49 protein-coding genes (2 of these 49 only partly in view) are annotated in these 57,452 nt (G+C 72.0%); 28 read left to right on the top strand and 21 right to left on the bottom strand.

Annotation, left to right across the window (positions count from 1 at the left end; translation table 11 throughout):
- On the top strand, window positions 1-189 hold the 3' end of the coding sequence (locus L3078_RS20290; protein ID WP_239755333.1) for an NCS2 family permease. It extends 1,227 nt beyond the left edge of the window; 189 of the gene's 1,416 nt are visible here — the last part of the coding sequence; its start codon lies off the left edge, out of view; its stop codon occupies window positions 187-189.
- On the opposite strand, the gene L3078_RS20285 is transcribed toward L3078_RS20290, so the two are convergent.
- Window positions 182-364, bottom strand: a complete 183-nt coding sequence (locus tag L3078_RS20285) for a hypothetical protein (RefSeq protein WP_045556385.1) — start codon at window positions 362-364, stop codon at window positions 182-184. The genes L3078_RS20290 and L3078_RS20285 overlap by 8 nt on opposite strands.
- Window positions 365-529: 165 nt before the next feature.
- Here L3078_RS20285 and L3078_RS20280 point away from each other — a divergent pair, with 165 nt between their 5' ends.
- The 3 genes from L3078_RS20280 to thpR all read left to right on the top strand — a co-directional run bounded on the left by L3078_RS20280 (window position 530) and on the right by thpR (window position 3,422).
- A complete protein-coding gene (locus L3078_RS20280; protein WP_239755331.1) occupies window positions 530-967 on the top strand; it encodes a MarR family winged helix-turn-helix transcriptional regulator in 438 nt (145 codons plus the stop codon).
- Between the two features lie 435 nt (window positions 968-1,402).
- Window positions 1,403-2,683, top strand: coding sequence for an MFS transporter (locus L3078_RS20275; RefSeq protein WP_420864176.1), 1,281 nt, complete (start codon window positions 1,403-1,405; stop codon window positions 2,681-2,683).
- A gap of 166 nt (window positions 2,684-2,849) precedes the next feature.
- Entirely contained in the window at window positions 2,850-3,422 is a 573-nt protein-coding gene (thpR, locus tag L3078_RS20270) for an RNA 2',3'-cyclic phosphodiesterase (RefSeq protein WP_239755329.1), read from the top strand.
- A gap of 227 nt (window positions 3,423-3,649) precedes the next feature.
- On the opposite strand, the gene L3078_RS20265 is transcribed toward thpR, so the two are convergent.
- Window positions 3,650-4,642, bottom strand: a complete 993-nt coding sequence (locus L3078_RS20265; protein ID WP_239755328.1) for an aldo/keto reductase — start codon at window positions 4,640-4,642, stop codon at window positions 3,650-3,652.
- 154 nt (window positions 4,643-4,796) lie between these two features.
- On the opposite strand from L3078_RS20265, the gene L3078_RS20260 reads away from it, so the two are divergent.
- Both L3078_RS20260 and L3078_RS20255 read left to right on the top strand, forming a co-directional pair.
- A complete protein-coding gene (locus L3078_RS20260; protein WP_239755327.1) occupies window positions 4,797-5,729 on the top strand; it encodes a nuclear transport factor 2 family protein in 933 nt (310 codons plus the stop codon).
- Between the two features lie 211 nt (window positions 5,730-5,940).
- Window positions 5,941-7,287, top strand: a complete 1,347-nt coding sequence (locus L3078_RS20255; RefSeq protein WP_239755326.1) for a VCBS repeat-containing protein — start codon at window positions 5,941-5,943, stop codon at window positions 7,285-7,287.
- 48 nt (window positions 7,288-7,335) lie between these two features.
- Here the strand turns inward: L3078_RS20255 and L3078_RS20250 are convergent, their stop codons facing one another.
- From L3078_RS20250 to L3078_RS20240, 3 genes are all read right to left on the bottom strand, one after another.
- Window positions 7,336-8,664, bottom strand: coding sequence for an MFS transporter (locus tag L3078_RS20250; RefSeq protein WP_239755325.1), 1,329 nt, complete (start codon window positions 8,662-8,664; stop codon window positions 7,336-7,338).
- 104 nt (window positions 8,665-8,768) lie between these two features.
- Window positions 8,769-9,359 (bottom strand): Uma2 family endonuclease, encoded by a 591-nt coding sequence (locus tag L3078_RS20245; RefSeq protein WP_239755324.1) that lies wholly within the window; start codon window positions 9,357-9,359, stop codon window positions 8,769-8,771.
- 117 nt (window positions 9,360-9,476) lie between these two features.
- Window positions 9,477-10,166, bottom strand: a complete 690-nt coding sequence (locus tag L3078_RS20240; RefSeq protein ID WP_239755323.1) for a GDSL-type esterase/lipase family protein — start codon at window positions 10,164-10,166, stop codon at window positions 9,477-9,479.
- Window positions 10,167-10,411: 245 nt separating this feature from the next.
- On the opposite strand from L3078_RS20240, the gene L3078_RS20235 reads away from it, so the two are divergent.
- Window positions 10,412-11,467 (top strand): WD40 repeat domain-containing protein, encoded by a 1,056-nt coding sequence (locus tag L3078_RS20235; protein WP_239755321.1) that lies wholly within the window; start codon window positions 10,412-10,414, stop codon window positions 11,465-11,467.
- A gap of 196 nt (window positions 11,468-11,663) precedes the next feature.
- Here the strand turns inward: L3078_RS20235 and L3078_RS20230 are convergent, their stop codons facing one another.
- Window positions 11,664-12,494, bottom strand: coding sequence for a TetR/AcrR family transcriptional regulator (locus tag L3078_RS20230; protein ID WP_239755320.1), 831 nt, complete (start codon window positions 12,492-12,494; stop codon window positions 11,664-11,666).
- 100 nt (window positions 12,495-12,594) lie between these two features.
- Here L3078_RS20230 and L3078_RS20225 point away from each other — a divergent pair, with 100 nt between their 5' ends.
- The 4 genes from L3078_RS20225 to L3078_RS20210 all read left to right on the top strand — a co-directional run bounded on the left by L3078_RS20225 (window position 12,595) and on the right by L3078_RS20210 (window position 17,976).
- On the top strand, window positions 12,595-13,575 hold the full coding sequence (locus L3078_RS20225) for an ATP-binding cassette domain-containing protein (protein WP_239755319.1): 981 nt from the start codon (window positions 12,595-12,597) through the stop codon (window positions 13,573-13,575).
- Entirely contained in the window at window positions 13,572-14,453 is an 882-nt protein-coding gene (locus tag L3078_RS20220; RefSeq protein WP_239755318.1) for an ABC transporter permease, read from the top strand. Before L3078_RS20225 ends, L3078_RS20220 begins: the two co-directional genes overlap by 4 nt.
- Before the next feature lie 142 nt (window positions 14,454-14,595).
- Complete coding sequence (locus L3078_RS20215; protein ID WP_239755317.1) at window positions 14,596-16,176, top strand: cellulase family glycosylhydrolase; 1,581 nt, start codon at window positions 14,596-14,598, stop codon at window positions 16,174-16,176.
- A 180-nt stretch (window positions 16,177-16,356) separates the two neighbouring features.
- Window positions 16,357-17,976: an alpha/beta hydrolase gene (locus tag L3078_RS20210; protein WP_239755316.1), complete on the top strand. Its 1,620-nt coding sequence runs from the start codon at window positions 16,357-16,359 to the stop codon at window positions 17,974-17,976.
- An 88-nt stretch (window positions 17,977-18,064) separates the two neighbouring features.
- Here the strand turns inward: L3078_RS20210 and serC are convergent, their stop codons facing one another.
- The 5 genes from serC to L3078_RS20185 form a co-directional block, all read right to left on the bottom strand.
- Window positions 18,065-19,183 carry a phosphoserine transaminase gene (gene serC, locus L3078_RS20205; RefSeq protein WP_239755315.1) on the bottom strand — a complete coding sequence of 373 codons (1,119 nt, stop codon included), beginning with the start codon at window positions 19,181-19,183 and terminating at the stop codon, window positions 18,065-18,067.
- A 314-nt stretch (window positions 19,184-19,497) separates the two neighbouring features.
- Window positions 19,498-20,760: a cytochrome P450 gene (locus L3078_RS20200; protein WP_239755314.1), complete on the bottom strand. Its 1,263-nt coding sequence runs from the start codon at window positions 20,758-20,760 to the stop codon at window positions 19,498-19,500.
- On the bottom strand, window positions 20,741-21,088 hold the full coding sequence (locus L3078_RS20195) for a DUF742 domain-containing protein (RefSeq protein ID WP_239755313.1): 348 nt from the start codon (window positions 21,086-21,088) through the stop codon (window positions 20,741-20,743). The genes L3078_RS20200 and L3078_RS20195 overlap by 20 nt, the downstream gene beginning before the upstream one ends.
- Window positions 21,085-21,573, bottom strand: a complete 489-nt coding sequence (locus L3078_RS20190) for a roadblock/LC7 domain-containing protein (RefSeq protein WP_239755310.1) — start codon at window positions 21,571-21,573, stop codon at window positions 21,085-21,087. The genes L3078_RS20195 and L3078_RS20190 overlap by 4 nt, the downstream gene beginning before the upstream one ends.
- A complete protein-coding gene (locus L3078_RS20185) occupies window positions 21,570-24,251 on the bottom strand; it encodes a sensor histidine kinase (protein WP_239755308.1) in 2,682 nt (893 codons plus the stop codon). Before L3078_RS20185 ends, L3078_RS20190 begins: the two co-directional genes overlap by 4 nt.
- Before the next feature lie 270 nt (window positions 24,252-24,521).
- Here L3078_RS20185 and L3078_RS20180 point away from each other — a divergent pair, with 270 nt between their 5' ends.
- Together L3078_RS20180 and L3078_RS20175 are read left to right on the top strand one after the other, a co-directional pair.
- Window positions 24,522-27,959, top strand: coding sequence for an FAD-binding and (Fe-S)-binding domain-containing protein (locus L3078_RS20180; RefSeq protein WP_239755307.1), 3,438 nt, complete (start codon window positions 24,522-24,524; stop codon window positions 27,957-27,959).
- A 128-nt stretch (window positions 27,960-28,087) separates the two neighbouring features.
- Window positions 28,088-28,453, top strand: a complete 366-nt coding sequence (locus L3078_RS20175) for a hypothetical protein (protein ID WP_239755306.1) — start codon at window positions 28,088-28,090, stop codon at window positions 28,451-28,453.
- Window positions 28,454-28,474: 21 nt separating this feature from the next.
- Here L3078_RS20175 and L3078_RS20170 read toward each other — a convergent pair whose 3' ends face one another.
- Entirely contained in the window at window positions 28,475-28,843 is a 369-nt protein-coding gene (locus L3078_RS20170) for a DUF952 domain-containing protein (RefSeq protein WP_239755305.1), read from the bottom strand.
- An 87-nt stretch (window positions 28,844-28,930) separates the two neighbouring features.
- Between L3078_RS20170 and L3078_RS20165 the strand changes: the two genes are divergently transcribed.
- On the top strand, window positions 28,931-30,124 hold the full coding sequence (locus L3078_RS20165) for a pentapeptide repeat-containing protein (protein WP_239755304.1): 1,194 nt from the start codon (window positions 28,931-28,933) through the stop codon (window positions 30,122-30,124).
- A 69-nt stretch (window positions 30,125-30,193) separates the two neighbouring features.
- A complete protein-coding gene (locus L3078_RS20160) occupies window positions 30,194-30,754 on the top strand; it encodes a GntR family transcriptional regulator (protein ID WP_239755303.1) in 561 nt (186 codons plus the stop codon).
- A 34-nt stretch (window positions 30,755-30,788) separates the two neighbouring features.
- Here the strand turns inward: L3078_RS20160 and L3078_RS20155 are convergent, their stop codons facing one another.
- Window positions 30,789-31,646 (bottom strand): alpha/beta fold hydrolase, encoded by an 858-nt coding sequence (locus L3078_RS20155; protein WP_239755302.1) that lies wholly within the window; start codon window positions 31,644-31,646, stop codon window positions 30,789-30,791.
- A gap of 108 nt (window positions 31,647-31,754) precedes the next feature.
- Window positions 31,755-32,708 carry an EamA family transporter gene (locus L3078_RS20150; protein WP_239755301.1) on the bottom strand — a complete coding sequence of 318 codons (954 nt, stop codon included), beginning with the start codon at window positions 32,706-32,708 and terminating at the stop codon, window positions 31,755-31,757.
- A gap of 209 nt (window positions 32,709-32,917) precedes the next feature.
- Here L3078_RS20150 and L3078_RS20145 point away from each other — a divergent pair, with 209 nt between their 5' ends.
- From L3078_RS20145 to L3078_RS20110, 8 genes are all read left to right on the top strand, one after another.
- Window positions 32,918-33,715 (top strand): TIGR03084 family metal-binding protein, encoded by a 798-nt coding sequence (locus L3078_RS20145; RefSeq protein ID WP_239755299.1) that lies wholly within the window; start codon window positions 32,918-32,920, stop codon window positions 33,713-33,715.
- The gene (locus L3078_RS20140) at window positions 33,712-35,412 is read left to right on the top strand and encodes an acyclic terpene utilization AtuA family protein (protein WP_275593156.1); all 1,701 of its coding nucleotides are present in this window, start codon (window positions 33,712-33,714) and stop codon (window positions 35,410-35,412) included. Before L3078_RS20145 ends, L3078_RS20140 begins: the two co-directional genes overlap by 4 nt.
- 223 nt (window positions 35,413-35,635) lie before the next feature.
- Window positions 35,636-37,240 carry an acyl-CoA carboxylase subunit beta gene (locus L3078_RS20135; protein ID WP_239760392.1) on the top strand — a complete coding sequence of 535 codons (1,605 nt, stop codon included), beginning with the start codon at window positions 35,636-35,638 and terminating at the stop codon, window positions 37,238-37,240.
- A gap of 11 nt (window positions 37,241-37,251) precedes the next feature.
- Complete coding sequence (locus L3078_RS20130; RefSeq protein ID WP_239755298.1) at window positions 37,252-39,108, top strand: acetyl/propionyl/methylcrotonyl-CoA carboxylase subunit alpha; 1,857 nt, start codon at window positions 37,252-37,254, stop codon at window positions 39,106-39,108.
- Between the two features lie 84 nt (window positions 39,109-39,192).
- A complete protein-coding gene (locus L3078_RS20125) occupies window positions 39,193-40,353 on the top strand; it encodes an acyl-CoA dehydrogenase family protein (RefSeq protein WP_239755297.1) in 1,161 nt (386 codons plus the stop codon).
- Between the two features lie 36 nt (window positions 40,354-40,389).
- A complete protein-coding gene (locus L3078_RS20120; RefSeq protein ID WP_239755296.1) occupies window positions 40,390-41,958 on the top strand; it encodes a 4-coumarate--CoA ligase family protein in 1,569 nt (522 codons plus the stop codon).
- Window positions 41,955-42,719, top strand: a complete 765-nt coding sequence (locus L3078_RS20115) for an enoyl-CoA hydratase family protein (RefSeq protein WP_239755295.1) — start codon at window positions 41,955-41,957, stop codon at window positions 42,717-42,719. The genes L3078_RS20120 and L3078_RS20115 overlap by 4 nt, the downstream gene beginning before the upstream one ends.
- Window positions 42,707-43,324: a TetR/AcrR family transcriptional regulator gene (locus L3078_RS20110; protein WP_239755294.1), complete on the top strand. Its 618-nt coding sequence runs from the start codon at window positions 42,707-42,709 to the stop codon at window positions 43,322-43,324. Before L3078_RS20115 ends, L3078_RS20110 begins: the two co-directional genes overlap by 13 nt.
- A 40-nt stretch (window positions 43,325-43,364) precedes the next feature.
- Here L3078_RS20110 and pdxH read toward each other — a convergent pair whose 3' ends face one another.
- Window positions 43,365-43,994, bottom strand: a complete 630-nt coding sequence (gene pdxH / locus L3078_RS20105; protein ID WP_239760391.1) for a pyridoxamine 5'-phosphate oxidase — start codon at window positions 43,992-43,994, stop codon at window positions 43,365-43,367.
- 163 nt (window positions 43,995-44,157) lie between these two features.
- Between pdxH and L3078_RS20100 the strand changes: the two genes are divergently transcribed.
- Window positions 44,158-45,261, top strand: coding sequence for a citrate synthase 2 (locus L3078_RS20100; protein ID WP_045556076.1), 1,104 nt, complete (start codon window positions 44,158-44,160; stop codon window positions 45,259-45,261).
- Between the two features lie 15 nt (window positions 45,262-45,276).
- On the opposite strand, the gene L3078_RS20095 is transcribed toward L3078_RS20100, so the two are convergent.
- From L3078_RS20095 to L3078_RS20080, 4 genes are all read right to left on the bottom strand, one after another.
- Window positions 45,277-46,305 carry an isopenicillin N synthase family dioxygenase gene (locus L3078_RS20095; RefSeq protein WP_239755293.1) on the bottom strand — a complete coding sequence of 343 codons (1,029 nt, stop codon included), beginning with the start codon at window positions 46,303-46,305 and terminating at the stop codon, window positions 45,277-45,279.
- 443 nt (window positions 46,306-46,748) lie between these two features.
- Window positions 46,749-47,390 (bottom strand): maltokinase N-terminal cap-like domain-containing protein, encoded by a 642-nt coding sequence (locus tag L3078_RS20090; RefSeq protein WP_239755292.1) that lies wholly within the window; start codon window positions 47,388-47,390, stop codon window positions 46,749-46,751.
- 71 nt (window positions 47,391-47,461) lie between these two features.
- Complete coding sequence (locus L3078_RS20085) at window positions 47,462-48,943, bottom strand: PAS domain-containing protein (RefSeq protein WP_239755291.1); 1,482 nt, start codon at window positions 48,941-48,943, stop codon at window positions 47,462-47,464.
- Between the two features lie 189 nt (window positions 48,944-49,132).
- A complete protein-coding gene (locus tag L3078_RS20080) occupies window positions 49,133-49,894 on the bottom strand; it encodes an SIS domain-containing protein (RefSeq protein ID WP_239755289.1) in 762 nt (253 codons plus the stop codon).
- Between the two features lie 283 nt (window positions 49,895-50,177).
- Between L3078_RS20080 and L3078_RS20075 the strand changes: the two genes are divergently transcribed.
- Window positions 50,178-50,870, top strand: a complete 693-nt coding sequence (locus L3078_RS20075) for an iron-dependent transcriptional repressor DtxR (RefSeq protein ID WP_033525889.1) — start codon at window positions 50,178-50,180, stop codon at window positions 50,868-50,870.
- 1,028 nt (window positions 50,871-51,898) lie between these two features.
- A complete protein-coding gene (locus tag L3078_RS20070; RefSeq protein WP_239755287.1) occupies window positions 51,899-52,771 on the top strand; it encodes an alpha/beta fold hydrolase in 873 nt (290 codons plus the stop codon).
- 239 nt (window positions 52,772-53,010) lie between these two features.
- Here the strand turns inward: L3078_RS20070 and L3078_RS20065 are convergent, their stop codons facing one another.
- On the bottom strand, window positions 53,011-53,670 hold the full coding sequence (locus tag L3078_RS20065) for a bifunctional DNA primase/polymerase (RefSeq protein WP_391807580.1): 660 nt from the start codon (window positions 53,668-53,670) through the stop codon (window positions 53,011-53,013).
- Between the two features lie 328 nt (window positions 53,671-53,998).
- On the opposite strand from L3078_RS20065, the gene L3078_RS20060 reads away from it, so the two are divergent.
- Window positions 53,999-55,381 carry an NsdA family TPR-like regulatory protein gene (locus L3078_RS20060; RefSeq protein ID WP_239755286.1) on the top strand — a complete coding sequence of 461 codons (1,383 nt, stop codon included), beginning with the start codon at window positions 53,999-54,001 and terminating at the stop codon, window positions 55,379-55,381.
- Between the two features lie 185 nt (window positions 55,382-55,566).
- On the top strand, window positions 55,567-57,366 hold the full coding sequence (locus L3078_RS20055; protein ID WP_239755285.1) for a hypothetical protein: 1,800 nt from the start codon (window positions 55,567-55,569) through the stop codon (window positions 57,364-57,366).
- Between the two features lie 49 nt (window positions 57,367-57,415).
- Here L3078_RS20055 and L3078_RS20050 read toward each other — a convergent pair whose 3' ends face one another.
- Window positions 57,416-57,452, bottom strand: partial view of an ABC transporter substrate-binding protein gene (locus L3078_RS20050; protein WP_239755284.1) — the 3' portion only. 1,268 nt of this gene lie beyond the right edge of the window; only the last 37 of its 1,305 coding nucleotides appear in the window; the start codon falls outside the window, past its right edge; the stop codon is at window positions 57,416-57,418.

Here is a 57,452-nt window from a genome sequence, read left to right as displayed (position 1 = left end):
CCGGCCTTCGTGACGATGGTGATGATGCCGTTCACCTACTCGATCACCAACGGCATCGGGATGGGCTTCATCACCTTCGTCGTGCTGCGCCTGGCCGCGGGGCGCGGGCGCGGGGTTCCGGTCGCGATGTACGTGGTCTCGGCGGTCTTCCTCTTCTACTACCTGATGCCGGCGCTGGGGCTCACGTGACCCCGTAGAACTTCTCGGTCTCGTCGACGGCGGTCTGGAACCGCTCGTCGAAGTCGTCCCGGATGAGCGTCCCGATCACGTAGTCCTGGACGCTCATTCCCCTTTTCGCCGCGTGGGTCCGGAGCCGGTCGAGCAGCTCCCCGTCTATCCGCAGGCTGAGCACAGTGGTCCCCATGTGTACGAGGGTCAGGTGTGCTCCGGTCCGTCGTGTCATGTTCTGCGTACTAGTCACTCATATGAGTGATGAGGGGGTGTGGATCGGCATGAGTGGCGGGGCTCACGGGCACGGCTGTGGAGTTTCAGTGGTCTTTAGGCAGAGTAATGAGTTAGGCTAAAGAACATGCCTGACCTGAACCATGGCGACGACGAGGCCGCTGTGAACGCCCTCCGTTCCGCCGTGATGCGCCTGTCCCGTCGACTCAAGCACCAGCGGGTCGACGAGTCGCTGAGCCCGACCGAGATGTCGGTGCTCGGCACGCTCGCCCGCTGCGGCACGGCCACCCCCGGTGAGCTGGCCCGCAAGGAGCATGTGCAGCCGCCGTCGATGACCCGGATCGTCGCCCTGCTGGAGAGCAAGGGCCTGGTGAAGCTGGAGCCGCATCCGGAGGACCGGCGGCAGAAGGTGGTCACCCAGACCGAGCGGGCCGAGGCGATGTTGGAGGAGAGCCGGCGCAAGCGCAACGCGTTCCTCGCGTCGCTGGTCGAGGGCCTCGACGAGGAGGAGTGGGCCGCGCTGCGGGCCGCCGCGCCGGTGCTGGAGAAGCTCGCGCACCTCTGATCCCGGACCCGGCCGCCGGGTGGTGCCGCCGTCGGATGGCACGCCGGGTCGGCCGCCGGTGCGCCCCGGCGTACAGCCTGTGCGCCGTCAGGGGGCGGGCATGGGTCGCCACGAAAACCAGCAGACAGAACAGGAGCGGTGAGGCTCACGCAACCCCACGACGTACACGCGTTTCGCGCAAGGAGGCGAACCCCTTTGAGTACGGGCCCCGGAACACCTTCCGTCCCCGCACCCCCGCCCACCCACGAGCCCCCGACCGTCCCCGCCGCCCGGGAAGCCCCGCCGGATACCACCGGCCGCGCGAACGAGGGGAAGACCGCCCCGCCGGATGCCGCCGGCTGCCTGGACCAGGGCGCGGCCGTGCCGAAGAAGGTCGACACCGACCCCCGGCCCGGTGGTTCCCCGGCGGTCGCGTCCGAGGCCTCGCGGGTCTCGATGTTCCGGTCGTTGCGGGTCCGGAACTACCGGCTGTTCTTCGTCGGGCAGGTCGTGTCGAACATCGGCACATGGATGCAGCGGATCGCCCAGGACTGGCTGGTGCTGAGCCTGACCGGGTCGTCGACGGCCGTCGGTGTGACGATGGCGCTCCAGTTCCTGCCGATGCTGCTGTTCGGCTTGTACGGCGGTGTGCTGGTCGACCGTTTCCCCAAGCGGCGGCTGCTGTTCGTGACGCAGACCTCGATGGCCGTGACGGGGCTGGCCCTCGCCGCGCTCACCCTCTCCGGCCAGGTCCAGGTGTGGCACGTGTACGTGGCCGCCTTCGCCGTGGGGATGGCCACGGTCGTCGACAACCCGGCCCGGCAGTCGTTCGTGTCCGAGATGGTCGGGCCGGACCAGCTGCAGAACGCGGTCAGCCTCAACTCGGCGAACTTCCAGTCGGCCCGTCTCGTCGGCCCCGCCGTCGCCGGTGTGCTGATCACCACCGTCGGCACGGGCTGGGCCTTCCTCTACAACGGCCTCTCCTTCGTCGCCCCCATCACCGGCCTGCTGCTGATGCGGACCCGCGAGCTGCACCCCGTCCGCCGCGCCCCCCGCGCCAAGGGCCAGCTCCGGGAGGGCCTGCGCTACGTGGCCGGGCGCCCCGAGCTGCTGTGGCCCATCGTCCTCGTCGGCTTCATCGGCACCTTCGGCTTCAACTTCCCCGTCTGGCTCTCGGCCTACGCGGACGACGTGTTCCACGCGGACGCCGGCTCGTACAGCCTCTTCAACACCCTCATGGCCGTCGGCTCGGTCGCCGGCGCCCTGCTCGCGGCGCGCCGGGGCACCGCCCGGCTGCACGTCCTGATCGGCGGCGCGCTCGCCTTCGGCCTGCTGGAGATCGTGGCGGCGCTGGCCCCCGCGTACTGGCTCTTCGCCCTGCTGATGGTGCCGATAGGGATGTTCGGCCTGACGGTGAACGTCACCGCCAACACGGCCATCCAGATGAACACCGACCCCGCGATGCGCGGCCGGGTCATGGCCCTCTACATGATGGTCTTCCTGGGCGGTACGCCGCTGGGCGCGCCGATCGCCGGCTGGGTCACCGACGCGTACGGCGCGCGGCTGGGCTTCGTCGCCGGCGGCGTCGTCGCCACGGTCGCCGCAGTCGTCGTGGGCCTGGTCCTCGTCAGGGCCGGCGGGCTCCGCCTGTCGGTGGGGTGGAACCACGGGTACCCACGGGTGCGGGTCCTGTCCCGGGAGCGGGCGGACGAACCGACGTCGGTACCGACGGCCTGAGCGGTTGCGCTCCGCTCGGGGCCGACGTGGCGGACGTGACGCCGACGGGGGTGCCACGCGGTGCCGTCGGGCGGCCGCGGCGGCGTCGTGGCCGGTCGCGCCGCTCCCCGGCCCCTCACGGGGCGCGGTGGTCGCCGGATGATCGTCGGCCTGGGAAGGTGGCGGCATGAGACTGTTCGCCGCCGTGCTTCCGCCAGCTGATGTCGTCGATGAACTCGGCGTGGTGGTCGGGGAGTTGAAGAGGTTGCCCGGTGCGGACCGGTTGCGGTGGACCACTCCGCCCGGCTGGCACTTCACGCTCGCCTTCTACGGAGAGGTCGAGGAGGACGTCGTACCGGAGCTGTCGCGGCGGCTGGAGCGGGCCGCGGGACGCAGCGAACCGTTCCGGCTGGCGGTGCGCGGCGGTGGGCGGTTCGGGCGCGGGCGGGCGTTGTGGGCGGGGGCCGAGGGGGACGTCGTCGCGCTGCGGATGCTGGCCGACCGGGCGGAGGCGGCGGCGCGGAAGGCCGGGGTGCCGATGGGGGAGCACCGCCGCTACACGCCCCATCTGACGGTGGCCCGCAGCCGGGAGGACCTCGACGTACGGCCGCACGTCGCCGTGCTCGACACCTTCGCCGGCCGTCCGTGGACGGTGTCCGACCTGGCACTGGTGCGCAGCCACCTGCCGACGTCCGGCGTGGCGGGCGAGCAGCCTCGGTACGAGGCGGTGGCGCGGTGGGAGCTCGGGGCGGCCCGATGATCGTTCCGGCCGCCGGTTAGGCTCGGGGTGTGGACCCGAAGACCCGTAACCGGATCATGGCCGGTGTGCTCGTGCTGATGTTCGCGGTGGTGGCTGTCGCGGCGGCGCTCGGCAGGTGACCGCCCGGTGAGGCGGGGCCGGGGAACCGCGAGCCGTGGTCGGCCACGGCCGGGTGGTGCTCCTCGCGGGTTCCCCGCCCCCTCACGCACGGCGAGTGGCGCCGCCCACTACCAGGCGAAGGCCTCCGGGGACGGTCCCGGACCCGGGAAGATCTCCTCCAGAGACGTCAGGACCTCCTCGCTCAGCTCCAGTTCCACCGCGCGCAGCGCCGATTCGAGCTGCTCGGCGGTGCGCGGGCCGACGATCGGGCCGGTCACGCCGGGCCGGGTGAGCAGCCAGGCCAGGGCGGCCTCGCCGGGCTCCAGACCGTGCTTCTCGAGCAGGTCCTCGTACGCCTGGATCTTCGCCCGTACGTCGTCGCCGGACATGGCGCCCGCGGCGCGCCCCGCGCTGCGCCGACCGCCCTTGACCTCCTTCTTCAGCACGCCGCCGAGCGCGCCGCCGTGCAGCGGTGACCACGGGATGACGCCGAGGCCGTACTCCTGCGCGGCCGGGATGACCTCCATCTCGGCGCGGCGTTCGTAGAGGTTGTAGAGGCACTGCTCGCTGACCAGGCCGATGGTGCCGCCGCGGCGGGCGGCGATCTCGTTGGCCTGGGCGATCTTGTAGCCGGGGAAGTTGGACGAGCCGGCGTAGAGGATCTTGCCCTGCTGGACGAGTACGTCGACGGCCTGCCAGATCTCCTCGAAGGGGGTGGCCCGGTCGACGTGGTGGAACTGGTAGAGGTCGATGTGGTCGGTTCGCAGCCGCTTGAGGCTGGCGTCCACGGCGCGCCGGATGTTCAGCGCGGAGAGCTTGTCGTGGTTGGGCCAGGCGTTCTCGGAGTCCGCCATGTTCCCGTACACCTTGGTCGCGAGGACGACCTTGTCGCGGCGGTCGCCGCCCTTCGCGAACCAGTTGCCGATGATCTCCTCGGTACGGCCCTTGTTCTCGCCCCAGCCGTACACGTTCGCGGTGTCGAAGAAGTTGATGCCCGCGTCCAGCGCCGCGTCCATGATCGCGTGGCTGTCCGCTTCGTCCGTCTGCGGACCGAAGTTCATCGTGCCGAGGACCAGTCGGCTGACCTTGAGGCCTGTGCGTCCGAGCTGTGTGTACTTCATGACTGCCTAGCCAAATCGGTGGAGTGCGCTCTAGGCAAGCGGGGGCGGATCTTGACGCTAACTGGGGGTTAGTGCTTTCCTTCCGTAAGCATCATCTTGAACTTTCAAGCGCCTCTCCAGTCGCCTTTCGAGTTGGCCCTCCGATGGGAGCATCGTGACCCCCACCACGCCTGCCCGCCGCGCGCTCGTCGCCGTCCTCGCGGCCGCCGCGCTCACCTCCACCGTCGCCGTCGTACCGGCCGTCGCGGCGCCGCCCACCGCCGTCACCGAGCGGGCCCCGCACGGGGACGCCGCGCGGCTCGGCTACCAGAAGGCCGTGACCGTACGGGTGCTGAAGGGAGTGTTCGAGGACGGCGACACAGCGGTCGTGGACCGGTACGTGCGGCCGGACTACATCCAGCACAATCCGCTCGCACCGGACGGGGCGGAGACGCTGAAGGGGCTCGCGACGGCGGTGAGCGGGCAGTTCCCGGACGCCGTGTACGACATCAAGCGGGTCATCTCCCAGGGCGACCTCGTCCTCGTGCACTCCAACGTCGTGCTCACGCCCGGCACCCGGGGCTCCGCCGTCTTCGACATCTTCCGGTTCCAGGGCGGGCGGATCGCGGAGCACTGGGACGTGGGGCAGGAGGTGCCGGAGTCCTCCGCCAACGGCAACGACATGTTCTCCACCGTCAGCAGGCCGCGCACCGAGGTGCCCGGGCCTGCCTGGCTGACCTCGTACAACGAGAAGCTGGTGACCAAGGCGTTCGACCGGCTGCTGGTGCGCAAGGACCTCTCGGCGCTCGACCGGTACTGGGGCCCCGAGTACCACCAGCACAACCCGAACATCCCCGACGGCGTGGCCGGGGCCAGGGCCGGTCTGGGCGGCTACTTCCAGCAGTTCCCCTCCCTCACCGTCACCCGCAAGCGCGTCGTCGCCGAGGGCGACCTCGTCGCCGTCCACAGCCACTACGTCAACGCCCCGGGCGAACGTGGCCAGGCCGTCATCGACCTGTTCCGGGTGCGGAACGGAAAGATCGTCGAACACTGGGACGTACTCCAGAACGTGCCGGAGACGTCGGCGAACGACAACACGATGTTCTGACCGTCGCACCGTACGTCCGTGGTGACGGCGGCGGGGCGGTAGGCCGGTCGCGATCCCTGACCCGCGTAGCTGTCCGCCTGCAACCTTTTCCCCCGTCCGACTGTCTCCTGATCATCAACCGCTCCTGTGCCTGTGGTCCCTGAGATATCTGTGGTCCCTGAGAAATCGATCGGCACAGGAGCGGTCGCACAGAATCATCTGGAGACACTTCATGCGTATTCGCCCCGCAGCCTGCGCGGCACTCCTCGTGGCGTCCCTCGCCCCCGTCGTCACGGCACCCTCCGCCGGCGCGGCGGCGGCCAAGTACGCGGACGACTTCAACGGCGACGGCTACCGCGACTACGCCGGCTACACCTACGAGCAGTACAGCAAGGGCGGAGGCGTCCGGATCACCTTCGGTACCGCCTCCGGACCGGGCACCCAGACCCAGTTGATCACCCAGGACAGCCCCGGTGTCCCCGGCGCCGACGAGACGGAGGACCAGTTCGGCGACGTCAGGGTGCCCGCCGACTTCAACGCCGACGGATACGGGGACCTCGCCGTGTCGGTGTCGCGCGAGGATGTCGACGGACGCAAGGACGAGGGCGGCGTCGTCATCCTGTGGGGAAGCGCGACCGGCCTCTCGGGTGGCACCGCGATCCCCAACGCCGGCGCCAAGGTGTCGAACGCCCGCTTCGGCCGCGACCTCGCCGCCGGGGACTTCAACGGGGACGGCAAGAAGGACCTGGCCGCGATCAGCGGGAGCAAGGTCTACGTCTACCGCGGCATCACGCGCACCGGTGCGGCGGGCTCGGTCACCAGCCACGACAAGACGACGAAATTCGCGCCCACGTCCCTGGTCTCGGGCAGCATGAACGGGGACTCCAAGACCGATCTGGTGATCATCGGAATCACCGACGGGCCCGACGCCTTCGGCACGGACGCGTGGTTCGTCAAGGGCGGCTCCACGCTCAGCGGGGGCAAGACCCTGCGCCTCGTCACGGACTACGGCGACCCCAGCGAGGCGGTGATCGCCGACTTCAACAAGGACGGCTACGGGGACCTCGCGGCGGGCAGCCAGATGTACAACAACTACCAGGGCCGGGTGTCCATCTGGTACGGCTCCTCCACCGGCCCCGCCACCACCGCCCGTATCACGCAGGCCACCACCGGCGTCGCCGGCACCCCGGAGTCCGACGACGCGTTCGGCTCCTCCGTCTCGGCCGCCGACATCGACGGCGACGGCTACAAGGACCTCGCGATCGGCGTCTTCGGAGAGAAGATCAGCCAGGAGACGACCGAGGGCGGCGTCCACGTCCTGCGCGGCAGCGCGAGCGGGATCACCGGCACCAACTCGAAGTGGCTCGCCCGCAACACCGCCGGCGTCCCCGGCGACGTCGCATGGAACGACTGCTTCGGCGACCCGGTCCGCCTCCGCGACACCGACCGCGACGGCAAGGCCGACCTCTACGTCGGCGCCATCGACGGCTCGCTGCGCTTCCCCGGCACGTCGTCCGGCGTCACCACGACCGGTGTGACGGACGCCGACTCCGAACTCATCTGGGGCATGCTCCAGTAGGCCCGGCCTCCCCCCCCCCCGGCTGCTGCTTGCGACGGTGTGTCGGTGTCAGTTCTTCGCGAGTGGCTCCGGGTTCTGGTGGTCGTTCGGGGTGGTGGTCCCGCGCGGTGCGGAGCGGTGGCGCGGGAGGAGCAGGGGGGTCGCCAGGAGGAGGAGGCCCGCCGTGGCGATCGCGGTGCGGGGGGTGGTGACGGCGGCGAGGAGGCCCCAGAGGGCCGTCATGGCGGCGACGGTGAGCTTGCCGGTGACGGACCAGGCGGTGAGCGTGCGGGCGACGCGATCCGCCGGGGTCCGGGTGAGGCGCACGGTGGCCAGCACGGGGTTGAACACGCCGATGCAGGTGATCAGGCCGAACTCGACCACCATGACGAGGACGAGACCGGCCGGGCCCGCGCCGATGAACGCCAGCCCGAGCGGCCAGCACGCCCGCAGGGTTCCGGCGACCCGGAGGACCCTGTCCTGGCCGTGGCGGGCGACCAGACGGCGGGAGAGGCGGGAACCGATCAGGCCGCCGAGGCACGGGACGGCGAAGGCGAGGCCGTACTGCCAGGGCGCGAAGCCGAGTTGACCCACCATGAGGATGACCAGCAGCGGCGCCGGCGCCATGATCAGGGCGTTGACCAGCACGCTGTTGAGGAACAGGGGGCGCAGGGCCGGGTCGCGGAGGATGTACCGCCAGCCGTCGGGGAGGTCGCCGACGCGGAGCCGGGGGGTGCGCGGCGCGGGCGGGTCCTCGGGTGGGGTCGGTTGGGTTGGTTTGGTTAGTTGGGTTGGTACGGCCGGTCGGGTCGGGCGTGGTTCCTTGCCGCCGATCGCCCGGATGCCCGCTGCCGAGAGGAGGTAGCTGCCGGCGTCGATCACTACGGTGACGACCGGGCCGAAGAGGCCCATCGCGGCGCCGCCGAGGGGCGGGCCGAGCATGGTCGTGGTCCAGGTCGTGGCCTCGAAGCGGCCGTTGGCGGTCACCAGGTGCTCCGCCGGGACCAGGGACTTCACAAAGGCACCGCTCGCCGCGGTGAAGGTGATGTCGGCCACGGCGACGACCGTGGAGACCAGGAGCAGTTGCGGGAAGCTGAGCAGGTCCAGGGCGTAGGCCACCGGGACGGTCAGCAGGGCCGCGCAGCGGACCAGGTCCATGGTGATCATCACCGGGCGCTTGCGGCGGAACTCCACCCAGGGGCCGAGCGGTACGGCCACGGCCGCGCCCACCGCCAGGCCGGTCGCCGCCAGCGCGGAGACCTCCGTGGGGCCGACGTGCAGGACCAGCACCGCGATCAGGGGGAGCGCGTCGAACGACAGCCGGGTCCCGAACGCGCTGACCGCGTACGCCGCCCACAACCACCGGAACTCGCGCCCCAGCCCACCGCCCCGCGCCATCCGCCCCGCCCCGTCTTCGCCACCGCCGCGTCCGACCGGGACATCCAAGCGAGCGGGGGGACGCCGGGCAAGTGCGGAGCGCCGGATCCGGACGGGGGGTGTCGTCAGCCTCGGGGGAACTTGGCGGTGGGAAGCACCAGGTCGAGGGGGGTGGTGGTCATGTCCACCTCGGCGCCGTAGGTGATGGACAGGTCACTGAGATAGTCGCCGTCCTTGGGCTGGGTGAACAGCCGGCACTTGCCCACGTAGGGGTCGGCGATCAGGTAGACGGGGACCTCGGCGAGGGCGTACGCGGTCTTCTTGGGGCCGTAGTCGTTCCTGGCGGTGTCCGTGGAGATGACCTCGGCGATGAACTCGACGTCCTCATAGCGCCAGCGGCCGTGGGAGTCCTTCTCGGCGTCGTCGCGGAACTTGGCCACGTCCGGGGCGAGGCCGTTCTGGCGGCCCGGGAAGTCGATGCGGACGTCCGACAACACCGTCGCCTCCCGTCCGAAATGATCCTCCAATGCCCAGATGAGCTTGCGAATCGTCTGCCAGTGGATGTCCCGCTGCGGCGACATGTAGATGGTCCCCCCGACGATCTCTACCTTGTATCCCTCGGGGACGGGCATCTTCTCGAGCCGTTCGAACATGTCGTCCAGCTGGCGCGTGTTGTCGCTGTCGGCCATCGCGATCCTGTCTTCAAGGACGGTCATCGTGGCGCTCCTCCCCGGCCGCCCCTCGACCGAGGACGGCCGCGCAGTACAACGATACGCACGGTGACCAGGGCACGGACGGACGACCAAACTCCCTTGCCGACGGGACGTGTGAGCTCAGGAGTACGGCAGCTCGTACGGTCCCCCCAGGTCCCAGGCCTCGTGCATCGCGTTGGCGAACGTCGCCGCCAGTTTGTGTTCGCCGGAGGCGTTGGGGTGGGTGCCGTCGTAGGTGTCCCAGTTGATGTCGTACGACGGGGGAGGGGAGGCCAGCAGGAGGGGCGAGCGGGGTTCGTCGAGGTCGGCGGCCGTCTTGGCGAGGAGTTCGTTGAAGCGGGCGACCTGGGCGGCGAAGGGGGCGTCGGACACGGCGCGGATGTTCGGGGTGACCGGCAGGAGGACCATGCGGATGTGCGGGTCGGCCTCGCGGGCGGCCTCGACGAAACGGCGGGTGTTCTCGGCGGTCTGCTCGGCGTTGGTGTAGAAGCCCAGGTCGATGAGGCCGAGGGAGACGAGGAGGACGTCGGCCCGGTGGGTGCGGACCGCGTCGGCGATCAGCGGGGCCATGTGCAGCCAGCCCTCGCCCCAGCCCGCGAGGTGGGCGCGGGGGAAACGCGGGTCGGTGTCGGCGTACTCGTACGACGTCGGGGTGTCCGTCGCCTTGTCGTAGAGCGTCTCGCGCGGCCCGACGATCTTGAAGGGGCCGTTGTACGTCGTGCGCAGGTGCTGCCAGAGCCGGTAGCGCCATGTGTGTTCGCCCGCGCTCCCGATCGTCATGGAGTCGCCTACGGGCATGAACCTGAGCATCCGCACATCATGAACGATCGCTACCGACTGGTAGGCGACGGCCGGGACATGGGGAGCTGTGAGTCTGGCCACGTTGCCGGGTGCGGGTGCGTCGGGGCTGGTCGCGCAGTTCCCCGCGCCCCTGCTTTTCAGGGGCGCGGGGAACTGCGCGAGAAGCCCCACCGGGCCGCGCCCGACGACGCACCCCGGACCCCCACGGCGCTCCCCCACCCCACCCAGCGGAGCGAGATGGCAGGCTTGGGCCCATGCGCCGTCGCCCCCTCAACCGCCCTCACCCCCTCCGCCGGTTCCGCGCGGCCCGCCCCGGCTTCGCCGGTCTCGCCGGTCTCGCCGCGCTCCTGTTCGCCGCCCTCCCGGCCGCGCCCGCGGTCGCCGACGACGACGGGTTCACGATGAAGGACTCGCGGATCACCGAGTCGAGCGGTCTCGCCGCGTCGCGCCAGCACCCGGGGGTCTACTGGACCCACAACGACAGCGACGACGGGGCGTACCTCTACGCCGTCGACAGCGAGACGGGCGAGACGGTCGCCACGGTCACCATGACGGGCGTCGGCACCCCGCGTGACGTCGAGGCGATCTCCATGGGCCCGGACAACAAGCTCTACGTCGGCGACATCGGCGACAACCTCGGCGGCACCTGGGCGTACGTGTGGATCTACGAGCTGCCGGAGCCGAAGGAGCTGAAGGACCAGACGCTCAAGGCCACGCAGTACGTCGTGAAGTACGAGGACGGGGCGCGGGACGCGGAGGCGCTGATGGTGCACCCGAAGACCGGGCGGGTCTACATCGCCGACAAGAACGAGGCGGGCGGGTCCCTGTACGAAGGACCGGCCGAGCTGTCTGCCTCCGGCACCAACGTGTTCAGGAAGGTCGCCGCCGTGCCCGATCTGGAGGTCACGGACGGCGCGTTCTCGCCGGACGGCAAGCAGCTCGCCCTGCGCGCGTACTTCGGCGGCATCCTTTACGACTGGAACGGCGGCAAGATCAAGAAGGTCGAGCGGCTGAGCGTGCCCCTGCAGCGGCAGGGGGAGTCGGTGACCTTCCGCACCGACGGCTCGAAGATCATGTACGGCAGTGAGGGGTCCGGCAGCTCGGTCGTCGCGCGGGACGTGCCCGGCGGCGGCTCCGGGAGCGGCGGCTCCGGCTCGTCCTCCTCCGGGTCCGACGGGGACGCTTCGGGTACGGCCCAGGCCGACGGCGAGGGCACCAGCTCGACCGTCAAGGTCGGCGCGCTCGCCGTGGCCGGCGCGGTCGTCGTCGTATGGGGCTTCAGGCGCCTACTACGTCGCCCGTCGTCCTGAGCCCCCGGCTACCCGCAACCGCCCGTCGTCCTGAGCCCCCGGCTCCCTACAGCCCCGGCTCTTCACAGCCCCAGGTCACCCGCAACCGCCTGGCCACCCCCGCAACCGCCCGTCGTCTTGAGCCCTCCGGCTCCGCGCAACGCCCGGCTGCCCAGAGCCCCGGCTCCCCGCAGCCCCAGCCTGCCCGCAGCCCCCACTACCCACCCCCGGCCTCCCCGCCCTCGCGCCGCCGGTTCACGTACACCTCCAGGCCGTCCAGAAGGCGCTGCAACCCGAACTCGAAGTGGTCGAAGTCCGTACCGAACGCGTCCTCGGAGAGGCCGGCGAGGAGGGGGTAGCGGCCGGAGAGCATCAGTTCCTCCAGGATGGGCGCCTGGGCCTGCCAGAACTCCGCGTCGGTGAGGCCGGTGCGGTGTTCCGCCTCCTGCGCGTAGAGCTGGGTGCGGGCCGCGCCGACCACGTAGCCGTCCACCGCGACGACCGCTGAGATCAGTTCGGGGTCGGTCAGCCCCATGGACTTGATGCGGGAGAGCACCTTCTCCATGCCGTCGAGCGCGCTCGGCCCGAGGACCGGGCGGGACTGGTTGACCTGGAGCAGCCAGGGGTGGCGGCGGTAGAGGGCCAGGGTGGCGCGGCCCATCGCCTCCAGGGCCGAGCGCCAGCCGCCGTCGCCGAGGTCGGCCGGGTTCTCGGAGGGCCGCTGGACGCGGTCGAGCATCAGGTCCAGCAGTTCGCCCTTGCCGGGGAGGTAGCGGTACAGGGACATGGTCCCGGTGCCGAGTTCGGTGGCGACCCGGCGCATGGAGAGGGCGTGCAGCCCCTCCGTGTCGGCGACCCGGACCGCCGCCTCCACGATCCGGTCCAGGGTGAGCCCCGGCTTCGGGCCGCGACTGGGGCGTGGGCCGGTGTCCCAGAGCAGTTGCTGTGTGCGGACGATGTCGCCGCTGCCGCTGGTCTCCGTGCCGCCGGCGGTGCTGCCCGCCGCGCCTGCCGCACCGCCCGCCGTAGCGCTCTTGCCCCTTGTCATGAGCCCGAGTTTAGGTGCTCGCGAAAAAACTGGGTACGTCGTACGCGAAATCGGGTACGGTGTACTCAGTTCTTGACGGACGTCTGGTGAGGGGGACTCGATGAGTGACGGATACGCGGTCCGGGCCGAGGGTCTGGAGAAGCGGTACGGGGAGAAACGCGCGCTGGACGGCTTCGACCTCACCGTCCGCGAGGGCACGGTGCACGGCCTCCTCGGTCCGAACGGCGCGGGCAAGACCACCGCCGTGCGCATCCTCTCCACGCTGCTGCGCCTGGACGGCGGCCGGGCGACGGTGGCCGGCCTCGATGTGGCGCGGCACCCGCGCGAGGTGCGGGCCCGCATCGGCCTCACGGGGCAGTACGCCGCCGTGGACGAGGTGCTGACCGGTCGTCAGAACCTGGAGATGTTCGGCCGGCTGTTCCATCTCGGCGGGCAGCGGGCGAAGCTGCGCGCGGTCGAGCTGCTCGACCGGTTCGACCTCACCGACGCCGCCGACAAGGGCGTCGGCAAGTACAGCGGCGGTATGCGGCGTCGGCTCGACCTCGCCGCGTCGATGATCCTCGCCCCGGCCGTCCTCTTCCTCGACGAGCCGACGACCGGCCTCGACCCGCGCAGCCGGGGCGAAGTCTGGGACTCCGTACGGGCGTTGGTGGCGAGCGGGACGACCGTGCTGCTCACCACGCAGTATCTGGAGGAGGCCGACCGGCTCGCCTCGCGCATCACCGTCATCGACCAGGGACGGGCCATCGCGGACGACACCCCGGACGGGCTGAAGAGCACGGTCGGCGGTGACCGGATCGAGGTCGTCGTCGCCGAGCGCGCCGACATCCCGCGCGCGGTGAAGGTCGTCGCCCGCGTCTCGGACGGCGAACCGGAGTCGGACGAGACGGAGTTGCGGGTCCACGCGCCCGTGACCGACCGCGTCTCGGCCCTCACCGAGGTGGCCCGCACCCTCCAGGACGAGGGTGTACGGGTCGAGGACATCGGCCTGCGCAGGCCCAGCCTGGACGACGTGTTCCTGCGCCTGACGGGCCACCGCACGGAGAAGACCGACGAGAACGACAAGGGGGCCGCCGCATGACCGCCGTCGATCCGAACGCCGTCGCCGCCGGAGCCGCCGGCACGAGGACCGTCGCCACGAGCGCCGTCGACCTGAACGTGTCGAGCGCGCACGGCCGTACGTACTGGGTGCTGGCCGACGTCTGGAACATCGTCCGCCGCGGCCTCACCCACTACCGGCGCCAACCGGTCAACATTGCCTGGCAGTTGGGCTTCCCGATCCTCTCCGTCCTCCTCTACGGCTATGTCTTCGGCAGCGCCATGCAGGTGCCCGGCGGCGGGGACTACCGGGACTTCCTGATGCCGGGGATGTTCGTGATGACGATGGCCTTCGGGTTCATCAACACGGCGACCCTCGTGGTCTACGACTCCACCAAGGGTGTCATCGACCGGTTCCGCTCCATGCCGATGGCGCCGTCGGCGGTGGTCGCGGGGCGGGGAGTCACCGATCTCCTCGTCGCCTGCGCCGAGTTGGCCATCATGATGCTGACGGCCCTCGCGATGGGCTGGCGCCCCGACGCCGGCCTCGGCTTCCTGGCCGCGTTCGGGCTGCTGCTCTGGCTGCGCTTCGCGCTGATCTGGATCGGCGTCTGGCTGGGCCTGCTGGTGCCCAACCCGGAGGCGGCGGGCGGTCTCTTCGCGGTCGCCTTCCCGCTGACCATGATCTCCAGCATCTTCGTCGCCCCGCAGCTCATGCCCGACTGGCTGGGCTGGATCGCCGCCTGGAACCCGATCTCCTCCACGGCCGCCGCGACCCGCGACCTGTTCGGCACGCCGGTCGGCGGCGGCGACTCCTGGATCGAGGAGAACGCGCTGCTGATGGCCGGGGTGTGGCCGGTGGTGCTCACGCTGATCTTCCTCCCGCTGGCGGTACGGAGGTTCCAGAAGCTGAGCCGGTGAGCACGGCCAAGGGCGTCCGGTGTACCAGGTGGCGCCGGACGCCTTGACGTGTTCATGCGATCTGTCTTCCATGGGAGGTGCGGGGGGTGGGAGCGCTCCCACCCTGTTCCGGCCCCGCGCCTCCCGAGGAGGAAGCAGCGCTATGTTCCGCAGCTTACGGAGAACTCTGGGCACCCTGTGCGCGGCCGCCGCCGTGCTCGCGCTGCCCCTGACCGGCGGCGCGCAGGCGGCGGTCGGTGCGACCGGTGCGGCCGAGGGGGCCGAGGCGGTCGGTGCGGCCGAGGCCGGAGCCGGTTACTGGCGTACCAGCGGACGGCAGATCCTGGACGCGAACGGTCAGTCCGTCCGGATCGCCGGCATCAACTGGTTCGGCTTCGAGACCGCCAACCACGTCACCCACGGCCTCTGGTCCCGCGACTACAAGAGCATGATCGACCAGATGAAGTCGCTGGGCTACAACACCATCCGCATGCCCTACAGCGACGACATCCTCAAACCCGGCACCATGCCCGACAGCCTCAACCACTCCGACGGCAAGAACGCCGACCTCCAGGGTCTGACGTCCCTCCAGGTGCTGGACAAGATCGTCGCGTACGCCGGTCAGAGCGGTCTGAAGATCATCCTCGACCGGCACCGCCCGGACGCGGCGGGCCAGTCGGCCCTCTGGTACACCTCGGCCGTCCCCGAGACGACCTGGATCACCAACCTCAAGGCGCTGGCCACCCGCTACAAGGGGAATTCGACCGTCGTCGGCATCGACCTGCACAACGAGCCCCACGATCCCGCCTGTTGGGGCTGCGGCGACACGGCGAGGGACTGGCGGCTGGCCGCCCAGCGCGCGGGCAACGCGGTCCTCTCCGTCAACCCGGACCTGCTGATCCTCGTCGAGGGCGTCCAGACGTTCAACGGTGTCTCGGGCTGGTGGGGCGGCAATCTGATGGGCGTGGCCCAGTACCCCGTACAACTCGACGTGCCGAACCGGGTCGTGTACTCGGCCCACGACTACGCCACGAGCGTCGCCCAGCAGAGCTGGTTCGACGACCCGTCCTTCCCGGCCAACATGCCGGGCGTCTGGGACAGGTACTGGGGCTACATCTTCAAGCAGAACATCGCGCCGGTGTGGCTCGGCGAGTTCGGTACGACCCTCCAGTCGACGGTCGACCAGCGCTGGCTGTCGGCCCTGGTGACGTATCTGCGCTCGACCTCCGCCCACGGCAACGACTCCTTCCACTGGACCTTCTGGTCCTGGAACCCCAACTCCGGTGACACCGGCGGCATCCTGAAGGACGACTGGCAGACCGTGGACACGGTCAAGGACGGCTATCTGACGAGCATCAAGGCGCCGGGCTTCCCGCCGGGCGGGGGCACCGGCCCCGGCGATCCGGAGGACCCCGGTGACCCGGGCGACCCGGGCGGCGGGACACCGGCCTGCACCGCCGCGTACACCGTCAGCAGCGACTGGGGCAGCGGCTTCAACGCCGAGGTGAAGGTCACCAACACCGGTACGAAAGCGCTCAGTTCCTGGAAGGTGACCTGGACCTGGCCCGGCTCCCAGCGGGTGACGACCATGTGGAACGCCTCGTACACCCAGAGCGGGGCGACGGTCACCGCGGCCAACGCGGCCCACAACGGGACGGTCCCGGCGGGCGGTTCGGCGAGCTTCGGGTTCGGGGGCGCGCCGGGAGGTGGCGGTGTGCCGAGCGTGAGCTGTGCGGCGACCTGAGGCAGTGTCCCGGATCTGTGCAACTGCCCCCTTCTGTGCTTCGTCTGTGAGTAAGCAATGACTCAATTCGGTCAAGTCTTGGTCGAATGACTGAGTGAGGGGTGCCCTCTTCCGGAACCATGCGGCACGGGCCGCGTACCCGCGGTCCGTGAACCCCCCTCACCGTTGCGAGAGAACTCCATGAGAAGAAGCGCAGCCGTGCTGTGCGGCGCCGGTGTCGTCCTGGCCGGGACGCTCAGCGCCGTTCCCGCCAACGCGAGCGGGTCGTCCGCCGCGAACACCGTCCAGGCCGCCGCCGCGAAGGTCGCCTGGAAGAAGTGCGCCACTGACGACTACCCGACGCTGCAGTGCGCGTCGGTGAAGGTGCCGCTGGACTACGCGAAGCCGAGCGGCAAGAAGATCACGCTGGCCCTGTCCCGCGTGCCGCACACCTCGAAGACGTACCAGGGCCCGCTGCTGGTCAACCCCGGCGGCCCCGGCGGCAGCGGTCTGACGCTGGCCGGATTCGTCGCCTCCTCGCTGCCGAAGAAGGTCGCGGCCCAGTACGACGTCATCGGCTTCGACCCGCGCGGCGTGGGCGCCAGCAAGCCCGCCCTCAACTGCAAGCCGGGGTACTTCGATCCGGTGCGCCCGGACTCCGTGCCCAGCACGGCCGCGATAGAGAAGGCGAACCTCAAGCGGGCCCAGGACTTCGCCAAGGCCTGCGGCACGAAGCACAAGGATGTCCTGCCCTACATCAACACGATCAGCGCCGTGAAGGACCTGGACTCCATCCGCAAGGCCCTCGGCGCCAAGAAGATCAACTACTTCGGTTACTCGTACGGCACCTACCTCGGCGCGGTCTACGCCAAGCTCTACCCCGAGCGCGTACGGCGTCTGGTGCTGGACTCGATCGTCGACCCGACCGGCGTCTGGTACGAGGACAACCTCGACCAGGACTACGCCTTCGACAAGCGCCACAAGGCGTTCATGGCGTGGGTCGCCAAGCACAACGCCACGTACAAGCTGGGCACCGACCCGAAGAAGATCGAGGCGAAGTGGTACGCCATGCGTGCCGCCCTCGCCAAGAAGCCGGTCGGCGGCTCGGTGAAGGTGGGCGCCTCCGAACTGGAGGACACCTTCCTCCCCGGCGGCTACTACAACGGCTACTGGCCCTTCCTCGCCGAGGCGTTCGCCGCCTACGTGGGCGACAAGAACTCCGACCCACTGGTCGAGGCGTACCAGAACTTCGCCGCCGTCGACTCCTCCGGTGACAACGGCTACAGCGTCTACACCTCGGTGCAGTGCCGTGACGCGTCCTGGCCGCGCGACTGGAAGAAGTGGCAGAAGGACAACTGGGCGGTCTACAAGAAGGCGCCCTTCATGACCTGGAACAACGCCTGGTACAACGCGCCGTGCGCGTTCTGGCCGACCAAGTCGCTGAAGCCGGTGAACGTCGCCAACTCCAAGCTGCCTCCGACGCTGCTGTTCCAGGCCACGGACGACGCGGCCACCCCGTACCAGGGCGGTCTCACCGTCCACAAGCTGCTCAAGAACTCCAGCCTGGTCGTCGAGCAGGGCGGCGGCAACCACGGCATCACGCTGAGCGGCAACAGCTGCCTCGACAAGTACCTGGCCACCTACCTCACCAACGGCAAGGTGCCGCACGGCAAGGGCAAGGTCGACGCCACCTGCAAGAAGCTGCCCGACCCGAAGCCGGCGGCCCCGCAGGAGGCTTCCGCCCAGTCGACGCTGAGCACGCAGGGGCCGGCCGCGACCGGCGGTGAGACCCTGCACGGCATCCTCGGCTTCCGCGGCTGAGCATCACCGTCACGGTGAAGAACGCGAAGGGCGCCCGGCAGCACGTGCTGCCGGGCGCCCTTCGATGTCGTACGAAGAGCGATCGAGGTCAGAGCTTCTCGATCACGTAGTCGACGCACCGGGTGAGGGCCTCGACGTCCGCCGGGTCGATCGCCGGGAACATGGCGACACGGAGCTGGTTGCGGCCGAGCTTGCGGTACGGCTCGGTGTCGACGACGCCGTTGGCGCGCAGGACCTTGGCGACGGCGGCGGCGTCGATCTCGTCCGCGAAGTCGATCGTGCCGATGACCTGGGACCGCTTGGCCGGGTCGGCGACGAAGGGGCTCGCGTACTTGCTCTCCTCCGCCCAGGTGTACAGCCGTGTCGAGGAGTCCTTCGTCCGGGCCGTGGACCAGCTCAGACCGCCCTGGCCGTTGATCCACTCCAGCTGCTGGTTGAGCAGGAAGAGGGTCGCGAGGGCCGGGGTGTTGTACGTCTGGTTCTTGCGGGAGTTGTCGATCGCCGTCGGCAGGCTGAAGAACTCCGGGACGTGGCGGCCGGAGGCGTGGATCCGCTCGGCGCGCTCGATGGCGGCCGGGGAGAAGACGCCGATCCAGAGGCCGCCGTCGGAGGCGAAGGACTTCTGCGGGGCGAAGTAGTAGACGTCGGTCTCGGCGATGTCTACGGGCAGGCCGCCGGCGCCGGAGGTCGCGTCGACCAGGACGAGGGCGCCCTCGTCGGCACCGGACACGCGCTTGATCGGGGCGGCGACACCGGTGGAGGTCTCGTTGTGGGTGAAGGCGTAGACGTCGACGCCCGCCTCGGCCTGCGGCTCCGGGTGCGTGCCGGGCTCGGAGGAGACGACCGTCGGCTCGGCGAGCCAGGGGGCGAGCTTCGCGGCCTTGGCGAACTTCGAGCTGAACTCGCCGAAGGTCAGGTGCTGGCTCTTGTTCTCGATCAGACCGTGGGTCGCGACGTCCCAGAACGCGGTGGAGCCGCCGTTGCCGAGGACGACCTCGTAGCCCTCGGGGAGGGAGAACAGCTCGCTGATGCCCGCGCGCACCTGGCCGACCAGGTTCTTCACCGGGGCCTGGCGGTGGGAGGTGCCGAGCAGGGAGGTACCGGTCGCGGCCAGGGCGTCCAGCGCCTCCGTCCGCACCTTGGAGGGGCCCGCGCCGAAACGTCCGTCGGCGGGCTTGATGTCAGCGGGGATCTGGATATCAGCCACGACGCGAGCCTATCGGCTCCCGGAAACCCGGGCGAAACGTCGTCCGTCGGGTGAGACGGGGTCGGGGCGCCTAATAGCTCGGGGGTTCGGGTGCGTCGGCGGCTGCGGGCCCGGTGGGGCTTCTCGCGCAGTTCCCCGCGCCCCTAAAGGCTCCAGGCCTCGCGGGCCTGGAAAAGCTGGGGCGCAGCCCCGCTTTTCCAGGGGCGCGGGGAACTGCGCGACCAGCCCCCACCGGACGGACGTGTGGGGGTCAAAGGGGCGCAGCCCCTTGAGGATGGGACGGGTAGGGGCGGCGGGGGCGAAAAACACCGAGCTCAACCCCCACGCACAGGCCCAGGCGAGAACCGCACCGGCAACCCCACCAACCCCCGCAGCCACGGCGACGGCCGACGCGTCAGGGACGTCACCGGGACCGCGAGGTCCAGATCCGGCAGCCGGTCCAACAGCACCTCGATACCCGTCCGCGCGATGACCTCGGCCGCCTCCTGGGCCGGGAACGGACACCGGTGCTCGCCGTGCCCGAAGGAGAAGTGCGCGTTGTTGCCCCCGGTCAGCGCGGAGCCATGCGTGCGGACCCGCGGGTCCGAGTTCGCCCCTTGAAGACCCAGCAGGACCAGATCCCCCGCACGGAGGACCCGCCCACCGAGCCGCGTGTCCCGCGTCGTCCACCGCCCCGCCGCGTTCTGGATCGGCGCGTCCTCCCACAGCACCTCGTTCATGGCCTCGGCCACACTGCTGCGCCCCCCGAACAGCGACGCCGCGAACCGCTCGTCCGTCAGCATCAGCCGCAGCGAGTTGCCGATCCAGTCCGCCGTCGGCTGGTGCCCCACCGCCAGCATCACCATCACATCGTGCGTGACCTCCTCCACCGTCACCTCGTACGCACGCGCGTTCGCCAACAGCCGCGACACCACGTCTTCCCCGGGCCGCTGCCGACGCTCGGCCACCAGCCGCCCCATCGCCGACCGCAGATACCCCTCGGCCGCCACCGCCCGGCCCTGCCCGTCGAGGATGTCGTTCAGCGCCGCCACCAGCCCCGGCGCGTGCTCCTCCCGGAAACCGAACAGGAACGCCAGCACCCGCGCGGGCAGCGGCGCCGCGAACTGCCCCACCAGGTCGGCCGCGCCCACCCCGCACACCACGTCGATCAACTCGTCGGCGAACCGCTCGACATGACCGCGCAGCTCCAGCGGATCGACCGCCTCCCACGCCTCCTCGATCAGCGCGGCGCGCTGCCGGTGCCGCTCGCCGACCGTGCCGAGGACCGACGGCTGATCCGGGCTGATCACGGGCAGCAGCGGCCAGTCGGCCGGGATGGCCGGCCACTGGTTCCACAGCTCGGAGTTCCGGCTGAACAGTTCCGGATCGCTCGTCACCTGGTGCAACTCGCGGTAGCCGAGCACCAGCCACGCCGGGACGCCCCCGTCCAGCAGCACGGGCACGACCTCCCCGTGCTCCCGCCGCAACTCCCCGTACAGGGCGGCGGGTTCGCCCCGGAAACGCGCGCCGAAGAGCGGAACGGGCGGGGCCCCGGGTACGGAGTGGCCGTCGCCGTTCTCAGAGGTTGCGAAGTCCAACTAACACCTGCTCCAGAATGTCCAGATCGACCAGCGTGGCCTGGTTCGGATGCCGGGCGCTGACCCGGCCCGCCGTGAGGAGGTCGGAGAGCAGCACCTTGGTGATGCTCACCGGAAGCCGCAGTTCGGCGGCGATCTCCACCACCGCCGTCGGCCGTTCCGTCAGCCGCAGGATCGTCACATGTTCCGACTGCATGCCCGGGACCGGCTGACTCTCCGCGACCACCAGGGTCACCAGGTCCAACGGTGCTCCGGGCGCGGACCGGCTGCGGCCCCCGGTGAGCGTGTACAGCCGGTCGGGCAGGTCGTCCCTGCCGGGCCGGCTCATGACGTACGGGGCGCCAGAGCCGTGGCCGCGACCACGGTCGTCGTCGTACCCGTGGCGCCACCGGCGGCCGTGCGCGTCGGGTGGCGCGGCCGCGCGCTCAGGTGCTCGCCCAGCTGTTCGACGAGCTCGCTCATGTTGTGCCCGACGAGCCCGGCGTCCGCCTCCTCGTCCGTGACCACGGCCAGATGCGCGCCCTCGCCCGCCTCCACGATGAACAGGACCCCGCCGTAGAACTCCGCCATCGCCGACCGCACGCCCCCGCTGCCGTCGCCGAACTGGATGGACGCCCCGTGGGACAGCGACTGGATGCCGGCGGCGATCGCGGCCAACTGGTCGGCCTGGTCGACGGAGAGCTCGGGCGTACGGCACAGTTTCAGGCCGTCCCGGGAGAGGACGAGCGCGTGCCGGGCGCCCGGAGTGCGTTCCAGCAATCCCTCCATGAGCCAGGTGAGCCTGTCGTCGGCGGTGGAGCCGGTGCCGGTCATGGGGTGTCGTCGCCTTCCAGGTGGGGGTGCGTGCGGGGGTCCGGGGGCCGGGGCGGCTCTCCGGCCGGACCGGGGGCGGGGTCCGCGTACGGGTCGGGATCCGGGTAGGGGGCGGAGCCTGCGTACGGGGTCGTGTCGGGGGCCGCGTCCGGGGCCGCGTAGGGGGCAGGCGTCGCGTACGGGTCCGGGGCGGGGGCCGGGGCCGTGTGAGGGGCAGGCCTCCCGTACGCGTCCCGGTTCGGGTCCGGGTCCGGGTTCGGGTACGCGGTCGAGTCAGTGTCCAGGCCCGTCGCCCGGGCGGGGTCCGTGGCCGGATCCCCGTAGGGGGAGCGCGGGGCCGGGTCCGGGGTGGGCGCGGTGTCCTCGTGCGGGGCCGAGCGCGTCTCCTGTACGGCTTCCCAGGCCGTCTCCCTCACGGGGTCCAGTTCCCACTTCGCCTCCTGTGCGGGGTCGGGTGCCCATGGCAGCTCCGCGGCGGCCTCCGCCTCCCACGCGGCCTGCTTCGCCGCCTCCGGCTGCCATGCGAGCCCCCGCGCGGGCTCGGGCTCCCATCCGGCCTCCGGCACGGGCCCGGGCGCCCAGGCGGTCTCCTCGACGGGCTCGGGTTCCGGTCCGGATTCCCACGCGGCTCCCCCTACGGCACCCCACTGCGGCTCCCGTACGGGCTCCAACTCGGCCTGCCGTACGGTCTCGGCGGGCGGTGCGGCCTCCCGTACGGGTTCCAGCGCGGCCTCCGGTGCGGTCTCCGGTGCGGCGGGCCCGGCGGGGGCCACGTACCGGTCCACGGCGGCGGCCGGGTTCGGCGGCGTCGGCGCGACCGGTGGCGTCGGCGCGACCGGCGCTCCCGTGGAGCTGTCGTCGCCCGTGGCCGTCCCCTGGACGAACGCCTGGTCCAACCCGCCCGTGCCGCGTACCGCGCGGCGGAAGCTGCTGAAGCGGACCGCGCCGGTGCTGGCCTCCTCGGCGGGCCGGGAGACGCGCTCGGGGCGGGCCTCGGCGCCGGGGGCGTGCGCCCGGGTGCGTGCCTCCGCCTCCGCGAGGGACTGGCCGCGCCGACGCCGGGGGAGGGCGTCGGACGGGGCGGTGGCGGTCGTGTCGTCGGTGGCCTCGCCGGGGGCGGCCGGGGAGTCGAATGCGGAACCTGACGCGGAGCCCCATTCTGCGCCGAACTCAGAGCTGAGCGACGAGGTGAAGGGTGAGGTGTAGGGGGCGCCGTACGCAGGAGAAGCGGAGGGCGATTCGCGCGGCGTGCCCGTCGTCGTGTCCGTCGTCGCGTCCGTCGGCGGAGCCGCCGACGGGCGCCGGAAGCCGGACAGCGAGTCGATCAGGGCGTCGGCCACGGGGTCGGCGACCGGCGCGGCGGGAGCCTCCGGCGGGAACGCGTGCATGGGCGTGGGCTCGGCGTCCAGGTCGTGCGGGGCGCGTACGCCGGCGTACGGCGGTGGCGCGAAGGGCGCGGACGCGCCGGGGGACGTCGACGCGGGAGAGGTGGTCGTGGGGATCGTGCTCGCCAGGACGTCCTGCGGGATGAGCATCAGGACGCCCGTACCGCCGCGCGCGGACGGCCGGAAGGAGATCTTCAGCCCGTGCTTGCGGGCGAGGCGGCCGACGACGGCGAGGCCGAGACGCGTGCCGGACAGACTCGCGAGGTCGGCCGTCTCGCCCGCCACGGCGCGCTCGGCACGACGGAGCTGGATGTCGCTCATGACCAGCCCGGAGTCCTCGACGGAGATGATCGCGCCGGCCGGGACCTCCTCGACGTACACATGGACCTCGGCGGTCGGCGGCGAGAAGTTGGCCGCGTTGTCGAGGAGTTCGGCGAGCGCGTGCATGACGCCCTCGGCGGCGTGACCGGCGACGGCGGCCTCGCTGGAGGAGTGCAGCCGCACCCGGCGGTAGGCGCCGATCCGGCCCATCGCGCCCCGCAGGATCGACTCCATGGGGATCGGCCGTGCCCAGCGGCGGCCCGAGCGGGCGCCCGCGAGGACGGCGACGGAGTCGGCGAGCCGGCCCGCCTGGGCGGTGCGGTGGTCGAGGTGGAGGAGGTCGGCGAGGACGTCCTCGTCGGCGTGACGTTCCTCCATGGCCCGCAGATCGGCGAGCGTGCCGGTCGCGAGCGCCTGCATCCGGCCGGCCACGTTGGCGGTCACGGCGAGCAGGGCGGTGCGGTCGCTCTCGGCCCGCTCGGCGCGTTCGGTGAGCAGGGACCGCTCCTGGGCGGTCTCCTCCGCCGTACGGTCCCGCTCGCCGGTGAGCCGTTCGCGTTCGCGCTCGGCCTCCGTGGTCAGCCGTACCCGTTCCCGTGCGAACTCGGCCGCGATCCGCGCCCGTTCCTGCACGAACTCCTCGGTCAGCCGCCCGCGTTCCTGGGTGTGCTCCTCGGCCGTCCTGGCCCGTTCCTGGAGCAGCAGACCGGTCTCCCGGGAGACCGCGTCCAGCCGCTGCCGCAGCAGCCGCACCGACACGCGCGCGTGCACGGCGACCGCGACGGCCACCGTCAGCAGCAGCGCGGCCGCGCCCGCGCCGGCCGCGAGGGGAATGCGCACGTCCGGCTGAGCCGACGCGACGGCCGCGCCGACGGCGGTCGCGGAGAGCAGGGCGGTCACCAGGGGTAACGGAAGGACTGAGCGCGGGGCGGGGCGTTCGCCCGGGGGGCGTGGGGGGCTGGGCGCGGTCATCGGCGGGTGTCCTCGGTCGGTTCTGAACTCGGTAACGCAGTCGGTTCCTGGAGGCGGTAACTCGGTCGGTCCCTGAACGAGAAGCGACGTCTGGTGCTCAATTGGGCGTCACTATATGGGAGTTCGTGACGGTGGTTGGCCGGTTTCGGGTTAGCTCCGCGGAATCCGGCCAACGTGCCCGGTGAGCGGCGCGCCGCCTGTCCACGGACCGGACGATCACCTCGGGGTCGTGCGTCGTCACTGTCAGTGGTCGGGTGCATCCTGGAACGCATGACGGACTTCGGGGGTGCGACGGGTCGCGGTGCGACGGGCCGTGGTGCGACGGGTCGCGGTGCCGCGCGTGCGCTGGACGCGGCAGGTGGCGTGGATCGGGCAGGTGGCGTGGACGCGGCAGGGGGTGCCGCCCGCGCGGCGGAGCTGCGGGGCGCGCTGTCGGCCGCGCTGCGGGCGGCGGGCGTGCGCGGCGAGACCGCGTTCGACGCGACCGCCCGCGCGCTGACGACGATGGACGCGTCCAACTACCGCCGGGTGCCGCTGGGCGTGGTCGCGCCCCGGGACGCGGACGACGTGGCGGCCGTCCTGTCCGTCTGCCGCGACCACGGCGTCCCGGTCGTCGCGCGCGGCGGCGGCACCTCGATCGCCGGGCAGGCCACGGGCACGGGCATCGTCCTGGACTTCACCCGCCACCTGAACCGGCTGGTCTCCCTCGACCCCGAGGCGCGCACGGCGGTCGTCCAGCCCGGCCTGGTCCTGGACCGCCTCCAGGAGGCCGCCGCCCCGCACGGCCTGCGCTTCGGCCCCGACCCCTCCACCCACAGCCGCTGCACCCTCGGCGGCATGATCGGCAACAACTCCTGCGGCTCGCACTCGGTCGCCTGGGGCACGACGGCGGACAGCGTGCGCGAGCTGTCGGTGATCGCGGGCACCGGCGGCGTACGGCGACTGGCCCAGGGCTGGTCCGGCGCCCCGGACGGCCTGCGCCCGCTGGTGGAGCGGGAGTTGGCCCGCCTGCGCACCGGCTTCCCCGACCTCCCCCGCCGCATCTCCGGGTACGCCCTCGACGCCCTCCTCCCGGAGAACGGCGCGGACGTGGCCCGCTCCTTCTGCGGCTCCGAGGGCACACTCGGCGTGCTCACGGAGGCGGTCGTACGGCTCGTCGAGGCGCCCCGCGCGCGTGCCCTCGCCGTCCTGGCGTACGGGGACGAGAGCGCGGCGGCCGAGGCGGCCCCCGGTCTGCTGCCGCTCGGCCCGCTGACGGTGGAGGGCATGGCGGCGGACCTCGTCCCGCCGGGCGCGAGCGGCCTCCCGGCGGGCGGGGCCTGGCTGTTCGGGGAGGCGGGCGGCGACACCCCCGCCGAGGCGCGGGCCCACGCCGACGCCCTGGTCCGCGCGGCCGACGCCGCCGACGCGCTCGTGGTCACCGACCCCGCCGCGCAGCGCGCGCTCTGGCGCGTCCGCGAGGACGCGAGCGGTACGGCCACGCGGATGCCCGACGGCACCGAGGCCTGGCCCGGCTGGGAGGACTGCGCGGTCCCACCGGCCCGACTCGGCGCGTACCTACGGGACTTCCGGGGCCTGCTGCGCGCCCACGACCTGCGCGGCACGCCCTACGGCCACTTCGGCGACGGCTGCGTCCACGTCCGCGTCGACTTCGACCTGCTGACCCCGACGGGCATCGGCCGCTTCCGCCGCTTCTCCGAGGAACTGGCCGAACTGGTCACCGCGCACGGCGGCTCCCTCTCCGGCGAACACGGCGACGGCCAGGCCCGCGCGGAACTCCTGCCGAAGATGTACGGCGCCGAGATGGTCCGGCTGTTCGAGCAGGTGAAGGGCGTCTGGGACCCCGACGACCGCCTGAACCCCGGCATGCTCGTCCGCCCGGCCCCCCTCGACACCAACCTCCGCTTCGCGGTCCTCCCGCGCACACCGGTGCCGGTGGAGTTCGCCTACCCGGACGACGGTGGTGACTTCTCCGCAGCGGTACGACGTTGTGTGGGCGTCGCGAAGTGCCGTACGACCGAGGTGAGTCCGGCCTCCGGGGCCGTCATGTGCCCCTCCTTCCGTGTCACCGGGGAGGAGGAGCACTCCACGCGGGGCCGGGCCCGCCTCCTGCACGAGATGCTGGCCGGCGAGGTGGTCACCGACGGCTGGCGCTCGACCGAGGTGCGCGACGCCCTCGACCTCTGCCTCTCCTGCAAGGGCTGCCGCTCCGACTGCCCGGTCGGCGTCGACATGGCCACGTACAAGGCGGAGTTCCTCCACCACCACTACGCGGGGCGCCGCCGCCCGGCCGCCCACTACGCGATGGGGTGGCTGCCGCGATGGCTCCGCCTGGTGGCCCGTACGCGCACGGCCGGACTCGTCGGCTTCCTCGCCGGGGTACGCCCTCTCGCCGCGCTCGCGAAGCGGCTGGGCGGGATCGCGGGGGAGCGGGAGCTGCCGCGGCCGGCGAGGGTGCCGTTCACGCGGTGGTACCACCGGATGCTGAAGGAGGAGGCGCGGCGGGAGGAGGCGGCTGCGGCGGAGGCAGGGTTCCCGGAGGTGGGGGAGGAGGCGGCCGTCGAGAGCCCGTTCGGCGGTTCGGGCTTCCGGCAGCGGCGGAAGTGGGGCGTCAGGGGCCGTCCCCCCGGCCCGGCGGAACTGGCCGAGGCGCTCGCCGAGGCCGAGGCTCTCGCCGAGATGGGCGCCGACGTGGACTTCGAGGCGGATGACGAGGCCGACGGCGAGGACGGGGACCGCGAGGACGGGGACCGCGCGTGTGGCGACCACGAGGGCGGGGACCGCGAGGACGGGGACCACGAGTCGCCCACGACCGTGCTGCTGTGGACGGACACCTTCACGGAGTACCTCTCGCCGTCCGTCGGGCAGGCGGCGCTGAAGGTGCTGGAGGCGGCCGGGCTCCATGTGATCGTGCCGCCGACGCTGTGGATGAAGCGGAAGCCGTCCTGGGCGCGGCGGGCGGAGGCGGGCGAGGAGGTCGCCCTCACCCAACTGCGCCTCACCCAGGCCCTGTTCGCGATGCGGACGGGCCGGGTCTGCTGCGGGCTGACGTACATCTCGACAGGCCAGCTCGACCGGGCCCGCGCGGTGCTGCGCCGCACGCTCGACATCCTCGACGTGTTCCTGAGCCCGATCCCGCAACGCTTCCTGGACGAGGACCCCGGTCTCGCCCCGCCTCCCCTCCCCGTCGTCGTCCTCGAACCGAGCTGCGCGGCGACGTTCCGCTCCGACCTGCCCGAACTCCTCCCCGACGACCCCCGGGCCCACAAGCTCGCCGCCTCGGTCATCACCTTCGCGGAGGCGCTCGAACGCCATGCCCCGCACTGGACCCCACCCGCCGTCGACCGCCCGGTCGTCGGCCAGACCCACTGCCACCAGCACGCGGTACTGGGCGACGCCCCCGACCGCCGCCTCCGCGCGGCCGCCGGCCTCACCGGCGCCCTCAGCGGCGGCTGTTGCGGCCTCGCGGGCAACTTCGGCTTCGAGAAGGGCCACTACGACGTCTCCGTGGCCTGCGCCGAGGAGCAACTCCTGCCGGCGGTCCGGAACGCGACCGACGAGACGCTCGTCCTGGCGGACGGCTTCTCCTGCCGGACCCAGCTGGAGCAGCTCGCGGGAAGGCGGGGACGGCACTTGGCGGAGGTGCTGGCGGAGGGCCTGGGGGAGGCACCGGTGGAGCGGGCGGAGGACGGCGGCCGGGACCGCTGAACCGGCGCCTGAACCGGCGCCCGAAGGGCGGGGGCTCCCCGCCCGAGCCCCTGCACGCCACCTTCCTGACTGTTCGTGTTCGCACGGACACGGGGAGCATCGGGGTGGTCGAGATGTACGGGGGGCACATGGACCGCCACGACGGCGAGACGGAGAAGGAGCGGAGCGGGACGGAGGGGAGGCAGGGTGGGACGGAGGCGAAGGGCGGCGACAACCGGGCGGCGGCACCGGGGGAGCCGGCAGCCCCGAAGTACGAGAGGGACCGCATCGCCGAGCATGTGATCGGGCATGTCGTCGGCGGTTCCATCGTCGGCGTGATGGCCTGGTTCTGGACTCAGACCCCGATCGGGTTCGTGATGACCGTGATCTGGGGCTTCGGCGTCTACGGGTGGAACAAGAGCCCTCAGGTGCGGAGTTGGTCCCGGCGGCGACGGATCCGTCTGGGCGTCGCGATCACCACGGTGTACTGGACGTTCGCCTTCCTGGTGATGTGACCGAGGAACGGACCGACGCCTTCACGCGCCCTGCTGCTCCCCCAGCCCCACCGCGCGGCCGTCCTCGTCCCACCGGATCTCCAGGATCCGTACGACGGCGTCACGGTCGAGGGGCCCGAACACGTGGGGGAACAGGGCGTCCTCGCCGACACCCGGCGGCGGAGCGGGAGCGGCGGCCTCGAACTCCACCCGGGCGGTCAGCCGTTCCTCGTCGAGGACGAGGACGTGCAGCGGCTTGGGCGCGTCCCGGTAGAAGGCGTTGACGACGGCCAGCGTCGTCGCCTCGTCCGGCGAGCAGTGCACGAAACCGTCCTCCGGCAGCGACGCGGGGGCGTACGGCTGGTCGGGTCGGGCGTTCCAGGCGGCCAGGGATACGACGTGGTAGATCACAGGCTGGTTATACAGCAGCGTCCGATCCGCCCTCAGCCTTCATCGACCTTGATCAGTTCAGCGGCCCCCGCCTAAGCTCCCGTGCCCATGGAGTTGCGGGGGCACGGTCGGCGATCTTGGCGGGACCGACTGGCCGGGAGAGGACGGACGCCGGTCGTCGTCCTCGCCGGGGTGGTGGGCCTCGTCGCCGTGGGCGCGGTGCTCGTCCTTCTGCCGGGTGCGATCGTCGATCACGATCTCGCGGGCGCGAGCGTGGACGAGCGGGACAGGCTGAAGGCCGTGAGCGACGTCCGTACGACGTTGCTCCAGGCCCTCGGCGGACTGGCCGTCCTCTTCGGCGCGTACGCCACCTGGCGTCAACTCCGGGTCAGCCAGGACGGTCTGCGCGCGACACAGGAGGGTTACGTCACCGACCGGTTCAGCCGGGCCGTCGACCAACTCGGCAGCGACAAGGTGGACGTACGCATCGGCGGGCTGCACGCGCTGTGGCGGATAGCGGAGCACTCGGCGCGGGACCGCGAGGCGATCCTCTCCATCCTGGCGGCCTATCTGCGGACCCATCTGCCGTGGCCGCCGCCCACCGGACCGGAGGACCCGGCGGCTCCACTGGCTCCGGCGGTCCCGTCGGCGGAGACGCCGATCAACGACGTCGTGCCCCTGGAGGTACGGGCGGCCGACGCCCAGGTGGCGCTGACCGGGCTCGGCGTGCTGCTGCTGCACCCCCGGGAGCATTCCTGGCTCAACCTCGGCGTCACCGATCTGCGCCGGGCCGACTGCGACGGGCTGTGGCTGACCGAGGTCAACCTCGACCGGGCCTGCATGGAAGCGGCGGGCCTGTACCACGCCAACCTGACCCAGGCCTCCCTCGTCTCCACCAACCTCCGGCACGCCGACCTCACGACCGCGATCCTGCGCCGGACCCGTCTCGCCCTCGCCGACCTGCGAGGCGCCCGTCTGGTCGCGACGGATCTGCGGGACGCCGACTTCACGGAGGCCGACCTGCGCGAGGCGAACCTCCGTAAGGCCGACGCCTCCGGCGCCGTCCTCCACCGCGCCGACCTCCGCCTGGCCGACCTGCGCGGCAGCGACCTGAGCACCGCCGACCTCACCGGGGCCCGCCTCACCGGCGCCCTCACCAGCGCCCGGACCCGCTGGCCCGCCGACTTCGACCCCACCGCCGCCGGTGTCGTCCTCACCGAAGACCCGGGCCCCGAGCCCCCGCCCCTCCTCCAGCCCCCGGGCATCACGACCGAGCACCCGCCGCTGCGCTCGATGGGGTGACCGAGGAGCCGACGCCGACGCCGACACCCACGTCGACGTACGGTCGGGTCGTGGACCTGGGGAGGCAGAGTGCGCGCCAACGGCTGGGTCAGTACGTCGATGCCGTATCTGACGCCGCGGGAGAAGGGCCAGGGCGACGCCTGGGCCGAGGAGGCCGCGGAGCGGGGGCGCCGGGGCACCCAGCGGATCCTGTACGCCGGTGAGGTGGCCGCGCCCGCCGAGGTGGCGCGGCTGCTGGGGCTGACCGAGGGCGAGCCGGTCGTCGTACGCCGCCGCCTGATCCTTCTCGACGACCAGCCGAACGAGCTGACGGACACGTACTACCCGGTCGGCATCGCCCGTGGCACCGGTCTCGCCGGCACCGCCAAGATCCCCGGTGGAGCGGTGACGTTGCTCGCCCGGCTCGGCCATGTCGGCGCCCGCGTCCGCGAGGACGTGACGGCCGACAACCCGGCCGACGAGGAGCGCGAGACCCTGCGCACCGCCCCCGGTGAACCGGTGCTGCGCCTGACCAGACTCACCCTCGACCACGACGACCGCCCCCTCCAGGTCGACCGCATGGTGATGCCGGCGACACGCCAACGCCTTTGCTACGAGATCGCGATCGCGACCGACGACGGAGCCGGATGACGATCCCCGGGGGACACCCCGCCCCGCCCCGCACTCACTCCCTGTGCCGGAGCGACCCCGCCCCCGTCTCCCCGAGGAACTCCCGCAGGACCTGGGCGAGTCGTTCCGGCTGGTCCTCGGGGACGAGGGTGGAGGAGTCGGCGATCTCGACGAGCCGGCCCTTCGGATACAGCTCTGCCAGCCGGGGGCCGTGTTCGCGCGGCATGAGGCGGTCCTCGGTCGCCCACACGACCAGCACGGGGCGGTCGTAGTCCCGCAGGCGCTCGCTCCATTCCAGCAGGGTCGCCCGGCCGGGAGCCGACGTGGCGAACTTGGCGAAGTCCCGGCGTACGGCCCTGCTCCGGGTCGCCGGGCCGAACCAGTCGGCCATGATCTCGGGCGGGACCCCGCGCAGGCTCATGCCCCCGTACCCGTCGCGGTGGTCGCGGAACGCGGGGACCCGCATCAGCCGCGTGAGCAGCCAGACGCCACCGGGGACCCCGCACACCTTGGCCACCGCCTTGGCCGCTCCCGGCGGGAAGTTGTCGAACGCCTCGCAAGCCACCAGCACCAGTCGCCCGACGCGGTCGCCCCGCTCCTCCGTCACCAGGAACTGGCCGCCACCCCAGTCGTTGAGGACGAGGGTCACGTCCTCAAGGCCGAGCCGTTCGATGAACTCGCCCAGCAGCCGTGCGACACCCCGGTGGGACAGGTCGGCGTCCGGGCGCATCGGCCGTCGGTGGCCGCCGAGCGGCAGGGTGGGCAGGACACAGCGGTACCCGTCCAACAGCGGTACGACCTTGCGCCATTGCGTCTCGTTCATCGGCAGACCGTGGCTGAACACGATCACCGGCCCCTCGCCGCCGGTGTCCTGGTAGTCGATCGTCCCGGCGGACAACTCGATGTGCGGCACGGCACCCCCGTCGGTCAGGCCTCCCCGCCCTCGGACGGGCGGAGGTCGTACTCACGTTAGGGAGATCGGAGTGTCAGGCCAAGGAACCCGTCGGCCAGGGAGGGCGGCTCATCCCGGCAGATCCGGCTTCCCCCGCCCCACCTGCGTCCGTACCGCCCCCATGCTCGCCCCGATGACCAGGGCGATCGCGAGGGCCTCGACGGTGGTGAGGGCCTGGTCGAGGACGAGGAAACCGGCCGTGGCGGCGATCGCGGGCTCAAGGCTCATGAGGATCGCGAAGGTGGAGGCGGGCAGGCGGCGCAGCGCGACGAGTTCGAGGGTGTACGGGAGGACGGAGGACAGCACGGCCACGGCGGCACCCAGGGCGAGCGTCGTCGGCTCGACGAGCCGGCCCCCCGATTCGACGATCCCCAGCGGCAGGAACAGCACCGCCGCGACGGCCATGGCGAGCGCCAGCCCGTCGGCCTGCGGGAACCGCCGCCCCGTACGCGCGCTGAAGACGATGTAGAGGGCCCATGCCAGCCCGGCGGCCAGGGCGAAGGCGATGCCCAGGGGGTCGAGGCCGCCGACTCCGCCGCCCTTCCCGAGCAGGAAGACGCCGCAGAGGGCCAGCCCGGCCCACACCACGTTCAGCGCCCGCCGGGACGCGAGGACGGAGAGCGCCAGCGGGCCGAGCACCTCCAGCGTGACGGCGAGGCCGAGGGGGATACGGGCGACGGCCTGGTAGAAGAGGCCGTTCATCGCGGCCATGGTGACGCCGAAGGCGACCACCGTCCCCCAGTCGGTACGCGAGTGCCCGCGCAGCCGGGGCCGGCAGATCACCAGCATCACCAGCGCGGCGACCGCGAGCCGGAGCGTCACCACCCCGAGCGCCCCGGCGCGCGGCATCAGCGTCACCGCCAGCGCCCCGCCGAACTGCACCGATATCCCACCGGCCAGCACCAGCCCCACGGGCCCGAGGGAACCCAGGCCACGCGCGCGGCGCAAGCCGCCGGGGGCGGGCGCGGCCGGGGTCACGGCCGTCGCGGCAGGCGCAGACTGTTCAGCACGGGGGAGTGTCACGGGGACCGTCCAGAAGAGCGGGGAGAGGGAGGTCGAGGGGGCGACGAAAGGATGTCGTTCAGTATGGAGGACTGGGTAGTGCAAAGCAATGGACTAAGTCAGGCTCGTAGCGTCTTTTGCAGCTTACTTTGCCGACTCGGGGACCCCAACCGCTCCCTAAAAATGCAAGCACGCTTGCTTGTTTCTGGGTCCGCTGCCATGCTCCCCCCATGGCCGACCCAACGCCCGTGATCGACGACCTGCGTGCCGAGAGCGAGGAACTCGACCTGCTCGTGGCCGAGTTGAGCCCGGAGGAGTGGGCGCTCGCGACGCCCGCGCCCGGCTGGACCGTCGCCCACCAGATCGCGCACCTCGCCTGGACGGACCACTCGTCCGTGCTGGCCGTGACCGACCAGGCAGCCTTCGCCCGTGAGGTCGAGAGCGCGCTGACCTCGCCCGGCGACTTCGTGGACGCGGGCGCCGAGGAAGGGGCCGGGAAGCCGCCCGCCGAGCTGCTCGCGGACTGGCGGGCCGGTCGCGACGCCCTGGACGCCGCCCTGCGCGCGGCACCCGAGGGCGCGCGCTTCCCCTGGTACGGCCCGCCCATGTCCACCGCCTCGATGGCGACCGCCCGCCTCATGGAGACCTGGGCCCACGGCCTGGACATCGCCGACGCGCTGGGCGTCCCCCGGATCACCCCCGGCGACCGCCTCCGCCACATCGCCCGACTCGGCATCCGCACCCGCGACTTCGCCTTCGGGGTGCACGGACTGACCCCGCCCTTCGAGGAGTTCCGCGTCGAACTCACCAGCCCCACAGGCGAGTTGTGGACGTACGGCCCCGAGGACGCGACCGACCGCGTCGCCGGCCCCGCCCTCGACCTCTGCCTCCTGGTCACCCAGCGCGCCCACCGCGCCGACCTCGCCCTGCGCGCCGAAGGCGCGGACGCCGACCGCTGGCTGGACATCGCCCAGGCCTTCGCGGGCCCGCCCGGCACCGGGCGCGCGGCCAAGGGCGCCACGCCGTGACGGCGGCCCCCCTCCGCATAGGCAACGCCTCCGGCTTCTACGGCGACCGCTTCGACGCCATGCGCGAGATGCTCACCGGCGGTGAACTCGACGTCCTCACCGGCGACTATCTGGCCGAGCTGACCATGCTCATCCTCGGCCGCGACCGCCTGAAGGACCCGGCCGCCGGGTATGCCCGCACGTTCCTGCGCCAGTTGGAGGAGTGCCTGGGCCTCGCGTACGAACGCGGGGTGCGGATCGTCGCCAACGCGGGTGGTCTCAACCCGTCCGGACTCGCCTCCCGCATACGGGAGTTGGCGGCCCGGCTCGACATCCCCGTCCGCGTCGCGCACGTCGAGGGCGACGACCTCACCGCCGCACACCCCGGCACCCTCGCCGCCCACGCCTACCTCGGCGGCTTCGGCATCGCGGCCTGTCTGCGGGAGGGCGCCGACATCGTGGTCACCGGCCGGGTGACGGACGCGGCCCTGGTGACCGGGCCCGCCGCCGCGCACTTCGGCTGGGGACCGGGGGAGTACGACCGCCTCGCGGGCGCCGTCGTCGCCGGGCACGTCCTGGAGTGCGGGGCGCAGGCCACCGGCGGCAACTACGCCTTCTTCCACGAGGCGACCCCGGCCGCCCTGCGCCACCCCGGCTTCCCCCTCGCCGAACTCCACGCCGACGGCACGGCCGTGATCACCAAGCACCCCGGCACCGGCGGCCTCGTCGACATCGGCACGGTCACCGCGCAGCTCCTCTACGAGACGGGCGGCGCCCGGTACGCGGGCCCCGACGTCACCGCCCGCCTCGACACGATCACACTCACCCAGGACGGCCCCGACCGCGTCCGCGTCCACGGCGTACGCGGCGAGGCCCCGCCCCCGACCCTCAAGGTCGGCCTCAACCGGCTCGGCGGCTTCCGCAACGAGGTCACCTTCGTCCTGACCGGCCTGGAGATCGAACGCAAGGCCGCCCTCGTCCGCGACCAGCTGGAGACCGCGCTCGCCGCCGCCAAGTCCCGTCCCGCGCACGTGGACTGGGAGCTGGCCCGCACCGACCACCCCGACGCCCGCACCGAGGAGACCGCCAGCGCCCTCCTCCGCCTCGTCGTCCGCGACCCGGACCAGGCCACCGTCGGCCGGGCCCTCAGCGGAGCCGCCGTCGAGCTGGCCCTCGCGAGCTACCCCGGCTTCCACGTCCTGGCCCCACCCGGAAAGGGCGCCCCCTACGGGGTGTTCGAGGCGGCCCACGTCGCCCGGGACACCGTGCGGCACGTCGCCGTCCTCCACGACGGCCGCCGGCTGCCCGTCCCGCCGGGCGACGACACCCTCCCCCTGCGACCGGTCGACGAACCGGCCCTCCCGGCACCGCTGCCGCCCGGCCTCCCCACCCGCCGCGCGCCCCTCGGCCTCGTCGCCGGCGCCCGCAGCGGCGACAAGGGCGGCAACGCCAACATCGGCCTCTGGGCCCGTACGGACGACGCGTGGCGCTGGCTGGCCCACACCCTCACCACCGACCGGCTCCGCGCGCTCCTGCCGGAGACGGCCGACCTGCCGGTCACCCGGCACACGCTGCCCAACCTGCGCGCCCTCAACTTCGACGTCGTCGGCATCCTCGGCGAGGGCGTCGCCTCACAAGCCCGCTTCGACCCCCAGGCCAAGGCCCTCGGCGAATGGCTCCGCTCCCGCCCCCTGGACATACCGGAGGCCCTGCTTTGAACCCGCCCCCCACAGAAGTCAGGGGCTTCCTGGCTCAGGAAGCCCCGCAGGTCAGCGACCTGAAGGGTCTTACTCCCTCGACACCAGCCGGGACGGAACCTGCCCGGAACGTACAGCGAAGTCTGGTGACACCCGTGTCGGCTTGGTTCTCGCTCAACACGTCGTACGCGCTTGGTTCTCGCACCGCACGAAGCGTAGATTACCCGATTTGCGGGAGCTGTTGGTGACCGTCCTCGCCTCCGCCCTCGACCCGAACGCCCCCGACCACGCCGCGAACCGCGAGGCCATGCTTGCGCGGCTCGCCGAGCTCGACGCCGAGCACGCCGCCGCCATCGCCGGAGGCGGCGAGAAGTACGTCCAACGGCACCGGAAGCGCGGCAAGCTCCTGGCCCGCGAGCGCATCGAACTGCTCCTGGACCCCGACACGCCCTTCCTCGAACTGTCGCCGCTCGCCGCCTGGGGCAGCGAGTACACGGTCGGCGCCTCGCTCGTCACCGGCATCGGGGTCGTCGAGGGCGTCGAGTGCCTGATCACCGCCAACGACCCGACCGTACGCGGCGGCGCGAGCAACCCCTGGTCCCTGAAGAAGGCCCTCCGCGCCAACGACATCGCCCTCGCCAACCGGCTGCCCTGCATCAGCCTGGTGGAGTCCGGCGGAGCCGATCTCCCCTCCCAGAAGGAGATCTTCATCCCCGGCGGCGCGATCTTCCGCGACCTCACCCGGCTCTCCGCCGCCGGCATCCCCACGATCGCCGTCGTCTTCGGCAACTCCACCGCCGGCGGGGCCTACATCCCCGGCATGTCCGACCACGTGATCATGGTCAAGGAACGCGCGAAGGTGTTCCTCGGCGGCCCGCCCCTCGTCAAGATGGCCACCGGCGAGGAGAGCGACGACGAGTCCCTCGGCGGCGCCGAGATGCACGCGCGCGTGTCGGGCCTCGCCGACCACTTCGCCGTCGACGAGCCGGACGCCCTGCGCCAGGCCCGCCGGGTCGTCGCCCGCCTCAACCACCGCAAGGCGTACGCCGATCCGGACCCGCACCTCGTCCAGCCCCCCAAGTACGACGCCGAGGAACTGCTCGGCATCGTCCCGGACGACCTGAAGGCGCCCTTCGACCCCCGCGAGGTCATCGCCCGGATCGTCGACGCCTCCGACTTCGACGAGTTCAAGCCCCTCTACGGCACCAGCCTCACCACCGGTTGGGCCACCCTCCACGGCTATCCCGTCGGCATCCTCGCCAACGCCCGAGGGGTGCTGTTCAGCGAGGAGTCCCAGAAGGCGGCGCAGTTCATCCAGCTCGCCAACCAGCGCGACATCCCCCTCCTCTTCCTCCACAACACCACCGGCTACATGGTCGGCAAGGAGTACGAGCAGGGCGGCATCATCAAACACGGCGCGATGATGATCAACGCGGTCAGCAACAGCCGGGTCCCGCACCTGTCCGTCCTCCTCGGCGCCTCGTACGGCGCCGGTCACTACGGCATGTGCGGCCGCGCCTACGACCCCCGCTTCCTCTTCGCCTGGCCCAGCGCCAAGTCGGCCGTGATGGGCCCGCAGCAGCTCGCGGGCGTCCTGTCGATCGTGGCCCGCCAGTCGGCGGCGGCGCGCGGACTGCCGTACGACGAAGAGGGCGACGCCGCCCTGCGCGCGATGGTGGAGCAGCAGATCGAGTCCGAGTCGCTCCCGATGTTCCTGTCCGGACGGTTGTACGACGACGGGGTCATCGACCCCCGCGACACCCGCACCGTCCTCGGCCTGTGCCTGTCCGCGATCCACACCGCGCCCTACGAGGGCGCGCGCGGTGGCTTCGGCGTCTTCCGGATGTGAGGGAACCCTTCGTGATCACTTCTGTCCTCGTCGCCAACCGGGGCGAGATCGCCTGCCGGATCTTCCGCACCTGCGCCGAGCTGGGCATCCGCACCGTCGCCGTGCACTCCGACGCCGACGCGGGCGCCCTCCACACGCGCGTCGCCGACACGGCCGTACGGCTGCCGGGCGCGACCCCCGCCGACACCTATCTGCGCGGCGACAGCATCGTGAAGGCGGCCCTCGCCGCAGGCGCCGACGCCGTCCACCCCGGCTACGGCTTCCTCTCCGAGAACCCGGACTTCGCCCGTGCCGTCCAGGACGCGGGCCTCGTCTGGATCGGCCCGCCCCCCGAGGCGATCGAGGCCATGGCGTCGAAGACCCGCGCCAAGGAACTCATGGGCCTCACCCCCCTCGACGAGGCCGAGGTCACCGAGAAGGACCTCCCGGTCCTGGTGAAGGCGGCGGCGGGCGGCGGCGGACGCGGCATGCGCGTCGTAGGCCGCCTCGACGACCTGCCCGCCGCCCTGGAGAGCGCCCGCGCCGAGGCCGCGAGCGCCTTCGGAGACGGCGAGGTCTTCGTCGAGCCGTACATCGAGAACGGCCGCCATGTCGAGGTGCAGATCCTCGCCGACACCCACGGCACCGTCTGGCCGCTCGGCACCCGCGACTGCTCCCTCCAACGCCGCCACCAGAAGGTGATCGAGGAGGCGCCGGCCCCCGCCCTCCCCGAGGAGCTGACGGCGGAACTCCACACCCTGGCCGTACGCGCCGCCCGAGCCGTGGACTACGTCGGCGCGGGCACGGTCGAGTTCCTGGTGTCCGACGGCACGGCCCACTTCCTGGAGATGAACACCCGCCTCCAGGTCGAACACCCGGTCACCGAAGCCGTCTTCGGCCTCGACCTGGTCGCCGAACAGCTCCGCGTCGCCGAGGGCCACGCCCTGCCCACCGCCCCACCGACCGCACACGGCCACGGGATCGAGGCCCGCCTGTACGCCGAGGACCCGGCCCACGCGTGGGCCCCGCAGACAGGCATCCTGCACCGACTGGCCGTCCCCGAGGGGGTCCGCCTGGACACCGGCTACGAGGACGGCGACACGATCGGCGTCCACTACGACCCCCTGCTCGCCAAGGTGATCGCCCACGCTCCCACCCGGGCGGAGGCGATCCGCAGGCTGGCAGGCGCGCTGGACCGGGCGACCCTGCACGGCCCGACCACCAACCGCGCCCTGCTGGTGAACTCCCTGCGCCACGAGGAGTTCACGTCCGCCCGCATGGACACGGCCTTCTACGACCGCCACCTCCCGGCCCTCACCACCCCCGCCCCCGACCCCTACGCCCCGCTGGCCGCCGCCCTGGCCGAGGCCACCGAGGGCGACCCCCGTTTCGGCGGCTTCCGCAACGTGCCCTCCCAGCCCCAGGTCAAGCGGTACGCGACGGCGGGGGAGGAGCACGAGGTCCGCTACCGGCACACCAGGACCGGCCCGGAGGCAGACGGAGTCCGGATCATCCACGCGGACGCGCGTCTCGTCGTCCTCGAAGTGGACGGCGTACAACGGAAGTTCGAGGTCGCCCGCTACGGCGACCGCGTCCACGTCAACACCACCACCCTCACCGCCCTCCCCCGCTTCCCCGACCCCACCACCCAACAGCCCCCGGGCTCCCTCCTGGCCCCCATGCCGGGCACGGTCGTACGCATCGCGGACCACCTGAAGCCGGGCTCACCCGTGGAAGCGGGCCAACCCCTCCTCTGGCTGGAGGCGATGAAGATGGAACACAAGATCACATCCCCGGCGACAGGAACGCTGACGGCCCTACACGCCACACCGGGCCAACAGGTGGAAATGGGCGCCCTCTTGGCCGTGGTCGAGCACCAGCCCACCTAAGGGGCGCGGGGAACTGCGCGACAAGCCCCCACAGACCGGCACCCTCCAAACAACGAACGGACCCACCCCCTTAGGAGCCCTGTCATGCCCCCCGTCCTGGAATCCGAAGAACACAAAGCCCTACGAGCCGCAGTCTCCGCCCTGGGAAAGCGTTACGGCCGTGCATACATAGCCACGGTCAACAAAGAGAACCGCCACCCAGACGAACTCTGGTCCGAGGCGGCAAAACTCGGCTACCTGGGCGTCAACCTCCCCGAGGAGTACGACGGCGGAGGCGGCGGCATCACCGAACTCTCCATCGTCCTGGAGGAACTCGGAGCCGCAGGCTGCCCGTTGCTCATGATGGTCGTGTCACCGGCCATCTGCGGTACGGTCATCGCCCGCTTCGGCACCAAGGCTCAGAAGCAGACTTGGCTGCCCGCCCTGGCGAACGGCACCCGCGTGATGGCCTTCGGCATCACCGAACCCGACGCCGGCTCCAACAGCCACCGCATCACCACCACCGCCCGCCGCGACGGAGTCGACTGGCTGCTCACGGGCCGCAAGGTCTTCATCTCGGGCGTCGACCGGGCGGACGCCGTCCTCATCGTCGGCCGCACCGAGGACGCTCGCACCGGCACCCTCAAGCCCTGCCTCTTCATCGTCCCCACGGACACCCCTGGCTTCGCGTACCGGCAGATCGACATGGAACTCCGCGCCGCCGAGAAGCAGTTCGAGCTGAGCTTCGACGACATCCGGCTCCCCGCCGACGCCCTGGTCGGCGACGATAACGCCGGCCTCCTCCAACTGTTCGCCGGCCTCAACCCCGAGCGGATCATGACGGCCGCCTTCGCCATCGGCATGGCCAGGTACGCCCTCGGCAGAGCCGTCGAGTACGCCCGCGACCGCACGGTCTGGCGGCAGCCCATCGGTGCCCACCAGGCGATCGCCCACCCCCTCGCCCAGTCCCACATCGAACTCGAACTGGCCCGCCTGATGATGCAGAAGGCGGCCCACCTCTACGACGCCGGTGACGACGCTACGGCCGGCGAAGCGGCCAACATGGCCAAGTACGCGGCGGGCGAGGCGTGCGTGCGGGCCGTCGACCAGGCCGTGCACACCCTCGGCGGGAACGGCCTCACGGCCGAGTTCGGCCTCGCCTCGCTGATTACCGCCGCGCGCGTGTCTCGTATCGCGCCGGTGAGCCGGGAGATGATTCTCAACTACGTCTCCCACCAGACCCTGGGCCTGCCGAAGTCGTACTGAACCGGCACGCGTCGGCGGAGCGCACGAGGAGGAACCATGTTCCGCAGCGAGTACGCAGACGTCCCACCCCTCGACCTCCCCATCCACGACGCCGTCCTGGGCCGCGCGGCCGAGTTCGGCGACCTGCCCGCGCTGATCGACGGAGTCGACGGCACGACCCTCACCTACGAACAGCTGGACCGCTTCCACCGGCGGCTCGCGGCCGCGTTCGCCGACGCCGGCGTCCGCAAGGGCGACGTCCTCGCCCTGCACAGCCCCAACACCATCGCCTACCCGACGGCGTTCTACGCGGCCACCCGCGCGGGCGCCACCGTCACCACCGTGCACCCGCTGGCCACCCCCGGTGAGCTGGCCACACAGCTCCAGGACTCCGGGGCGAGCTGGATCGTCACGGTCTCACCGCTGCTGGAGACCGCCCGCGCCGCCGCCGAACGCGTCGGCGGCATACGGGAGATCTTCGTCTGCGACAGCGCCCCCGGCCACCGCTCGCTGATCGACATGCTGGCCTCCGCCGCGCCCGAACCGGCCGTCGACATCGACCCGGTGACGGACCTCGCGGCCCTGCCGTACTCCTCCGGCACGACCGGCGTCCCCAAGGGCGTCATGCTCACCCACCGATCCATCGCCACCAACCTCGCCCAGCTCGAACCGGTCATGCCGGCCGGCCCCGGCGACCGCATCCTCGCCGTGCTCCCGTTCTTCCACATCTACGGGCTCACCGCGCTGATGAACGCCCCGCTGCGGCTCGGCGCCACGGTCGTCGTCCTGCCCCGCTTCGACCTGGAGGGCTACCTCAAGGCGATCGCCGAACACCGGATCACCCACCTCTACGTGGCCCCGCCGATCGTCCTGGCCCTCGCCAAACACCCGGCCGCCGAGCGCTACGACCTCTCCACGGTCCAGCACATCCTCTCGGCCGCGGCCCCCCTCGACGCGCGCCTCGCCGCCGCCTGCTCCACCCGCCTCTCCCTGCCGCCCGTCGTCCAGGGCTACGGCATGACCGAACTCTCCCCCTGCTCCCACCTGGTCCCCCTCGTCCAGGCCGCCGTCGCACCCCCCGGCACCGTCGGCAAACTCATCGCCGGCACCGAGATGCGGATCGTCTCCCTCGACGACCCCGGCAAGGAGGTCGGCGTCGGCGAACCCGGCGAGATCGTCATCCGGGGCCCCCAGGTCATGAAGGGCTACCTGGGCCGCCCCCAGGCCACCGCCGAGATGATCGACGCCGACGGCTGGCTCTCCACCGGCGACATCGGACACGTCGACGCCGACGGCTGGCTGTACGTCGTCGACCGCGTCAAGGAACTCATCAAGTACAAGGGCTTCCAGGTCGCCCCCGCCGAACTCGAAGCCCTCCTCGTCACCCACCCCGGCATCGCCGACGCCGCCGTCATCGGCCACTACGACGACGACGGCAACGAGGTCCCGCACGCCTTCGTCGTCCGCCGTCCCACCGCGCACGAGCTCTCCGAGGGCGAGGTGATGATGTACGTCGCCGAACGCGTCGCCCCCTACAAACGCGTCCGCCACGTCACCTTCATCGCCGACGTACCCCGCGCGGCCTCCGGGAAGATCCTCCGCCGCGAACTCAGGGAACGCCTATGACCGAGACCGACCCCGCCCCGACCCTCAGCCCCCTCGTGCGTGCCACGCACCACCGGGGCGTCACCACCCTCACCCTCGACTCCCCGGCCAACCGCAACGCGCTCTCCGCGCGGCTGGTGCGGGACCTGTCGGACGCGCTCACCCGGTGCGGCGAGGACGACGACGTACGCGCCGTCGTCCTCACCCACACCGGGAACACCTTCTGCGCGGGCGCCGACCTGCGCGACCCACCCGACCCGAAGGCCCTGGTCGACCTGCTCCGCCGGATCCTCGAACTGCCCCGGCCCGTCGTCGCCCGCGTCACCGGCCACGTCCGCGCGGGCGGCCTCGGCCTGCTCGGCGCCTGCGACATCGCCGCCGGCGGCCCCGACGCCGGGTTCGCGCTCACCGAGGTCCGCATCGGCGTCGCGCCCGCCGTCATCTCCCTCACCCTCCACCCCCGCACCGACCCCCGCGCCCTCGCCCGCTACTGCCTCACCGGCGAGAGGTTCGGCCCCGCCGAAGCCGCCCGCATCGGCGTGCTCACGATGGCCGGCGCCGACGTCGACGACCTACTCGAACCCGTCCTCGACGGACTGCGCCGAGCCTCACCGAGGGCCCTGGCGGAGACGAAACGCCTGCTCACGGCTAAGGTGCTGGAGAACTTCGACGCGGACGCGGGCGAACTGACCAGCCTCTCGTCCCGATTGTTCGCCTCCGCCGACGCCCGCGAGGGCATGACGGCGTTCCTCGAAGGACGGGACCCGGGATGGGTGTTGTGAGCATGACGGAAACAGGGCCGGGCGTGGATCGCGGCCCCAAGCAGGACCGCAGCCGCGCCACCCGCCGACGCCTCCTGGAAGCCGCCGTCGCCTGCCTCGCCGAACACGGCTGGGCCGGCTCCACGGTCTCCGTCGTCGCCGAACGCGCCGGCGTCTCCCGAGGCGCCGCCCAGCACCACTTCCGCACCCGCGAGGACCTGTTCACCGCGGCCGTCGAATACGTCGCCGAAGAGCGCTCCCTCGCCCTGCGCGCCCTCTTCCCCGAAGGCACCGCCGACCGCCGCGCCGTCGTCTCCGCCGTCGTCGACCTCTTCACCGGCCCCCTCTTCCGCGCCGCCCTCCACCTCTGGGTCGCCGCCTCCAACGAGGACCAGCTCCGCTCCCGCGTCACCGAACTCGAAGCCCGCGTCGGCCGCGAGACCCACCGCATCGCCGTCGACCTCCTGCGCGCCGACGAGACCGTCCCCGGCGTCCGCGAAACCGTCCAGGGCCTCCTCGACATGGCCCGCGGCCTCGGCCTCGCCAACCTCCTCACCGACGACACCGGCCGCCGCGACAAGGTGGTGGCCCAGTGGGCGACCCTGCTCGACGAGAAACTCGGCTGAGCCACCCCCGGATCAAGGGCTCGACATCAAGGGCCCGACCTCAGGGACTGAGCCGCTCCACCCGCCACGACCCGTCCGGCTCGGCCACGTACCGCAGCCGGTCGTGCAGCCGGTTCCACCGCCCCTGCCAGAACTCCACACTCCGCGGCACCACCCGGAAACCACCCCAGTTCGGCGGCACCGGCACCTGCTCCCCCTCCGGATAGCGCGCGTGCAACTCCTCGTACGCGGCGTCCAGTTCGGCCCGCGAGGAGATCACCGAGGACTGCGCGCTGGCCCACGCCCCCAACTGCGAACCGTGCGGCCGGGTCCGGAAGTACGCCGCCGTCTCGTCCCGCCCGGTCCGCACCGCCGAACCCGTCACGATCACCTGCCGGGCCAGCGCGTGCCAGGGGAACAGCAGCGAGACGTACGGGTTCGCCGCCAGGTCACGGGCCTTGCGGGAGTCGTAGTTCGTGTAGAAGACGAAGCCCTGCGCGTCGTACGCCTTCATCAGCACCGTACGAGAAGAGGGGCGCCCCTCGGCATCGGCCGTCGACACCACCATCGCGTTCGGCTCGAACACCGCCCCCTCCTGCGCGGCCTGGAGGAACCACCGCCCGAACTGCTCCATGGGACCGGCGGCCAGCTCACTCTCGTCGAGCCCGTCGGCACGGTACTGCTTGCGCATGAGAGCGGGATCGTGATCGTTCACACGGTCATCCTGCCGTACGAACGGCGGACCGGAGGAGAAGTGGCACTGAGTGCCGCGGACTCTCCCCAAAAGTGGCACTCAGGCGTATGGTGCTGGAACCGCCTGTCTTCCTGTCGCACACATCAAGAGGAGCCGCCTGATGTCCGACTTCGTACCCGGGCTCGAAGGAGTCGTCGCGTTCGAGACGGAGATCGCCGAACCGGACAAGGAAGGCGGCGCCCTCCGCTACCGGGGCGTCGACATCGAGGACCTGGTCGGCCACGTCTCCTTCGGCAACGTCTGGGGCCTCCTCGTCGACGGCGCCTTCCGCCCCGGCCTCCCGCCCGCCGAGCCGTTCCCCATCCCCGTCCACTCCGGCGACATCCGCGTCGACGTCCAGTCCGCGCTCGCCATGCTCGCCCCCGTCTGGGGCCTCAAACCCCTCCTCGACATCGACGAGGAGCAGGCCCGCGCCGACCTCGCCCGCGCCGCCGTCATGGCCCTCTCCTACGTCGCCCAGTCCGCGCGCGGCCAGGGCCTGCCCATGGTCCCGCAGCGCGAGATCGACAAGGCCCAGTCCGTCGTCGAACGCTTCATGATCCGCTGGCGCGGCGAGCCCGACCCCAAGCACGTCGCCGCCGTCGACGCCTACTGGACCAGCGCCGCCGAGCACGGCATGAACGCCTCCACCTTCACGGCGAGGGTCATCGCGTCGACGGGCGCGGATGTCGCGGCGGCCCTCTCCGGCGCGGTCGGAGCCATGTCCGGCCCCCTCCACGGCGGCGCCCCCTCCCGCGTCCTCGGCATGATCGAGGAGATCGAACGAACCGGCGACGCCGACGCCTACGTCAAGCAGGCCCTCGACAAGGGCGAACGCCTCATGGGCTTCGGCCACCGCGTCTACCGCGCCGAGGACCCCCGCGCACGCGTCCTCCGCCGCACCGCCCGCGACCTCGGCGCCCCCCGCTTCGAGGTCGCCGAAGCCCTCGAGAAGGCCGCCCTGGCCGAACTCCACGCCCGCCGCCCCGACCGGGTCCTCGCCACCAACGTCGAGTTCTGGGCGGCCATCGTCCTGGACTTCGCCGAGGTCCCGGCCCATATGTTCACCTCGATGTTCACCTGCGCCCGCACGGCCGGCTGGTCGGCGCACATCCTCGAACAGAAGCGCACGGGCCGACTGGTGCGCCCCTCCGCGCGCTACGTCGGCCCCGGCACGCGCAGCCCCCAGGAGATCGAGGGCTACGCCGACATCGCCGCGCACTAGCGCACGGCCGTACCGTCACGCGGGGCTGAGCAGCCCCGCGTGATGCCGCTCGGCGACCAGCGGATGCGCCCGCAGCTTCCCCTTCAACTCGTTGAACCCGTACTCGGCGAAGAGCGGGTTCCCCGGATCGTCGGTCACCCCGGGCGCGGTGGCGGCGTACGGAAAGACCAGCGGCTCGACCCGGGCGTCGAGCCGCGGGTTGTAGAAGAACGGGACGGAGAACCGCTCGGTCGCCCCGGGCGGACTCACCACCCGGTGGTTCGTGGCGAGCAGATACCCGTTCGTCGCCACCTCCAACAACTCCCCGAGGTTCACCACGAACGCCCCCGGGATCGGCGGCACGTCGTGGAACAGCCCGTCCGCCCGCTCCACCTGGAGCCCACCGACCTGGTCCTGCAGCAACAGGGTCAGGAACCCGTAGTCCTTGTGCGCCCCCACTCCCTGATCGGCCCCGTCCCCCGCACTGCCCGGATACCGCACCAGCTTCAGATGCGGATGGGCCCGCTCCCCGAAGACCGGATCGTAGAAATCGGCGGGCGCCCCGATCGAGACCAGCAGCTCCCGCAGCAGCCGCTGCGCCACGGAACTGAGCCGGTCGATCCACGCGAGCGCGGCGGTCCGCAGCTCCGGCAGGGCGGCGGGCCACTGATTGGGACCCTGCAGCCACCAGTACGCGGGCTCCCCGGGACCGGGACGCCGAACGGCCCGCTCGGCACCGATGTCCAACTGGTCCCGCCAGTCCCGACTCCCACCCGTCCGCTCGTCCCCGGTCCGCGTATAGCCCCGGAAATGCGGCGAGTTGACGTTGTCGAGGGCGAGCCGCTCGGCCTCGGGCAGCGCGAAGAACGCCCGCATGGCGCTGTCGAGCCGCCCGATCTCCTCCTCCCCGACCCCATGCCCGACGAGCTGGAAGAACCCCACGTCATGCGCGGCACTGTGCAACTGCGCGTGCAACAGCGCCCGCGCCTCGGGCCCGCGATCGGCGGCGGAGAGATCGATGATGGGCAGCTGGAGATACGACGATGTCGTCGCTGAGTACGTCATGGCATGCGTCCGAGAGTGAGAGAAGAGGGCTGGGCCGGGTCCGAGGTTCAGACGGAGACCCGACACCCCATGCTCGTGACGCGCACGAAGTCCACGTGCCGGCGTCGAACGAGTATCGGAAGCATGGTGAAAGCATACTGCGCCCTACGAAACGCAGACGACCCGCAGGCTCTGGGTCCCTCCGGCCCCTAAGGACCGAAGAAGCCGGCCGGACGTACCGGCGAGCCTGCGGGTCGGGTGACTGCTTGAGATTGGGCCGGCTGCACGCGCAACACGCGCTGGTCCGGCACCGCACTGTGTGTGGTGCAGGGCCGCTAGCCCGCAGCCACCTCACGCGTCCGGTTGCAATACATCTGCCGAACCACCTCCTCTCTCGTGTACCGCACACCTTAAGAAGCGCCCCGAGGACGCTCAAGTGATTTTCCGAGGGGATTGCCGAGGAATTACCGCAGGACGGCGAAGAGCCCCCGCACCCGGGTCTCGTCCGGGAGGGTCCAAGGGCCTGTGAGCTGGCCCTTTGTCTGGGGCGGCAGGTCCAGGGCGTCCGGGTGGAGGACTCGGTTCAGGTGCAGGGTCGTGGCGCCGGAGGTGAGGGGGAGTTCGGTGGCTTCGGCGGTGTCGGTGGGCGGGGAGACGGTCGTGGGGAGGGGGCCGTCGCCGTCGTAGGAGTGGGTGATCTCGTGGTCCGGGGTGTCGGTGAGGCTCTGGGCCTGGGGTTCGACCTTGCCTGCGAAGAGGGCCAGGAGTTGGGTGACCAGGACCGGGTCGTGGATGCCGTCGTAGACCCAGCGGGTGCCCAGGACGCCGTGTTCCGTGGTGCCGACGAGGGCGTGCTCCGCGCCGGGGAGAGGGGCGCCCCGGTAGGTGAGGGGGGCCAGGTAGTGGACCGGGGCCGCGCCCGAGGTGTCGGTGGTGACCATGAACTCGATGCCGACCTCGCCCTCCGGGTCGTCGAGTCGGAAGCCGCCCGCCCTGGCCAGTTCCGGAGCGGCCGGACCGCCGGCGTACCAGGGACGGGTGGGCAGCCAGGAGGCCAGCAGTTCGAGCTTGGTGGGTGTGAGGGTCGTGCGGTGGATGATCGCCATGCAGGGATTCTGCGTCGCACGGCCGGGCGGCCGCGAGGTGTTTCCCACGCGGCCGTGCGCTCGCCGGGCCTCTACTCCGACGACCTCTCCAGGGCCTCCAGGTCGAGGGCCGCGGCGATGTGTATGGCGACGTCCTCGGCGTAGACGGCGTCGGCGCGTTCGAAGGGGGTGCGGCCGGCGCCTCGGAGGAACGTGACGACGCCCAGGGTGCGGCCGCGGCTGCGGAGGACCGCGCAGAGGGCGTGCACGGTCTCCGGGGGCCACTGCCGCCCGGTGGCCCATTCGCGGGCCGTCTCCGGCGCGGCCGTACCGGCGCTGGCGCGGACCGAGCCGGCGCGCTCCACGCACTGCAGGGCGGGGTGGCCGGGGCCGTAGCGGACGGGGATGCCGGCGTGGCCGGCGAGGTGGCTGGGGCCGGGCCGGCCGGAGGGTGTGGCGGCGGCGCGGACGAGTCGGGCGGGTCCTTCGCCGTCGGCCATCGAACCCCCGGCCACGCGGTCGATGAGGGCGTGGTCGGCGAAGCCGGCGAGGGCGAAGTCGAGGTGGACGGTGGCGGCCTCGCCGGGGTCCTCGCACTCAGCGGCGGCGCGGGCGGCCCGGTGGAGCTGGTTGACGCGGAAGCGGAGCTGCGCGGCCTCCTGCTCGGTCTGTTTGGACTCGGTGATGTCCTGGAAGAGCCAGCCGACGCCGAGCGGCACCGGTTCCTCGGCGAGCGGGGAGGCGAGGCGGAGGAACCCGCTGCGCCAGCACCGGCGCTTCTCGCCGTCGGGGCCGCGGACGCCGACCCAGATCTCGGCGGGCGCGGGCGGGGCGCCCTCGGCGAGGACGTGGGTGAGGGCGTTCTCCAGTTCCTCGGCGCCCTGGGCGAGCAGCTCGCCGAGGGGGCGCCCGAGGACCGCCGTACGGCCGATGCCGAGGGAGCGGGCGGCGTGGGCGTTGACGACGGCGGGGCGCAGGTCGGCGTCGACGAGGACGACGCCCCAGGAGGCGTCCTCGAAGAGGGCCTCGCTGAGCGCGATGGACCGCTCGAGGTCGATCTGCGCGTGGACCTCGCTGAAGGCGCAGTAGAGGCCGGCGGGCTTGCCGTCGGGTCCGCGCACGGCGGCGGACTGGGTGCGGACGAGGACGCGGCCGCCGTCCTTGGTGACCAGGGCGAACTCGTGCACCTGCCGGCCGCTGGCGTGCATGGCGGCCAGCAGCCGCCCCTCGACCTCCTCGGCGTCGGCGGTGCGCACCGCCCACCCCGCGAAGCCGCGGCGGCCCACGGCCTCCTCCGCGCTCCAGCCCAGGATGCGTTCGGCCTCGCGGTTCCAGTGGGTGACGACACCGTCGGCGTCGAAGGCGCAGAGGGCGGCGTCCATCCCGTCGAGGAGGGCGGCGAGGAGGTCGGAGCCACCGGAGTCCGTGGAATCCATGGAGCCTTCGGTGCCTTCGGTGTCCTCGGTGTTCACCGTGCCCTCGATGTCCTCGGTGTCCTCGTTCGTCGGGCCGTCCCGCTCGGGCTTGTCGGGCCCGAGTTCGTCGGTGGCCCCACTACGCCGGGAAGCACTCACCTGAACCCCCTGCAGGCTGCGTTGCGTCCGCATGTACGGCTGGTACGGCGCGTCGGTTCGCTCACTCGTCATCATTCAACTCGAACGTGACCCAGCCCACATCTGCTTCACGCAAGATTTGGACGAAATCGTTGTACGCCGGATTTCCTCCTCACCCTTCTCAGCGTTCCCAGGAATCAGGGGTCGCAGTCAGCGGAGGTAGAAGATCCGATCTCCGTACTCGCGCATGACCTGGTCGTTCCAGTCGAGTCCGCCGTCGACGTTCCCGGAGCGCAGCAGGGGCGGTTCGACACCCCGGTCGGCGAGGGAGGCGGCGGCGGTGGCCATGGCGGACTGCAGGATCGCCGAGGTGACGACGGTGGAGGCCGGGGCGAAGGGGGCGGGGATGGTGTCGAGGGTGAGTTCGGCGTCGCCGACCGCGATCTTCGAGTCGAGGACGAGGTCGCAGTGGTCCTTGAGGAAGGTGCCGGAGGAGTGGCGTGAGGTCGTCTCCGCGGCGTACCTGACCGAGGTGACGCCGATGACCTTGGCGCCCAGCTCGCGGGCGTGCGCGGCCATCTCGACGGGGAGCGCGTTGCGGCCGGAGAGCGAGATCACGACGAGCAGGTCCCCGGCCCGCAGCGGGCTGCTGTCGAGCACGGCGGTCGCGAGCCCGTCGACCCGTTCCAGTGCCGAGCCGAGGGTCGCGGGCATCACGTCCACGCCCACGGCGCCGGGGACGGCCAGCAGGTTCATCAGCGCGAGTCCGCCGGCCCGGTAGACGAGGTCCTGGGCGGCGAGCGAGGAGTGGCCGGCGCCGAAGGCGAACAGGCGTCCGCCGGCGACGACCGTGTCCGCGATCAGCTCTCCGGCCGCGGTGATCGACTCTGTCTCCTCGTCCCGTACGCGTTCCAGCAGCCCGATCGCCGCGTCGAGGAACCGCCCACCCGCCGTGCTGCCGTCCAGCCCCATGTGCCCGACCCTCCGCCTTCTTCGCGTCCTCGGTGACGCCGATCACGTTAATGGTCTGGACCAGTGGGGTGTCAATACGGTGGGCCGGAGCGAGCCGCCTCCGGGAATTGGGGCGCTGGGTCACAAATCGGCCACCTGATCGGAGTCATACCGCCGTCGTTCCCCCGGCGCCACCCGGTTGTCGGTCGGATGCGTAAGAATTGAGTCCAGGGCCAGCGCAGCAAGCCGCAGCAAGCCGGTGTGGCCGTCGAAGCCTCCGGCTGATTCTCATCGAGGGGCACGTATGTCCGGACTGATCGATACGACGGAGATGTATCTCCGCACCATCCTCGAGCTCGAGGAGGAAGGTGTGGTCCCCATGCGCGCCCGGATCGCCGAGCGGCTCGACCAGAGCGGCCCCACGGTGAGCCAGACGGTCGCGCGCATGGAGCGCGACGGCCTGGTGTCCGTCGCCGCGGACCGTCACCTGGAGCTCACCGAGGAGGGCCGTCGGCTGGCGACGCGCGTGATGCGCAAGCACCGTCTCGCGGAGTGCCTCCTCGTCGACGTGATCGGTCTGGAGTGGGAGCAGGTCCACGCGGAGGCGTGTCGCTGGGAGCACGTGATGAGCGAGGCGGTCGAGCGCCGCGTCCTGGAGCTGCTGCGCCACCCCACCGAGTCGCCCTACGGCAACCCGATCCCGGGCCTGGAGGAGCTGGGCGAGAAGGACGGCGCGGACCCCTTCCTGGACGAGGGCATGGTGTCGCTGGCCGACCTCGACCCGGGGACGGAGGGCAAGACCGTCGTCGTACGCCGGATCGGCGAGCCCATCCAGACGGACGCCCAGCTGATGTACACGCTGCGTCGCGCGGGCGTCCAGCCCGGTTCCGTGGTGAGCGTGACGGAGGCGGCCGGCGGTGTCCTCGTGGGCAGCGGCGGCGAGGCGGCGGAGCTGGAGGCGGACGTCGCCTCACACGTGTTCGTCGCCAAGCGCTGACTTTCGCGCCGCGACCTGACCGGCCCCGGCCCGGCCGCGGCTCCGGCCCCGCGTGTGGGCATCGCGGCGGGGTCGTATCGACACCGCCGCGGGCCCGTTTCGGCGTCACCGCGGGCCTGTCCCGGCTCGCCGGGCCCGTTTCGGTGCACTGCGGGCCCGTGCCGGGTGCCGCACCCGCGTCCGTCCGTCCTTCCGTCGCCCCGCTCGTCCGCCCGCCCGTCCGTTCATCGTCGGCCCGTGACGCCCTCTGTCGGCCGTTGTTCGACACGTGTCGGCGGATGTCCGTATCGCCCGCCAACTCCCGATGCGGGAGGGGGAGTTGTGGTGTATTGGGGTGCGTGTCCGGGAACCCGTCGAATCAAAGATTCAGTGCGCCGAATCGCAGCGCTCGCGCCGTTCGCGTGCGAGGCTTGCGCGTGAGGCATATGACCTGAGGGGCTCTTGGCCGCCCGAGACGAGGATCTCCGGTGGTGAGGGAGGGGGCGGGGCGGATGTGCCGTGGACATGAGGAGGGCCCCGGCGCCGTGCGGCGCCGGGGCCTGTCCTCCCCTGTGCTGACCCGGAGCCCCGAGCTCCCAGGGTCATCCCCCTCGGACCGTTTTCCCCGAGCGGTCCGCCTCCCGTTGAAGATCTCCCCTCGGCGGCGGCGGGCAATCCTTGAGGGAGGTCACTCGAATGAGGGGTGTTGTCGCCAAGAGCGACATCTTCGAATGTGCATTCGATAGCGTGTGCGGCGTGTCGTTGCGTGACCCGCGCCATGAGTGATGCGCGCGCCCCACACGTAACGTGTCAACCGATACGCACGCTGTAACACAAGTGCTCGCCGTCCGAGCGGCGCGCACGGCACGAACGGCAGCTGGAGCAACGGCGAGCGACGGCGAGAGCCAGGGCGGAAGCGACAGCGGATGCGGTACGGAAGCAGCAATACGACAGCGGTACGACAGCAGTTGGGACGAGTGGACCGGCCGGCTCGAAGCGGGAGCGAGAGGCGGGAGCGAGCGGTCCGGGCGGGAGTCTGGGGGGTGCCAATGGCGCGGCGCATCGACGTGACGGGAGCGGGCGGCGTGAGTCTCGCCGCCTGGGAGTTCGGCGACCCGCCCAAGACCGGCGAGAACGAGCCCCGGCCCGGGGTGCTGTTATTGCACGGCCTCATGGGCCGCGCCTCGCACTGGGCCCCCACCGCCCGCTGGCTCTCCGAACGCCGCCGGGCCGTAGCGCTCGACCAGCGCGGACACGGCCAGAGCGCGAAGCCCGAGCAGGCCGCCTACACCCGTGAGGCCTACGTCGAGGACGCCGAGGCCGCCGTCGAACAGCTCGGCCTCGCCCCGGTCGTCCTCATCGGCCATGCCATGGGCGCGCTGACCGCCTGGCAGTTGGCCGCCCGCCGCCCCGACCTGGTGAGCGGGCTGATCATCTGCGACATGCGTGCCTCGGCGCTCGGCGCCGCCTCGCAGCGAGAGTGGGAGAACTGGTTCAAGGCCTGGCCGCTGCCGTTCGCCACCCTCGCCGACGTCCGTAAGTGGTTCGGCGAGGACGACCCCTGGGTGGAGCGCCCCAGCCCGTCCCGGGGCGAGTTCTACGCCGAGGTGATGCACGAGGGGCCCGACGGCTGGCGGCCGGTGTTCGACCCCGAGCAGATGCTGACGACCCGTGAGACCTGGGTGTACGACGCGCACTGGGAGGAGCTGACCCAGGTGCGCTGCCCGGCCCTCGTGGTCCGCGGCCTCGACGGGGAGCTGGGGCGCGCCGAGTCCCAGGAGATGGTCCGGGTGCTGCCCCACGGCCAGTACGCGGAGGTCGCCGACGCGGGTCACCTCGTCCACTACGACCAGCCGGACGCGTGGCGCTCCGCGATCGAGCCGTTCTTGGACGGGCTGGACGGGGACGGCGCGGCCGGCTGAGGTGCGCGTCTGAGCTCGGGGGGTTTCGGTGCGTGGGCGGGTGCGGCTCCGGTGGGGCTTCTCGCGCAGTTCCCCGCGCCCCTAAAAGACCAGGCCCCTGCGGGCCTGAAAAGACCACGGCCCTGCGGGCCTGAAAAGCACGGGGCGCAGCCCCTGCTTTTCAGGGGCGCGGGGAACTGCGCGAACGGCCCCCACGCACCCGCGGCCGCGAAACCGACCCGCACCCCCCGCCGGGAGCGTTACCGCCGCCCATCCCTCCCGCACGCGTACGCGAGCGGCGAGATCAGTTCCTCCGCGTCCGGCAGCCACCGGTTCGCCGGGGTGGGGCGGCGGGCCCACTGCACGGCGCCCCGGGATCCGTAGCGCGTCGGCGGCGCGGCCACGAACTCGCCCTCACCCAGCGCCTTGAGGTCGAGCGCGAGCGGCGACCAGCCCAACTTCCGTACGAGATCGGGGACTTTGACCGACGCGCCCGGGAGCACGAAGAACTGCATGCGGCGGTCCGGGGTCCAGGTCACCGGTCCGAGCGTCAGCTCCATACGTTCCATACGGGCCAGCGCCAGCAGACCGGCGGTCTCGGGAACGTCGATCGTGTCGAACGTACGGCCGGTCGGCAGCAGGATCGACGCGGTCGGCTGCTTCGACCACAGACGGCGTGCGACGGTCGCACTGCCTGTCGCCTGGGTCGCCCAGTCCTCACGCGCCGGGTGCGCGCCGGGGGTGGCGCACGCTGCGTTGCCGCAGGAGCAGATCTGCACCCCGTCGACGGCTTCCAGCCAAGTGCCGGGGAACACGTCCCAGTGGCGCTCTTCGGCGTATCGAACGGCGGTGTCCAGCAGCGATTCGCCACGCTGCTTCGGGATTTGGGCAGCTTCAGGGCCCGCGATGGTCTCTTCCACGATGAACACAACTCTAGCGGTCATCAGGGGTTACGGATGTCACATGCGCGGGGGAGAGCATCGTCAACTGGCCCGGGGCGCATGGGTGCATGCCCGGGGGCGCGCGGGAGGGATCACGGAGTGAGCCGGGTAGCCACGTGTGGGGTACAGCATCCGTGTTTACCCCGGCAATTCTGGCATGTCTCGCATCTTCGGTATGTCGGCGGGGCATTGATCTTCGAGGCCGGATCTTTTCGATACGTGGGTACACGTATGCGACGGGACGCGGTCACTGAAGGCACGTCAACTCGGTGCGTGGGCAAGGCACCACAGCCACAGGGGGTACGCCATGGCCGCAAGGCCGCTCGTCGCCAGGCAGCCGAACGAACGACTGCAGGCGCTCATCCAGGAAGCGGGCTGCTCGAACGCGGGGCTGGCCCGGCGGGTCAACATGTGCGGCGCGGAGCACGGACTGGACCTGCGCTACGACAAGACGTCCGTGGCGCGCTGGTTGCGGGGACAGCAGCCGCGGGGCCGGGCGCCCGCGATCATCGCCGAGGCCCTCGGCCGCAAGCTGGGCCGTACGGTCACCATCGACGAGATCGGCATGGCCAACGGCAAGAACCTGGCGTCGGGCGTCGGCCTGCAGTTCTCGCCGACGGTGCTGGGAGCCATCGAGCAGGTCTGTGAGCTGTGGCGCAGCGATGTGGGGCGGCGGGACTTCCTCTCCGGTTCGTCCGTCGCCGCCTCCGCGCTCGTCGAGCCCAGCCGTGACTGGCTGATCTCGGCGCCGGACTCCCAGGTGGCCCGCTCGGCGGGGCCCCGGGTGGGGCTCGCGGACGTGGCGGCCGTGCGGGCGATGACCCAGGCGCTCGTGGACCTCGACCACCAGTACGGCAGCGGTCACGTCAGGCCGGTCGTCGTGCACTACCTCAACAGCGTCGTCTCGGGGCTGCTGGCCGGCTCCTACCGGGAGGCCGTGGGGCGGGAGTTGTTCGCGGCGGTCGCCCGACTGACCGAACTCGCCGGGTACATGGCCGTCGACACCGGTCAACCCGGGCTCGCCCAGCGGTACTACATCCAGGCGCTCCGCCTGGCCCAGGCCGCGGGTGACCGCGGCTACGGCGGCTATGTCCTCGCCGCGTCCATGAGTCATCTCGCCGCGCAGCTCGGAAACCCGCGGGAGATCGCGCAGTTGGCACGCGCGGCGCAGGAAGGGGCGCGGGGGCGGGCGACTCCGCGGGCGGAGTCGATGTTCCACGCGGCGGAGGCGCGCGGGCACGCGTTGATGGGCGACGCGCGCGGTGCGCAGGCGGCCGCGGGGCGTGCCGTGGAGGCGCTGGAGGCGGCGGATCCGTCGTCCGGGGACGACCCGGTGTGGATCAAGCACTTCGACGAGGCCTATCTCGCCGACGAGTTGGCGCACTGCCACCGGGATCTCGGACAGGCGGAGGCGGCCGCCCGGCGGGCGGAGGAGTCGCTGGCCAAGCATCCGCAGTCGCGGGCGCGGCGGCGGGCGATCGGGTACGTACTGCTCGCCACGGCGCAGGTGCAGCAGCGGGAGGTCGAGCAGGCCTGCCACACCGGGTTGAAGGCCGTGGAACTGCTCGGGTCGCTGCGATCGAACCGGGGGGCCGAGTACCTGGAGGACTTCCAGCAGCGGTTGGAGCCGTTCCGGGAGGAGGCGGTGGTCAGGGAGTTCGGGGCGCGGATGGAGCTGCAGGCGGCGTAGAGCGCTGCGGGTGGGGTACTCGGGGCGTTCGCACGGCTGCGGGTGGGGTGTGGCTGAGCGTGCCGTTCCCCGCGCCCTGAGGGGGCTTCGCCCCCTCCTCGGGGCGCGGGTGGTGCGTGGGGTGTCGCTCGGACCCGGTAGCGTGAGTCGACGATTCCGCAAGTCCCCCATTCGTAGGAGTCTCGGTGACGCAGAGTGGACAGGGCGAGGAGCCCTCGGCGCGGACCGCGCGCGAAGGCATCGTGCTGCCCTCGGACGGTGGGGCTCCGCTCCACCCGAGCGATCTGCCGCCGGCCCCGCTGCCGCCGGCCCCGGTCCAGCCGTGGGACCAGCAGCGGCAGTGGGGCTCCGAGGAGACCCCGGCGCCGCCCGCCCAGCCGCAGGCCGACCACTGGAACAGCGCGCCGCCCGCGCCGGAGTGGGGAGCGCACGGCGCGCAGGACGCGTACGGCACGCCGGACGGCCGGACGGGCTACGGCACGCAGGGGGCGTACGGCACCCACGGGGGCGCCGCCGGGCAGGGCTACGGGGCGCACGGCGATGCGGCCGGGCAGGGCTACGGGAACGCCCAGGGTGACTCGGCCGGGCAGGCGTACGGCGCCCAAGGGGGGATGCCGTTGCCGCCCGAGGGGGCGCAGGGGGCGGCGTACGGAGGCGCGGGGTACGGCGGTGCGGGTGCGGGTGCGCCCTTGCCGCCGGTCGCGGGGGAAGTGGCCGGGCCGTCGGCCGGTGGGTCGCCGTTGCCGCCGCAGAGCGCGCCGCTGCCGCCCGTGGACGAGGGGGCCACCCAGTACATCCCGTACGTGCCGGCGGCCGGGGCCATGCCTGTGGATGAGGGGGCGACCCAGTTCATACCTCCGGTGGTCGGGGAGGCGCCCGCCGCCGAGGCCGCCACACAGTTCCTGCCGCCGGTCGGGCCGGGCGCGCTGCCGCCGGAGGCCTCGGGGGACGCGACGACGTATCTGGGGCGGGTGCCGGGCAACGGCGCCGGACCCCTGCCACCGACCGCGCACCCCGCGCAGCCCATGCCCGGCGGGCCCGCCGGGAATCCGGACGCGGAGGCGACGCAGTACATACCGCCGGTGGCCGCGCAGGCCCAGCCGCGGCCCCAGTCGCACGGTGCGGCGGGGCAACAGCAGGGACAGCAGCAGCCGGACGTGTTCGACAGCCTCTTCCGCAACGAACCGGGTGCCGGTGGCGCCCCCGGGTCCACCCAGCAGTTGCCGAAGATCGACCACGGTGCCCCGCAGCCGCCGCGAGGCCCGGGCGGGCCCGGCGGTCACGGAGGCCACGGTGGGCACGGTGGGCATGCCGGGCGCGCTTCCGGGAGACGGGAGAGCGGCGGCGGCGGGGGTGGTCGTACGAGATCGCGGGTGCCGTTGATCGCGGCCGTCGGCGTGGGGATCGCGGTGCTCGGGATCGGGGCGGGCGCGCTGATGGCCGGGTCGGGGGACGACTCGTCGCCGAGCGGGAACAAGCCCGTGTCGGCGTCCGGGGCGCCCGAGGAGTCGGCGTCCGCGTCGGCGGATCCGGCGCGGGAGCAGGCGGTCGCGCTGGACAAGCTGCTGGCGGACAGCGGTGACAGCCGTAGCAGTGTGATCAAGGCGGTCGCCGACATCAAGACGTGTTCCAACCTGGGCCAGGCCGCCACCGATCTGCGGGACGCGGCGAAGCAGCGCAACGACCTGGTGACCCGGCTCGGTGAGCTGTCCGTCGACGAGCTGCCGAACCACGAGGCCCTGACCACCTCGCTGACGAAGGCCTGGCAGGCCTCGGCCGCCGCGGACAACCACTACGCGGCGTGGGCGGACCAGACGGCGGGCAAGAAGGGCTGCCGGAAGGGCCAGGCCCGCAGCACCGGCCAGACCCAGGCGGGCAACCAGGCCAGCGGCACGGCCAGCGCCGAGAAGACCAAGGCCGCCGAACTCTGGAACAAGATCGCCAAGACCTACGGCCTGACCGAACGCCAGGCGGTCCAGCTGTAGGGAGACGGGTGCGGCGCCCCTGAGAAGCAGGGGCCGCGCCCCATGCTTTTCAGTTCTCCGCGTCCACCAACGTCTTCTCCACGTTG

The sequence above is a fragment of the Streptomyces deccanensis genome, assembly GCF_022385335.1.
In the GTDB taxonomy this organism is placed as follows: domain Bacteria; phylum Actinomycetota; class Actinomycetes; order Streptomycetales; family Streptomycetaceae; genus Streptomyces; species Streptomyces deccanensis.
This window is presented reverse-complemented; position numbering and strand designations above follow the sequence as displayed.

Bases quoted from the DNA above. Each gene is read 5' to 3' on its own strand.
- L3078_RS20060 (WP_239755286.1), top strand. From the start codon at position 53,999: ATGGCCGCAAGGCCGCTCGTCGCCAGGCAGCCGAACGAACGACTGCAG.
- L3078_RS20215 (WP_239755317.1), top strand. From the start codon at position 14,596: ATGTTCCGCAGCTTACGGAGAACTCTGGGCACCCTGTGCGCGGCCGCC.
- L3078_RS20245 (WP_239755324.1), bottom strand. From the start codon at position 9,359: ATGACCGTCCTTGAAGACAGGATCGCGATGGCCGACAGCGACAACACG.
- thpR (WP_239755329.1), top strand. From the start codon at position 2,850: ATGAGACTGTTCGCCGCCGTGCTTCCGCCAGCTGATGTCGTCGATGAA.
- L3078_RS20285 (WP_045556385.1), bottom strand. From the start codon at position 364: ATGGGGACCACTGTGCTCAGCCTGCGGATAGACGGGGAGCTGCTCGAC.
- L3078_RS20120 (WP_239755296.1), top strand. From the start codon at position 40,390: ATGTTCCGCAGCGAGTACGCAGACGTCCCACCCCTCGACCTCCCCATC.
- L3078_RS20225 (WP_239755319.1), top strand. From the start codon at position 12,595: ATGAGTGACGGATACGCGGTCCGGGCCGAGGGTCTGGAGAAGCGGTAC.
- L3078_RS20110 (WP_239755294.1), top strand. From the start codon at position 42,707: ATGGGTGTTGTGAGCATGACGGAAACAGGGCCGGGCGTGGATCGCGGC.
- L3078_RS20165 (WP_239755304.1), top strand. From the start codon at position 28,931: ATGGAGTTGCGGGGGCACGGTCGGCGATCTTGGCGGGACCGACTGGCC.
- L3078_RS20210 (WP_239755316.1), top strand. From the start codon at position 16,357: ATGAGAAGAAGCGCAGCCGTGCTGTGCGGCGCCGGTGTCGTCCTGGCC.
- L3078_RS20070 (WP_239755287.1), top strand. From the start codon at position 51,899: ATGGCGCGGCGCATCGACGTGACGGGAGCGGGCGGCGTGAGTCTCGCC.
- L3078_RS20115 (WP_239755295.1), top strand. From the start codon at position 41,955: ATGACCGAGACCGACCCCGCCCCGACCCTCAGCCCCCTCGTGCGTGCC.
- L3078_RS20185 (WP_239755308.1), bottom strand. From the start codon at position 24,251: ATGACCGCGCCCAGCCCCCCACGCCCCCCGGGCGAACGCCCCGCCCCG.
- L3078_RS20250 (WP_239755325.1), bottom strand. From the start codon at position 8,664: ATGGCGCGGGGCGGTGGGCTGGGGCGCGAGTTCCGGTGGTTGTGGGCG.
- L3078_RS20075 (WP_033525889.1), top strand. From the start codon at position 50,178: ATGTCCGGACTGATCGATACGACGGAGATGTATCTCCGCACCATCCTC.
- L3078_RS20145 (WP_239755299.1), top strand. From the start codon at position 32,918: ATGGCCGACCCAACGCCCGTGATCGACGACCTGCGTGCCGAGAGCGAG.
- L3078_RS20190 (WP_239755310.1), bottom strand. From the start codon at position 21,573: ATGACCGGCACCGGCTCCACCGCCGACGACAGGCTCACCTGGCTCATG.
- L3078_RS20080 (WP_239755289.1), bottom strand. From the start codon at position 49,894: ATGGGGCTGGACGGCAGCACGGCGGGTGGGCGGTTCCTCGACGCGGCG.
- L3078_RS20195 (WP_239755313.1), bottom strand. From the start codon at position 21,088: ATGAGCCGGCCCGGCAGGGACGACCTGCCCGACCGGCTGTACACGCTC.
- L3078_RS20265 (WP_239755328.1), bottom strand. From the start codon at position 4,642: ATGAAGTACACACAGCTCGGACGCACAGGCCTCAAGGTCAGCCGACTG.
- L3078_RS20125 (WP_239755297.1), top strand. From the start codon at position 39,193: ATGCCCCCCGTCCTGGAATCCGAAGAACACAAAGCCCTACGAGCCGCA.
- L3078_RS20100 (WP_045556076.1), top strand. From the start codon at position 44,158: ATGTCCGACTTCGTACCCGGGCTCGAAGGAGTCGTCGCGTTCGAGACG.
- L3078_RS20180 (WP_239755307.1), top strand. From the start codon at position 24,522: ATGACGGACTTCGGGGGTGCGACGGGTCGCGGTGCGACGGGCCGTGGT.
- L3078_RS20275 (WP_420864176.1), top strand. From the start codon at position 1,403: ATGTTCCGGTCGTTGCGGGTCCGGAACTACCGGCTGTTCTTCGTCGGG.
- L3078_RS20280 (WP_239755331.1), top strand. From the start codon at position 530: ATGCCTGACCTGAACCATGGCGACGACGAGGCCGCTGTGAACGCCCTC.
- L3078_RS20255 (WP_239755326.1), top strand. From the start codon at position 5,941: ATGCGTATTCGCCCCGCAGCCTGCGCGGCACTCCTCGTGGCGTCCCTC.
- L3078_RS20090 (WP_239755292.1), bottom strand. From the start codon at position 47,390: ATGGCGATCATCCACCGCACGACCCTCACACCCACCAAGCTCGAACTG.
- L3078_RS20220 (WP_239755318.1), top strand. From the start codon at position 13,572: ATGACCGCCGTCGATCCGAACGCCGTCGCCGCCGGAGCCGCCGGCACG.
- L3078_RS20230 (WP_239755320.1), bottom strand. From the start codon at position 12,494: ATGACAAGGGGCAAGAGCGCTACGGCGGGCGGTGCGGCAGGCGCGGCG.
- L3078_RS20175 (WP_239755306.1), top strand. From the start codon at position 28,088: ATGGACCGCCACGACGGCGAGACGGAGAAGGAGCGGAGCGGGACGGAG.
- L3078_RS20240 (WP_239755323.1), bottom strand. From the start codon at position 10,166: ATGCTCAGGTTCATGCCCGTAGGCGACTCCATGACGATCGGGAGCGCG.
- L3078_RS20095 (WP_239755293.1), bottom strand. From the start codon at position 46,305: ATGACGTACTCAGCGACGACATCGTCGTATCTCCAGCTGCCCATCATC.
- L3078_RS20235 (WP_239755321.1), top strand. From the start codon at position 10,412: ATGCGCCGTCGCCCCCTCAACCGCCCTCACCCCCTCCGCCGGTTCCGC.
- pdxH (WP_239760391.1), bottom strand. From the start codon at position 43,994: ATGCGCAAGCAGTACCGTGCCGACGGGCTCGACGAGAGTGAGCTGGCC.